Annotated in this window: 59 protein-coding genes, 1 pseudogene and 1 riboswitch (2 of these 61 cut by a window edge); of the genes and pseudogenes, 35 read left to right on the top strand and 25 right to left on the bottom strand. The window is 69.7% G+C overall.

Annotation, left to right across the window (positions count from 1 at the left end; genetic code table 11):
- The 3 genes in view from ychF to AB4078_RS05470 are tightly spaced (at most 33 nt apart) and all read left to right on the top strand, a layout consistent with a single transcriptional unit that may run on beyond the window.
- Positions 1-181: the 3' portion of a redox-regulated ATPase YchF gene (gene ychF / locus AB4078_RS05480; protein WP_441976269.1), read on the top strand. The gene continues 893 nt to the left of window position 1, outside the view; the window shows 181 of its 1,074 coding nt (coding positions 894-1,074); the start codon falls outside the window, past its left edge; its stop codon occupies positions 179-181.
- Positions 182-214: 33 nt separating this feature from the next.
- Positions 215-496, top strand: a complete 282-nt coding sequence (locus AB4078_RS05475; protein ID WP_441976268.1) for a type II toxin-antitoxin system RelE/ParE family toxin — start codon at positions 215-217, stop codon at positions 494-496.
- Positions 471-791 carry a HigA family addiction module antitoxin gene (locus tag AB4078_RS05470; RefSeq protein WP_440734581.1) on the top strand — a complete coding sequence of 107 codons (321 nt, stop codon included), beginning with the start codon at positions 471-473 and terminating at the stop codon, positions 789-791. The genes AB4078_RS05475 and AB4078_RS05470 overlap by 26 nt, the downstream gene beginning before the upstream one ends.
- Positions 792-919: 128 nt before the next feature.
- On the opposite strand, the gene AB4078_RS05465 is transcribed toward AB4078_RS05470, so the two are convergent.
- Both AB4078_RS05465 and AB4078_RS05460 read right to left on the bottom strand, forming a co-directional pair.
- The gene (locus AB4078_RS05465) at positions 920-1,264 is read right to left on the bottom strand and encodes a LysR family transcriptional regulator (protein WP_441976267.1); all 345 of its coding nucleotides are present in this window, start codon (positions 1,262-1,264) and stop codon (positions 920-922) included.
- 46 nt (positions 1,265-1,310) lie between these two features.
- The gene (locus AB4078_RS05460) at positions 1,311-2,090 is read right to left on the bottom strand and encodes an alpha/beta fold hydrolase (RefSeq protein WP_441976266.1); all 780 of its coding nucleotides are present in this window, start codon (positions 2,088-2,090) and stop codon (positions 1,311-1,313) included.
- A gap of 83 nt (positions 2,091-2,173) precedes the next feature.
- Between AB4078_RS05460 and AB4078_RS05455 the strand changes: the two genes are divergently transcribed.
- Both AB4078_RS05455 and AB4078_RS05450 read left to right on the top strand, forming a co-directional pair.
- Positions 2,174-3,943, top strand: coding sequence for a GNAT family N-acetyltransferase (locus tag AB4078_RS05455; protein WP_441976265.1), 1,770 nt, complete (start codon positions 2,174-2,176; stop codon positions 3,941-3,943).
- A 63-nt stretch (positions 3,944-4,006) separates the two neighbouring features.
- A complete protein-coding gene (locus tag AB4078_RS05450) occupies positions 4,007-4,168 on the top strand; it encodes a hypothetical protein (RefSeq protein ID WP_441976264.1) in 162 nt (53 codons plus the stop codon).
- Here the strand turns inward: AB4078_RS05450 and AB4078_RS05445 are convergent.
- A complete protein-coding gene (locus tag AB4078_RS05445; RefSeq protein WP_441976263.1) occupies positions 4,161-4,502 on the bottom strand; it encodes a YciI family protein in 342 nt (113 codons plus the stop codon). The two genes, AB4078_RS05450 and AB4078_RS05445, sit on opposite strands and share 8 nt — an antisense overlap.
- Positions 4,503-4,592: 90 nt before the next feature.
- Here AB4078_RS05445 and AB4078_RS05440 point away from each other — a divergent pair, with 90 nt between their 5' ends.
- The 6 genes from AB4078_RS05440 to AB4078_RS05415 are packed head-to-tail and all read left to right on the top strand — an operon-like array spanning position 4,593 to position 8,004.
- Positions 4,593-5,168 carry an alpha/beta fold hydrolase gene (locus AB4078_RS05440; RefSeq protein WP_440734575.1) on the top strand — a complete coding sequence of 192 codons (576 nt, stop codon included), beginning with the start codon at positions 4,593-4,595 and terminating at the stop codon, positions 5,166-5,168.
- Positions 5,168-5,614: a hypothetical protein gene (locus AB4078_RS05435; RefSeq protein ID WP_441976262.1), complete on the top strand. Its 447-nt coding sequence runs from the start codon at positions 5,168-5,170 to the stop codon at positions 5,612-5,614. Before AB4078_RS05440 ends, AB4078_RS05435 begins: the two co-directional genes overlap by 1 nt.
- A gap of 12 nt (positions 5,615-5,626) precedes the next feature.
- Positions 5,627-5,881 carry a DUF4190 domain-containing protein gene (locus AB4078_RS05430; RefSeq protein WP_441976261.1) on the top strand — a complete coding sequence of 85 codons (255 nt, stop codon included), beginning with the start codon at positions 5,627-5,629 and terminating at the stop codon, positions 5,879-5,881.
- A gap of 36 nt (positions 5,882-5,917) precedes the next feature.
- On the top strand, positions 5,918-6,469 hold the full coding sequence (locus tag AB4078_RS05425; protein ID WP_441976260.1) for an isochorismatase family protein: 552 nt from the start codon (positions 5,918-5,920) through the stop codon (positions 6,467-6,469).
- 45 nt (positions 6,470-6,514) lie between these two features.
- Entirely contained in the window at positions 6,515-7,339 is an 825-nt protein-coding gene (locus tag AB4078_RS05420) for a DNA-formamidopyrimidine glycosylase family protein (RefSeq protein WP_440734573.1), read from the top strand.
- A 26-nt stretch (positions 7,340-7,365) separates the two neighbouring features.
- On the top strand, positions 7,366-8,004 hold the full coding sequence (locus tag AB4078_RS05415; RefSeq protein ID WP_441976259.1) for a DUF1345 domain-containing protein: 639 nt from the start codon (positions 7,366-7,368) through the stop codon (positions 8,002-8,004).
- Here the strand turns inward: AB4078_RS05415 and AB4078_RS05410 are convergent.
- The 3 genes from AB4078_RS05410 to AB4078_RS05400 all read right to left on the bottom strand — a co-directional run bounded on the left by AB4078_RS05410 (position 7,988) and on the right by AB4078_RS05400 (position 9,763).
- On the bottom strand, positions 7,988-8,575 hold the full coding sequence (locus AB4078_RS05410; protein WP_441976258.1) for a 1-acyl-sn-glycerol-3-phosphate acyltransferase: 588 nt from the start codon (positions 8,573-8,575) through the stop codon (positions 7,988-7,990). The two genes, AB4078_RS05415 and AB4078_RS05410, sit on opposite strands and share 17 nt — an antisense overlap.
- Positions 8,576-8,691: 116 nt before the next feature.
- Positions 8,692-8,991, bottom strand: coding sequence for a Fe-S cluster assembly protein HesB (locus tag AB4078_RS05405; RefSeq protein ID WP_440734570.1), 300 nt, complete (start codon positions 8,989-8,991; stop codon positions 8,692-8,694).
- A gap of 199 nt (positions 8,992-9,190) precedes the next feature.
- Positions 9,191-9,763 (bottom strand): carboxymuconolactone decarboxylase family protein, encoded by a 573-nt coding sequence (locus tag AB4078_RS05400; RefSeq protein WP_441976257.1) that lies wholly within the window; start codon positions 9,761-9,763, stop codon positions 9,191-9,193.
- Between the two features lie 147 nt (positions 9,764-9,910).
- Here AB4078_RS05400 and AB4078_RS05395 point away from each other — a divergent pair, with 147 nt between their 5' ends.
- A complete protein-coding gene (locus AB4078_RS05395) occupies positions 9,911-10,072 on the top strand; it encodes a hypothetical protein (protein WP_441976256.1) in 162 nt (53 codons plus the stop codon).
- A 63-nt stretch (positions 10,073-10,135) separates the two neighbouring features.
- Here the strand turns inward: AB4078_RS05395 and AB4078_RS05390 are convergent, their stop codons facing one another.
- Together AB4078_RS05390 and AB4078_RS05385 are read right to left on the bottom strand one after the other, a co-directional pair.
- Entirely contained in the window at positions 10,136-11,008 is an 873-nt protein-coding gene (locus tag AB4078_RS05390; protein ID WP_441976255.1) for a hypothetical protein, read from the bottom strand.
- A gap of 46 nt (positions 11,009-11,054) precedes the next feature.
- Positions 11,055-12,545 carry an MDR family MFS transporter gene (locus AB4078_RS05385; RefSeq protein ID WP_441976254.1) on the bottom strand — a complete coding sequence of 497 codons (1,491 nt, stop codon included), beginning with the start codon at positions 12,543-12,545 and terminating at the stop codon, positions 11,055-11,057.
- Between the two features lie 249 nt (positions 12,546-12,794).
- Between AB4078_RS05385 and AB4078_RS05380 the strand changes: the two genes are divergently transcribed.
- Entirely contained in the window at positions 12,795-14,681 is a 1,887-nt protein-coding gene (locus AB4078_RS05380; protein ID WP_441976449.1) for an ABC transporter ATP-binding protein, read from the top strand.
- 119 nt (positions 14,682-14,800) lie between these two features.
- On the opposite strand, the gene AB4078_RS05375 is transcribed toward AB4078_RS05380, so the two are convergent.
- From AB4078_RS05375 to AB4078_RS05345, 7 genes are all read right to left on the bottom strand, one after another.
- Positions 14,801-15,574, bottom strand: a complete 774-nt coding sequence (locus AB4078_RS05375) for an SDR family NAD(P)-dependent oxidoreductase (protein WP_441976253.1) — start codon at positions 15,572-15,574, stop codon at positions 14,801-14,803.
- 65 nt (positions 15,575-15,639) lie between these two features.
- The gene (locus AB4078_RS05370; protein WP_441976252.1) at positions 15,640-16,581 is read right to left on the bottom strand and encodes a glycosyltransferase family 2 protein; all 942 of its coding nucleotides are present in this window, start codon (positions 16,579-16,581) and stop codon (positions 15,640-15,642) included.
- Between the two features lie 9 nt (positions 16,582-16,590).
- Complete coding sequence (locus AB4078_RS05365) at positions 16,591-17,736, bottom strand: cysteine desulfurase family protein (RefSeq protein ID WP_441976251.1); 1,146 nt, start codon at positions 17,734-17,736, stop codon at positions 16,591-16,593.
- A 2-nt stretch (positions 17,737-17,738) separates the two neighbouring features.
- Positions 17,739-18,605 carry a carboxylating nicotinate-nucleotide diphosphorylase gene (nadC, locus tag AB4078_RS05360; protein ID WP_441976250.1) on the bottom strand — a complete coding sequence of 289 codons (867 nt, stop codon included), beginning with the start codon at positions 18,603-18,605 and terminating at the stop codon, positions 17,739-17,741.
- A complete protein-coding gene (gene nadB / locus AB4078_RS05355; protein WP_441976249.1) occupies positions 18,605-20,191 on the bottom strand; it encodes an L-aspartate oxidase in 1,587 nt (528 codons plus the stop codon). The genes nadC and nadB overlap by 1 nt, the downstream gene beginning before the upstream one ends.
- Positions 20,191-21,510, bottom strand: a complete 1,320-nt coding sequence (gene nadA / locus AB4078_RS05350) for a quinolinate synthase NadA (protein ID WP_441976248.1) — start codon at positions 21,508-21,510, stop codon at positions 20,191-20,193. Before nadA ends, nadB begins: the two co-directional genes overlap by 1 nt.
- Complete coding sequence (locus AB4078_RS05345) at positions 21,507-22,214, bottom strand: NUDIX hydrolase (RefSeq protein ID WP_440734559.1); 708 nt, start codon at positions 22,212-22,214, stop codon at positions 21,507-21,509. The genes nadA and AB4078_RS05345 overlap by 4 nt, the downstream gene beginning before the upstream one ends.
- Positions 22,215-22,321: 107 nt before the next feature.
- Between AB4078_RS05345 and AB4078_RS05340 the strand changes: the two are divergent.
- From AB4078_RS05340 to AB4078_RS05300, 9 genes and pseudogenes are all read left to right on the top strand, one after another.
- Positions 22,322-23,116: pseudogene (locus AB4078_RS05340) on the top strand (DUF817 domain-containing protein); the annotation flags it as partial.
- 116 nt (positions 23,117-23,232) lie between these two features.
- Positions 23,233-23,326, top strand: a riboswitch (glycine riboswitch).
- 245 nt (positions 23,327-23,571) lie between these two features.
- Positions 23,572-24,678, top strand: a complete 1,107-nt coding sequence (gene gcvT, locus AB4078_RS05335; RefSeq protein WP_441976247.1) for a glycine cleavage system aminomethyltransferase GcvT — start codon at positions 23,572-23,574, stop codon at positions 24,676-24,678.
- A complete protein-coding gene (gcvH, locus tag AB4078_RS05330; RefSeq protein ID WP_440734557.1) occupies positions 24,675-25,052 on the top strand; it encodes a glycine cleavage system protein GcvH in 378 nt (125 codons plus the stop codon). The genes gcvT and gcvH overlap by 4 nt, the downstream gene beginning before the upstream one ends.
- 56 nt (positions 25,053-25,108) lie before the next feature.
- Entirely contained in the window at positions 25,109-27,925 is a 2,817-nt protein-coding gene (gene gcvP / locus AB4078_RS05325) for an aminomethyl-transferring glycine dehydrogenase (RefSeq protein ID WP_441976448.1), read from the top strand.
- A 196-nt stretch (positions 27,926-28,121) separates the two neighbouring features.
- A complete protein-coding gene (locus AB4078_RS05320; protein ID WP_441976246.1) occupies positions 28,122-29,747 on the top strand; it encodes a peptide ABC transporter substrate-binding protein in 1,626 nt (541 codons plus the stop codon).
- Between the two features lie 183 nt (positions 29,748-29,930).
- Positions 29,931-30,860: an ABC transporter permease gene (locus AB4078_RS05315; RefSeq protein ID WP_440734555.1), complete on the top strand. Its 930-nt coding sequence runs from the start codon at positions 29,931-29,933 to the stop codon at positions 30,858-30,860.
- Positions 30,850-31,794 (top strand): ABC transporter permease, encoded by a 945-nt coding sequence (locus tag AB4078_RS05310; protein WP_440734554.1) that lies wholly within the window; start codon positions 30,850-30,852, stop codon positions 31,792-31,794. The genes AB4078_RS05315 and AB4078_RS05310 overlap by 11 nt, the downstream gene beginning before the upstream one ends.
- Positions 31,791-33,464 (top strand): dipeptide ABC transporter ATP-binding protein, encoded by a 1,674-nt coding sequence (locus AB4078_RS05305; protein WP_441976245.1) that lies wholly within the window; start codon positions 31,791-31,793, stop codon positions 33,462-33,464. The genes AB4078_RS05310 and AB4078_RS05305 overlap by 4 nt, the downstream gene beginning before the upstream one ends.
- 5 nt (positions 33,465-33,469) lie before the next feature.
- Entirely contained in the window at positions 33,470-34,045 is a 576-nt protein-coding gene (locus AB4078_RS05300) for a PH domain-containing protein (RefSeq protein ID WP_441976244.1), read from the top strand.
- A 205-nt stretch (positions 34,046-34,250) separates the two neighbouring features.
- On the opposite strand, the gene AB4078_RS05295 is transcribed toward AB4078_RS05300, so the two are convergent.
- Together AB4078_RS05295 and AB4078_RS05290 are read right to left on the bottom strand one after the other, a co-directional pair.
- Positions 34,251-35,093 (bottom strand): hypothetical protein, encoded by an 843-nt coding sequence (locus AB4078_RS05295; RefSeq protein WP_441976243.1) that lies wholly within the window; start codon positions 35,091-35,093, stop codon positions 34,251-34,253.
- A 388-nt stretch (positions 35,094-35,481) separates the two neighbouring features.
- Positions 35,482-36,279 carry a CPBP family intramembrane glutamic endopeptidase gene (locus tag AB4078_RS05290; protein WP_441976242.1) on the bottom strand — a complete coding sequence of 266 codons (798 nt, stop codon included), beginning with the start codon at positions 36,277-36,279 and terminating at the stop codon, positions 35,482-35,484.
- Positions 36,280-36,396: 117 nt separating this feature from the next.
- On the opposite strand from AB4078_RS05290, the gene typA reads away from it, so the two are divergent.
- Positions 36,397-38,310 carry a translational GTPase TypA gene (gene typA, locus AB4078_RS05285; protein ID WP_440734549.1) on the top strand — a complete coding sequence of 638 codons (1,914 nt, stop codon included), beginning with the start codon at positions 36,397-36,399 and terminating at the stop codon, positions 38,308-38,310.
- Between the two features lie 103 nt (positions 38,311-38,413).
- On the opposite strand, the gene AB4078_RS05280 is transcribed toward typA, so the two are convergent.
- The gene (locus tag AB4078_RS05280) at positions 38,414-38,962 is read right to left on the bottom strand and encodes a helix-turn-helix domain-containing protein (RefSeq protein WP_440734548.1); all 549 of its coding nucleotides are present in this window, start codon (positions 38,960-38,962) and stop codon (positions 38,414-38,416) included.
- 65 nt (positions 38,963-39,027) lie between these two features.
- Between AB4078_RS05280 and AB4078_RS05275 the strand changes: the two genes are divergently transcribed.
- The 6 genes from AB4078_RS05275 (at position 39,028) to AB4078_RS05250 (ending at position 43,416) form a co-directional block, all read left to right on the top strand.
- The gene (locus tag AB4078_RS05275; protein ID WP_441976241.1) at positions 39,028-39,780 is read left to right on the top strand and encodes an AzlC family ABC transporter permease; all 753 of its coding nucleotides are present in this window, start codon (positions 39,028-39,030) and stop codon (positions 39,778-39,780) included.
- Complete coding sequence (locus AB4078_RS05270; protein WP_440734546.1) at positions 39,777-40,091, top strand: AzlD domain-containing protein; 315 nt, start codon at positions 39,777-39,779, stop codon at positions 40,089-40,091. Before AB4078_RS05275 ends, AB4078_RS05270 begins: the two co-directional genes overlap by 4 nt.
- A gap of 9 nt (positions 40,092-40,100) precedes the next feature.
- Positions 40,101-40,529, top strand: coding sequence for a histidinol dehydrogenase (locus AB4078_RS05265; protein WP_440734545.1), 429 nt, complete (start codon positions 40,101-40,103; stop codon positions 40,527-40,529).
- Positions 40,530-40,538: 9 nt separating this feature from the next.
- Positions 40,539-40,859: a ferredoxin gene (gene fdxA, locus AB4078_RS05260; protein ID WP_045272231.1), complete on the top strand. Its 321-nt coding sequence runs from the start codon at positions 40,539-40,541 to the stop codon at positions 40,857-40,859.
- A 4-nt stretch (positions 40,860-40,863) separates the two neighbouring features.
- The gene (gene dapC, locus AB4078_RS05255; RefSeq protein ID WP_441976240.1) at positions 40,864-41,976 is read left to right on the top strand and encodes a succinyldiaminopimelate transaminase; all 1,113 of its coding nucleotides are present in this window, start codon (positions 40,864-40,866) and stop codon (positions 41,974-41,976) included.
- Positions 41,977-42,120: 144 nt separating this feature from the next.
- The gene (locus tag AB4078_RS05250) at positions 42,121-43,416 is read left to right on the top strand and encodes a citrate synthase (protein WP_440734543.1); all 1,296 of its coding nucleotides are present in this window, start codon (positions 42,121-42,123) and stop codon (positions 43,414-43,416) included.
- An 89-nt stretch (positions 43,417-43,505) separates the two neighbouring features.
- Here AB4078_RS05250 and AB4078_RS05245 read toward each other — a convergent pair whose 3' ends face one another.
- Together AB4078_RS05245 and AB4078_RS05240 are read right to left on the bottom strand one after the other, a co-directional pair.
- Positions 43,506-44,894, bottom strand: a complete 1,389-nt coding sequence (locus AB4078_RS05245; protein ID WP_441976239.1) for a DEAD/DEAH box helicase — start codon at positions 44,892-44,894, stop codon at positions 43,506-43,508.
- 197 nt (positions 44,895-45,091) lie between these two features.
- Positions 45,092-46,489, bottom strand: a complete 1,398-nt coding sequence (locus tag AB4078_RS05240; RefSeq protein ID WP_440734541.1) for an MFS transporter — start codon at positions 46,487-46,489, stop codon at positions 45,092-45,094.
- Between the two features lie 138 nt (positions 46,490-46,627).
- Between AB4078_RS05240 and AB4078_RS05235 the strand changes: the two genes are divergently transcribed.
- Positions 46,628-47,197: a TetR/AcrR family transcriptional regulator gene (locus AB4078_RS05235; protein WP_441976238.1), complete on the top strand. Its 570-nt coding sequence runs from the start codon at positions 46,628-46,630 to the stop codon at positions 47,195-47,197.
- Between the two features lie 22 nt (positions 47,198-47,219).
- On the opposite strand, the gene dapD is transcribed toward AB4078_RS05235, so the two are convergent.
- Complete coding sequence (gene dapD / locus AB4078_RS05230; RefSeq protein WP_441976237.1) at positions 47,220-48,173, bottom strand: 2,3,4,5-tetrahydropyridine-2,6-dicarboxylate N-succinyltransferase; 954 nt, start codon at positions 48,171-48,173, stop codon at positions 47,220-47,222.
- 65 nt (positions 48,174-48,238) lie between these two features.
- Between dapD and dapE the strand changes: the two genes are divergently transcribed.
- From dapE to AB4078_RS05215, 3 genes are all read left to right on the top strand, one after another.
- Positions 48,239-49,312 (top strand): succinyl-diaminopimelate desuccinylase, encoded by a 1,074-nt coding sequence (dapE, locus tag AB4078_RS05225; protein ID WP_440734538.1) that lies wholly within the window; start codon positions 48,239-48,241, stop codon positions 49,310-49,312.
- Positions 49,305-50,576, top strand: a complete 1,272-nt coding sequence (locus tag AB4078_RS05220; RefSeq protein ID WP_441976236.1) for a hypothetical protein — start codon at positions 49,305-49,307, stop codon at positions 50,574-50,576. The genes dapE and AB4078_RS05220 overlap by 8 nt, the downstream gene beginning before the upstream one ends.
- Before the next feature lie 101 nt (positions 50,577-50,677).
- The gene (locus AB4078_RS05215) at positions 50,678-50,851 is read left to right on the top strand and encodes a DUF3117 domain-containing protein (RefSeq protein ID WP_082076728.1); all 174 of its coding nucleotides are present in this window, start codon (positions 50,678-50,680) and stop codon (positions 50,849-50,851) included.
- A 70-nt stretch (positions 50,852-50,921) separates the two neighbouring features.
- Here AB4078_RS05215 and AB4078_RS05210 read toward each other — a convergent pair whose 3' ends face one another.
- Positions 50,922-51,554, bottom strand: a complete 633-nt coding sequence (locus AB4078_RS05210) for an O-methyltransferase (RefSeq protein ID WP_441976235.1) — start codon at positions 51,552-51,554, stop codon at positions 50,922-50,924.
- Positions 51,555-51,648: 94 nt separating this feature from the next.
- Here AB4078_RS05210 and AB4078_RS05205 point away from each other — a divergent pair, with 94 nt between their 5' ends.
- A complete protein-coding gene (locus AB4078_RS05205) occupies positions 51,649-52,110 on the top strand; it encodes a Sec-independent protein translocase TatB (RefSeq protein WP_441976234.1) in 462 nt (153 codons plus the stop codon).
- A gap of 22 nt (positions 52,111-52,132) precedes the next feature.
- Here the strand turns inward: AB4078_RS05205 and AB4078_RS05200 are convergent, their stop codons facing one another.
- From AB4078_RS05200 to AB4078_RS05190, 3 genes are read right to left on the bottom strand one after another with little or no spacing between them, the layout of a single operon-like run.
- Positions 52,133-53,260, bottom strand: a complete 1,128-nt coding sequence (locus AB4078_RS05200; protein ID WP_441976233.1) for an Mrp/NBP35 family ATP-binding protein — start codon at positions 53,258-53,260, stop codon at positions 52,133-52,135.
- On the bottom strand, positions 53,257-53,778 hold the full coding sequence (locus tag AB4078_RS05195; protein WP_441976447.1) for a DUF1003 domain-containing protein: 522 nt from the start codon (positions 53,776-53,778) through the stop codon (positions 53,257-53,259). Before AB4078_RS05195 ends, AB4078_RS05200 begins: the two co-directional genes overlap by 4 nt.
- A complete protein-coding gene (locus AB4078_RS05190; RefSeq protein WP_440734533.1) occupies positions 53,778-55,064 on the bottom strand; it encodes a magnesium transporter in 1,287 nt (428 codons plus the stop codon). Before AB4078_RS05190 ends, AB4078_RS05195 begins: the two co-directional genes overlap by 1 nt.
- 88 nt (positions 55,065-55,152) lie before the next feature.
- On the opposite strand from AB4078_RS05190, the gene AB4078_RS05185 reads away from it, so the two are divergent.
- Positions 55,153-55,256 carry the beginning of a general stress protein gene (locus tag AB4078_RS05185; protein WP_441976232.1) on the top strand. It continues 685 nt past the right edge of the window, so 104 of the gene's 789 nt are visible here — the first part of the coding sequence; its start codon is at positions 55,153-55,155; the stop codon falls past the right edge of the window.

Genomic DNA, 55,256 nt, shown 5'->3' with positions numbered 1-55,256 from the left:
GGCCGGCGTGATCCACACCGACTTCGAGAAGGGCTTCATCAAGGCCGAGGTCATCTCGTTCGAGGACCTGGTCGCGACCGGATCCGTCGTCGAGGCCCGCTCCAAGGGCAAGGCCCGCCTCGAGGGCAAGGACTACGTCATGCAGGACGGCGACGTGGTGGAGTTCCGCTTTAACGTATAGCGTTATTGACGGTCTTCGTTATATGCTTGCCTCGTGATCAGATCGTTCGGGGGCAAGGACACCGAACGAATCTGGCGCGAGCAGTACGTCAAGGGTGTTGATCGAACCGTGCAGCGGGCGACGCTGCGCAAGCTCGAGCTGGTTCACGCGGCAAAGGATGTCGACGACCTGCGGATCCCACCGGGGAACCGATTGGAGAAATTGGCCGGAGATCGTCGCGGTCAGTACAGCATCCGCGTGAATGCGCAGTGGCGTATCTGCTTCGTCTGGAGAGATGGAGGTGCGGAAGATGTCGAACTCGTCGACTATCACTGAGGCTGACGCGATCGAGCCGATTCACCCGGGAGAGATCCTGATGGAGGACTTCATCGAGGGCTTTGGAATCACGCAGAACAAGCTCGCGGTGTCGATCGGGGTGCCACCGCGACGGATCAATGAGATCGTGCACGGCAAGCGGGGGATCACGGCTGACACCGCGATTCGTCTGGCTCGGTACTTCAGCACGTCTGAGGAGTTCTGGATGAACCTGCAGACGAACTACGAGCTACGGCTCGAACGCCGGGCTCTTCGGGACAAGGTCGCCGCCATCACGCCGCTGCAGGCCGCGTGAGCGACTCCATGGACCATCGGACGCGCATTCGCTGATGCCGCCGCTCCGTCGTTGGCGACGTGGCTCTGGACACGCGTGACGAGCAGCATGCGCTGATCCGCCGCGGAAGTCCGCAGGTCCGATCCGCGTCAGCGCCCCTGGCGCTTCTTGTACGGCTTGGGCTGCCCCTTCACCACGGGTGCGCGGCCCTTCCCCTTCGACGCCTTGGCCTTGCCTCCGGACGGCGCGGCAGATTTCTGCTGAGGCGGGGGAGCGGCGGCGATCCGCTCGCGCGCCTCGGGTAGCAGGAGAATCCCGGCACTCGTCAGACGGGTGGCGCTGCCACGGGTGATGAGCGGGTGCCCGACTTCTTCCTCGAGCTTCTCGATCGCCGAATACAGAGCGGTGAGTGAGATCTCGAGCCTGGCTGCCGCACGCGGGAAATGCAGTTCCTCTGCGACGGCGACGAACCGCCGGAGCTGGGTGATGTTCATGCAAGCCCGTCCTTTCCCGCACGGATCGCGGCCGACCCCCAGCGTACTAGCGGGTGCGGGCGACGTCGTGCTTCAGCACCTGCGGCCAGGTGTCGACGTCGACGGGATCGCTCGCGACAGACAGGGTGGCGTGGGGAAGCAGAGCGGCCAGCGTCTGCGCCGTCGCGAGCGGGTGTCCCGGATCCTCGATCCACGCCAGAATCGTGGTCGGGACGTCGATGCGCTCGATCGCCTCATGGGTGGGCAGGTCGCTCATCGCGGCACCGCGCAGCAGGGAGGGAAGCAGCGCATCGGCGACGTCGGGCACGGTCTCCGGCGCGCCCACGGTCGCCGGCGGACGCGTCCCTCCGCGATGCGCGGCGACCAGGGCATCGACGCCCTCCGATTCCACGAGGGCAGCATCGTCCCGGTAGTTCTGCGCCTGCGCGGCCCGGGTTTCCCACGCGGTCGGGGGCACCATGAGGGTGAGCCCGACGAACCGGCCCGGCTCTCGCGCCGTGGCATGCAGCAGCGTCGCCGCTCCCATCGACGGACCGACCCCGTGCACCTGTTCGCCGGGAAACCAATGATCCAGCAGCCGCAGCAGATCGTCGGCGAGGTTGGACCACACGTAGTCCTCCGCGACCTTGCGGCCGGTCGATCTGCCGTGACCGCGTGCGTCGTATCGCAGCAGCCGCGTTCCGCTCAGCCCTCGGCCGAGGTCCAGATTCAGCACCCGGTCCCTGGCTCGGCTCGAGGTCAGGCCGTGCAGCTGCACGACCGGATGCCCGCCCTCGTCGCTGAGCGCGACGGCGAGTTCGGCGCCGGTGACTTCGAAGGTGGGCATCGGGTTCCTTCCGCTCCGGCGTCGCACGTCGGATCCGCAGAGGCGACGCCGATGTCAGAGTAGCGGGACGCTAGGGTACTGCCATGCGTCTGACCCACGTCACGCAGTTGCGCCTCCCATTCGGCCGGCTCTGGGGGTACGACGTCAGCGCCTCCGAACTCGGCCCGCGCCTGCCGGTCTCCTTCGACCAGCGGATCCACGTCGGCCTCGGAGACCGACCGGGATCCTGGATGGCGATCTCGTTCCACCTGCCGCGGCCCGTGACGAAGGACGCGCTCGCCGACGCGTGGCTCGCGGTGATCGCGCGGCACGGCACCCTGCGCACCGCGTTCGCTCCGGGCGAGGACGGGCAGCCCCAGCTCCACGAGCTCGCGATCGCCCCAGGATCCTGGGTCGAGCACGAGATCCTGCCGGGGCAGGCGGTGAACGACGCCGTCCGCGATGTGCTCGATGGGGCGTGCTCGCCCTACCGCCGACCCTCGTACCGGCTATGCGTCCTCGAGAACGCGACGGGGATCACGATCGTGATCGGATCCGACCATGCGCACGTCGACATGTGGTCGATGCTCGTCATCGCGCGCGACCTCCTCTCGGCAGTGGACGCGGCGCGCGACGGCCGGGATCCCTGGACCGCGCCGGCCGCGGCATTCGTCGACCACACCCGGTCGCTGCTCGAACGCGACCCGGCCCCTGACGAGGTGCGAAAACGGTGGGCCGACATCATCCGCGACAGTGGCGGAGCAATGCCGCGATTCCCGCTCCCGCTGGGCTCGCCGGATCCGCAGCGCGAGAGGGTCGAGGTGCGCGACGTGCTCGATCCGGATGACAGCGCAGCCTTCGCGGCGCAGGCGCGGGAAAGCGGCGTCTCGACGCTGACCCTCGCAGTCGTGGCCATGACGGCGGTCACCCGCACGCTCGCCGGTACGGCGCTGCGCGCGATCTTCCCGGTGCACAGTCGCTACGAGGACACCTGGCACGACTCCGTGGGCTGGTTCATCACCAACTCCGTACTGGAGTCGGCGGTCGCGGAGCCGCGTGCAGCGGCCGCCGCCGTCAAGGAGGCCGTACAGCTCGGGTCGTGGCCGCTTGCCGACGTGCTCGCGCCCTGGGGCGGGATGCCGGTCGCGCCGGGGATGTTCGCGATCTCCTGGCTCGACCTGCGCCGGTTGCCGGTGCGGATCGACTCGGTCGGACTCGACGCGCAGTACGTCGGCGCGGCGATCGACACGGACGGAGTCATGCTGTGGTTCATCCTCGATGAATCCGGCCTGCACCTGAGGTGCCGGTACCCCGACACGGCAGAGGCCCGCGCCAACGTCGGCGAATGGCTTGATCTGCTCGTGGCGCGACTGCAGGCGGAAGCGAAGACGTCCGTCCGAGGGCTGCTGCGGGCGGCGGGCCGCACCTACCGGATCGAGCGGGCGGGCCACGCGGACATCGAGGCGATCGCCGAACTGCTCGCCGATGATCCCTTCGGTGCCGAGCGCGAGGACGCCGAGCTCAGCCGATACGAGGCTGCGTACAACTCGGTCAGACGTGATTCCTCGAACTATCTCGGGGTGGTTCGAGACGACGCCGGCCGCATCGTGGCGACCATGCAGCTGACCGTCATCCCCGGGCTCTCTCGCGGAGGATCCACTCGGCTGCAGATCGAGGGTCTGCGCGTCGCTCCGGTCGAGCGTTCACAGGGCCTCGGCACAGCGATGCTGGAGTGGGCGCACGACTTCGGGCGGTCTCGTGGGGCGACCCTCGCCCAGGTGACCACCGATGAGGCCCGGGATCGGGCACGCGCCTTCTACACCGGGCTCGGCTATCAGACCGCGCACGTGGGCCTGAAGCGGCCACTCGACTGACCCGCATACTGGCCCGGTGCGTGCAGGCGTACGCTGGCCGTGTCTTCCTGAGGAGGTGCGGCCATGTCCGACACTGATGAGCGGTCCGTTTCCGCCCACATTCCGGAGCCGGGCGAACCGAGCATTCCCGAGCTCGAGGCGGACGAGAACATCGCGCCCCGTCCGGAGGAGGAGATCGCGGACCTCCTCCGCGCCGAGCCCGACGCGGACGACCACGTCAGCTGACCCGGCGGACCTCCTGCGGCCAACCGCAGGCCTCGGCGATCCTGCCGGCCCAGAGCTTCGCAGCGTCATCGTCCGCCACGTCGATGATGGTGAGGCCGCCGATGTACTGCTCGCCTGGGGCGAACTGACCTTGTCTGATCACGGGGGTGCCACCGGAGGCATCGGCGGTGAAGGCCGCCTGCATGTCCTCGTGCACGCCTCCCGCGAAGACGAGCACGCCGGCGTCGCGCATGTCCGACACGACGGCATTGGCGAGCGGCCCGCGTTCGGCGAACCACTCGGCGCTGTGCTCGCCGACCCATTGCTGGTTGAAGTAGATGATGTACTGGCTCATCCTCGTCGCTCCCTGAATCGTCCGTGTCAGGTCCGTCCAGCGATCGTACGCCGCCGTCGATGCTCCAGCGGGACTCGATACGATGGCTCGGTGACTACCGAGAACAACAGCATCTTCGAACCCGATGGCCGCGCGATCCCTTACGTCGACGAGATGTCGGAGGGTGACGGGCCCGTTCTGGTGCTGATTCCGGGGCGTGGTCTCGAGGGCGGCGCGCTTGGTTCGGTCGCGCACATCCTGGCCGGCGAGGGGATCCGTGTGCTGCGGATCGGCAGCCGCGCCGATGATGCCGCGACACTCGAGGAGCGCGTCCAGGATGCGAGTGACGTCATGGACCACGCCGGCATCGGCGCCACCTGGATCGGGGGCCACGGCGTCGGCGGCACTGTCGCCCGCGCGCTCTCCGCGAAGCGCACGGACCGCGCGCTCGGCGTGCTGCTGCTGGGCGTGGAGGACGTCGACGTGCCGATCGCGCCGTCGGTGCCGATTCTCATCATCCAGGGATCCGAGGACGATGTCATGCCTCCGGCGAACGGCGAGAAGCTGCGCGCGTCCGCGGTCGAGCGCGCCAGTGTCGTGACGATCGAGGGTGGCGGGCACCTGTTCCCCGTGAGTGATCCGGTCGACACGGCGTTCGCGATCGAGGACTACCTGGCCTGGGACTGATGATCGCCTCCGACATCGCGTCGCTGGTAGTCCGCAGCGAGACCAGGAACGTGGCGGAGATCACTTCCCTTCTCGGCTTCGATCCCACCGACTTCGGCGATCGAGGTGATCTGACACCATCCGGGATTGCTGGGCGGCAGCTGAATCCCGAGTACCTCGTCTACGGGGAGACCTACTGGGAGTATCGCTGCGAGATCGAGCCCATCGATGACAGGACCGGCTTCGCCAGTCTCTCGTCGCTCGTCGCTCTGCTGCTGCCCCTGGCCGACGCGCTGGCGGTCCTCCGCGACGGCGGCGAGACCCGGATCTGGTGGGGAGGCTTCTCCGACAGCACGCAGGGCGGGTTCGTGATGACAGCGGCGCTGCAGCATGATCTTGCGCTGTTGGGCTGCGACCTCTTCGGCACGGCGTACCTGGATGAACATGACGCGGATCCGGAGACCTGATATCTCTTGTCCATGACTGCTCCTGCTGCGGTGCCGGCGAAGACCAACACCGTCGCCCTTGTTTCGTTCATCTGCGCGTTCGTGGTCCCTGTAGCAGGGTTGGTGCTGGGTATCATCGCCGTGCGCCAGCTGAGAGGCAACGCGACCGGTGAGGGCGGAGCGGGTCTCGCACGCTGGGCGATGATCATCGGCAGCGTCGGGATCTGCGGGCAGGCGATCTTCTTCATCGTCTGGATCTCGTTGTTCAGCCAGGCGATCGCACGGTGAGCCAGCGACGTCCGTCTCGGGTGCGAGGATGAATCCATGCCCGAATTCCCGGAGGCGCCGGATCGCACCGTCCTGCTCGTGATCGACATGCAGGCGGGCGTCATGCCCGACTGCTTCGACGAGCACGGGGTGCTGATGCGGACCGACGCGCTCGTGCGCCGGGCGCGCGATGAAGGGGTTCCGGTGGTATGGGTGCACCATGACCCCATCGGCGTGGGGACGCCGGATTGGGACCTGGCGGCACCGCTGGCCCGCGCCGAGGGCGAGGCGGTCGTGCGCAAGAGCTACCGCGACGCCTTCGCGGAGACCGAACTGCGGACCGTGCTCGACGGATACGGCGCGACCCGCCTGGTCGTCGCCGGCGCGCAGTCCGACTTCTGCGTACGCACCACGACCCAGCGTGCAGCGGCGGAGGGCTACGACGTCACGCTCGTGCGCGACGCGCACACCACCGTCGATGCGACGATCGAGGGCGTTCGGATCTCCGGCGAGCAGATCGTCGCCCACACCAACATGTACTTCGCCGGGCTGCGCTATCCGGGGCAGGAGTTCGCGGTGGCGCGGCACGACGAGGTCGCGTTCGCCTGACCGCCACCACGCGCGCATGTCCGATCCCGGTGCGAGGATGGGCGCATGCCCGAGTCTCCGGAGGTGCAGGCGCTGGTCGAGTTCCTCGACGAGCGGATCCGCGGTCGTGTGATCGCCGACCTGGATGTCGGCGAGTTCCGCATCGTCAAGACTCGCGACCGCCCGCCCGGATCGCTGGTCGGTGCGCGGATCCGGCGCCTGGAGCGCTTCGGCAAGCACGTCGGCTTCGATACCGAGGCGGGCTGGCTGATGATCGGGTTCGGGCGCAACGGCTGGATCCGCTGGCAGGCGCCGGACGCCCCGCGGAGCGACGAACCTGTGCCCGAGGTCGCTCGAATCGCGCTCGACGACGGTGCGCTGATGCAGGTCGTCGACCTGGGTGACTTCCTCGCGGTGACCGCGTCGGTCGTCGATGCCCCGACTGATGTCTCGGGCATCGCGGCGCTCGGACCGGATCCGCTCGCCGCCGACTTCGACCGCGACGTGTTCGAGCGCGCCCTCGGCACCAGGCGCAAGCAGATCAAGGCGCTCCTGCAGGAGCAGACGTCGCTCGCCGGCATCGGCAACGCGTATTCGGACGAGATCCTGCATCGGGCGCGGATCGCTCCCACGGTGCACGCCGCAGTGCTCGACGATGCCGAGCGGGAACGGCTCTTCCACGCGACGGTCGACGTGCTGCGGGGCTCCCTCGCGGATCGGCGGGGCCTGCCGCCGGGCCAGCTCAAGCAGGCCAAGGTCGCCGCGATGGCCGTGCACGGGCGCGGGGGAGAGGCCTGCCCGGTCTGCGGCACGACGATCATCGATCGCGTGTTCTCCGGTGCCTCCGCTCAACTCTGTCCGCACTGCCAGCCCGAGCCCTCCACGACGTGACGCGACATGCGGGTTAGCATTCCGGGGTGAGCCCGCTTCCTCTGCGCCATCGTTGGCGCGTGCGCTCGTCCGTCGCGCTCCTTGTCGGGGTCGCGGTCGGCTTCGTCGTCACGCCGTTCCTCGGCCTCGCCGCGGGCCTTCTCGCGGCCTGGGGCGCGCTGGCTCTCGTCAGCACCGTGTGGATCCTGCTGGTCGTGTGGCCGATGAACGCCGAGCAGACGCGCTCGCACGCCACCGAGGAGGACCCCGGTCGACGCATCGCCCGGGTGGTCGCGGTGGTCGGGAGTTTCGCCAGCATCGCGGCCGTGCTGGTCGTCGTGCTGCAGGCTCGGCACGCGGAGGGGTGGACCCAGTTCGCGCTCGCGGGGAGCGCGGTGCTCAGCGTCGCCGCCTCCTGGGGGCTGATCCAGGCCGATTACATGCTGCGGTACGCGAAGCTCTACTACGACGGATCCGCCGGCATCATCTTCAACCAGAACGAGGACCCCGAGTACACCGACTTCGCGTACTTCTCGGTCGGGCTCGGCATGACCTACCAGGTCGCCGACACCAATGTCACGCGCAATGCCATCCGGCGGATCGTGATCGCGCAGACCACGATCGCCTACGTGTTCGGCGCGCTGATCCTCGGCACGATCATCAACCTCGTCACAGGCCTGGGGTGATCTTGGGGCGCTCCTCGCGTAGCCGGGGCTCCGTGCGCCGCTCCGGACGCACGCCTGCCTTATCGGCGTAGAAGGCGCGAATCCGGTCCATGTCCGCGGCCATATCGCCGGTGAGGTCGAACGTGGGCCCGAGCCCGGTCGTCATCGTGGTGCGGTCGACGAACCCGAGTGTCACCGGCATGCCGGTCTCGCGTGCGATGCGGTAGAAGCCGCTCTTCCAATACGTGTTGCCGTCGCGGGTGCCGTCGGGCGTGACGACCAGACCGAACACCGTGCCGGCGTTCACCTGCGCCACGACCTCGCCGACGACCCGCGCAGGATCCTCTCGATGCACCGGGATGCCGCCGAGGCGTCGCATGAGTGGGCCGCGCCAGCCACGGAACAGGCTCTTCTTGCCGAGCCAGTGCACCTCGACGCCGAGCCGCCAGGCGATGCCGAGCATCAGCACGAAGTCCCAGTTCGAGGTGTGCGGGGCGCCGATCAGCACGGTGGGGCGCGTCGGACCCGGTTCGCTAGCGAGCGTCCAGCGGCTGAACGTCCAGAACACGCGGGCGATGAGGCGACGGAGCATCCGTCCACGGTAGAGGGGTGCGCATGCCTTGCTCCGCATGAAAGGCAGCGGAATGGGAACGGGCGCATGACCCGGACGGGAGGTCCGGGTCATGCGCCCGTTCGGGGTGCCGCGGGTCAGGCGACCTGCGGCATCAGGGAGAACGACACGGCGCCCTCCTCATTCACGTTCGCGTCCAGGACCTTGTCGTCCAGGACGATGGCGGCTTCCCCTTCGAGGAAAACCGGGGCGCCGGGCAGATCGAGGATCTGATCATCCGGCTCCGGCGAGACGACCACGTCGGCGGCGAGGCGGGGTTCGCCCGCCTTTCCCGGCGTCTCGGCCGTGTGGATGCGCAGTCCCGCACCCTCCGTCTCGGTACGACGACGGACGAGCGTGGTGACCAGCGCAGTGGCGTTGTCGGTCAAGGTGAGCACGAGGCACTCCTTCCGGTTGCGGACATGCCGAGGTCACGGCATGTGTCCGGGCCACGATTCCCCTTCTGGATCGAGCTCTCAACCGCTGTGCGGCGTTTCGGCCCGATTCGGAGGGTCTTCTCACCTGGGAGCGGGGGAACGCGATCGGCGGGCGGCGACCGGCCTCAGCGTGCAGCGGCTCGCAGCGCCTCGGCCGTCCTCACAGCGCGGCGGCTCGCAGCGCCTCGGCCGTCTCCGGATCCAGGCCCGGCAGCTCGTCCGTCGGCACGGCGAGGGCGAGCAGGGCGCGGCTGAAGTAGTTCCGCGCCGCCGCGGCCAACGTGATGTCCACGATCTGGCGGTCGTCGTAGCCGGCGTCCCGGAGCGCCTGAGTGTCGGTGTCGGTCATGCCGCGCGGATCGGTGGAGAGCTTGGCCGAGTACCGCACGACGGCCTGTTCGGCGGCGGAGAAGCCGTCGTCGTCACCGCGGGCGAACGCGGCGAGGCTGTCGCCGCTGAGGACCTCCGCGCGCAGGGACTTGCGTCCGTGCGCGAGCAGACAGTGCGGGGATCCGATCGCGCGGGCTGCGCCGAGCGTCGCCGCCTCATAGACGCGCACGCCGATGGACGGCACGATCGCACGGATCAGCGCCATGAACGCCTCGTGCGCCTCGGGATTCACCGCCATCGCACGGGTGTAGGCGAAGACGAAGCCCGCGTCGGCGATGTCCTCGGCGTACATGTCGGCGGCATGCCCTTCCGCAGTCTCGGCCGGGGGAGTGCTGATGATCATGGGAAGCTCCTTCGCGTCCATGCGCGGCATGCTCGCGGACGGCGAGCCCCAGCGCCTGAGCGAAGACTATGCCCGAGATGCGTTCGGCGACATGGGTGGATGCCTCAGAACGGCGCCGATGCTCCGGTACGGGCGTAGCATCGGGGGGTGACCACGGCAGCCGAATCCCCGCAGCAGACACCCGCGGACGCGACGCGCCCGACATCGGGAGCCGCTCCGGGCGGGCTGTCGTTGCTCCCGGGCCTCGACGCGGGAGACGCCGGACTGTGCATCGACGGCGTCTGCCGTCTGCCCGGCGCGAAGGACTGACTTCCACTTCCGAGTCGTCCCCCTGAGCACGACCGATAGACCGTGCTCAGGGGGACGACTGACTCATGCAACGCGCGGCACGCCGAGCATGCGCAAGTCACGGGCGATGCGCTCCGGGTAGTCACGGAGTTCTCGTGATGTGCAGCGTATCTGAACACGGTCGGACGCGGCGAGGGCGCGTTGCCGCGCCAGGTCGTCCTCCCAGTGCCCGACTTCCATGTGGAACGCGCCGTCGACTTCCAAGACGAGGGTTCTCCCGTCCGGCAACAGCCATTCACAGTCTGTGAAGCGGATCCGGCCATCGGCGTCCTGGCGTTTGGTCTGCTGCCGCGGCAGGCGCAAGCCGTATTGATGACACATCCGCAGCACGTCCAGCTCAGCGAGTGACTGAGCGCCGTCCTCGATCTCGCTCAGCGTCTCGCGGAACGTCTGCGCCCAGCGAAGCGGACGCATCCGATCGACCCAACCGAGCAACAGCCCCGGGCTCGTGAGTCGCTGCTGCACGGCAGCGGCGACGACTCCCTCGGCGGTGCGCATCGAGTGCTGATACGCGGCGAAATGAAGGATGGCGGGTTCGATACGGCAGACCGGAAGATCGAGATCCGGGTTGCGCATGATCGGCAGGGGACGTCTGGTCTCGACGAAGCGGATCCCTTCGAGTGGTTGCCCCAGGTCGCTGCCCTGCGGCACCAGCACGGTGACCTCGTCGCGATGCCAGTTGCGGAGCCCGGCCACTTCGGCGGCGCTGAGATCACCGATGATCGCAGGCCCGCCCGCGTGCAGCACTCCGAGCCGCATCAGCTGGTTCCGGGTGAGTTCACCCGTGGTGGTACCGATGACGACGGCCGAGCGGGCGACCCACCGGTCGGTCGTGATCCGATGCCGTACGGCGTCGTTGTCGATCCCGATGGCACGCAATTGCGCCCGAGTGATCAACCTATAGACCGTGCTCAGGGGGACGACTCGAAAGTGAGAGGGGCGCTCAGTGCATCGCCGGGGCGCTGCCCTCTGGGGAGCCCACCTCGTGCGGCTGGTCCGCGGGCTTGCGGATGATGAACGCGCCCAGGATCGTCACCGTCGCGATGACCGCGCCGATCACGAACGTGCTGCGCGAGCCCGCCGCGACCGCGGCGGGCACCTCGGTGCCGCCGTTCGCGTTCACGATGAGCGTGAACACCGCGATCATCACGGCGATGCCGGTCRCACCCGCGACCTGCTGCACAGTGCCGATGACCGCGCTGCCGTATGAGTAGAACTTCGGCGTCAGCGAAGCCAGCGACGCCGTGAACAGCGGCGTGAACGAGAGCGCGAGTCCGATCGACAGCAGCGTCTGCGCGACCAGCACGATCCACACCGAGGTGTTCGTGGCGAGCGTCGTGTAGAACCACAGCGTGGCAGCGGTGAGGATCGAGCCCGGGATCAGCAGGATCTTCGTGCCGCGGGCGTCGTAGATCCGCCCGATCACGGGGCCGAGCAGCCCCATCGCGAGGGCACCGGGCAGGAGCACCAGCCCCGCCTCGGTGGTCTCCAGGCCGAGCGCCTTCTGCAGGAACAGCGGGATCACCGTGAGCGTGCCGAAGAAGGCCAGCGACAGCAGGAACATCTGCACCATCGACAGGCTGAAGTCGCGCGAGGCGAACACCCGCAGATCCAGCAGGGCGTCGTCCTTGCGCTGCAGGATCACCTGCCGCCAGAGGAACGCCACCAGCCCCACCACGCCGACGACCAGCGCGATCACCAGGGGAGCGGAGGATCCGCCACCGCCCGCGAGGGCTCCGATCTGGCTGAGGCCGAAGACCAGCCCGCCGAAGCCGAAGGCGCTCAGCACGATGGACAGCACGTCCAACGGTGCGTCGGTGCGCTCGCCGACGTTCGTCAGCCAGCGCCAGCCGATGAACATGGCGACCAGGGCGATCGGCAGCACGACGACGAAGATCGCGCGCCAACTGAAGTGGTCGAGCAGGAAGCCCGACAGCGTGGGACCGATCGCCGGCGCGAGCGAGATGACGATGCTGACGCGCCCCATCATCCGGCCGCGGCTCTCCGCGGGAACCAGGTTCATGAGCGTCGTCATGAGCAGCGGCATCATGATCGCTGTGCCCGACGCCTGCACGACGCGTGCGATGAGCAGCACGGTGAAGCCGGGCGCGAGCGCGGCGATCAGCGTTCCCGCGGAGAACAGGGTGAGCGCGCCGAGGAACATCTGCCGCGTCGTGAAGCGCTGCAGCAGGAAGCCGGTCGTCGGGATCACGACGGCCATGGTCAGCATGAACGCGCTTGTCACCCACTGCGCCGCGAGCGGGGTGATGCTCAGATCGTCGATGAGGTGCGGGATCGCCATGCTCATCGTCGTCTCGTTGAGGATCGCGACGAAGGCGGCGGCCAGGAGCACCCAGATGACCGCCATGTCACGGCGGGGGATGAGAGAGGATCTCGCGCTGGTCGGCACGGATCCGGTTTCGATGGCGGACATATGTTTCCTCCGACTCGGCGGGGGCGAAAAAGGGGGGGATGAGCTGTACAGAGATGCCAGCGACATTCAGCGTAACCACAGGGTCGGACATTTCATTCCCCGCCGGCCGTCGGCGCTGCTCTCAGCAGCGTTGCGCCCTGAGCGGACGTTCTCGACGGCGGCGTCCCATGCTCGGCACGGGGATCTACGCTTGCGAGGTGCCGAAGGTGCAGGTGACCAGCGGCGGGCAGGGGTGAGCGGATGAGCATGATGGCCAGAGGTGGCGGAGCCCGGGGCGGAATGCGCCCCGTGGACGAGGCGTCGCAGCGCCGGCAGAACGCCGAGGCGCCGAAGATCGCGAATCTCGGCCGCCGGGTGGTCGCGCTGTTCCGCCCCTATCGCGGACGGATCCTCGTCACGGGCCTCCTGGTGATCATCTCGGCCGCGCTCGGCGTCATCCCGCCGCTGCTGGTGAAGCTCGTCTTCGACGACGCGCTGTTCCCGGCGGGCGGCGGAGGACCGCGCATCGCGCTGCTCGTGGAGCTGGTGGTCGGCATGGTCGCGCTCTACCTGCTGTCGGCCGGTCTCGGCGTCGTGCAGACCTGGCTCACCTCGACCGTCGGCAACAGCGTGACGGGCGACCTGCGGGTGCGTCTGTTCGAGCACCTGCAGGCGATGGAGCTGGCGTTCTTCACCCGCACCAAGACCGGGGTGATCCAGTCCCGGCTGCAGAACGACGTCGGCGGTGTCGCCGGAGTGCTCACGAGCACGGTCACGAGCATCCTCGGAAACACGGTCACGGTGATCGCCTCGCTGGTGGCGATGATCCTGCTGGACTGGCGGCTGACCATCATCGCGGTGTGCGTGATGCCGATCCTGGTGCTCGTGCAGCGCCGCGTCGGTCAGGTGCGCGCGCGGATCGCCGGCGAGACGCAGGAGTCGCTGAGCGAGCTCACCGCGATCACGCAGGAGACGTTGAGCGTGTCCGGCATCCTGCTGTCCAAGTCCTTCAACCGGCAGCGTTCCGAGTCGGCCCGCTACCAGGCGCAGAACCGCACGCAGATCCGGTTGCAGGTGCGCCAGGCGATGAGCGGGCAGGGCTTCTTCGCGGTCGTGATGGTGCTGATGTCCAGTGTCCCGGCGATCATCTACCTCGTGGCGGGGCTCCTCGTCGCCGGAGGGACAGGATCCATCACCGCCGGCGCCATAGTGGCCTTCACGACCGTGCAGGCGCGACTGCTGATGCCGCTGATCGGGCTCATGCGCGTCGCGCTGGACGTGCAGACCTCGCAGGCCCTGTTCGCGCGCATCTTCGAGTACCTCGACCTGGTGCCGCAGATCCAGGACGCGCCGGACGCGAAGTCCGCCTCCGAGGCGCCCGGCCCCCGCGGGCGCCTCGAGTTCCGCGATGTTCGGTTCCGCTACCCGGACGCGTCGTCCGCCGCGCGCGACACCCTGCAGGGGATCTCGTTCACCGCCGACCCGGGGCAGCACGTCGCCTTCGTCGGCCCCTCGGGGGCCGGCAAGACGACGATCCTCTATCTCGCTCCCCGGCTCTACGAGGCATCGGAGGGAGCGATCCTCTTCGACGGCGCCGATGTGCGTGACCTCACCCAGTCGTCGATCATCGACGAGATCGGGATCGTGTCGCAGGAGACGTATCTGTTCCATGCGACGATCCGCGAGAACCTCGTCTATGCGAAGCCCGATGCGACCGATGAGGAGCTCGTGGCGGCGTGCACCGCCGCCAACATCCACCACGTGATCGTCGGCTTCGAAGACGGCTACGACACCGTGGTCGGAGAGCGCGGCTACCGGCTGTCGGGCGGCGAGAAGCAGCGCATCGCGATCGCGCGGGTGCTGCTCAAGGATCCGCCGGTGCTGCTGCTGGACGAGGCGACGTCCGCGCTCGACACGGTGTCGGAGCGCGTCGTACAGGAGGCGCTGGACGAGGCGGCCAAGGGCCGCACCACGCTCACGATCGCGCACCGGCTGTCCACGGTGATCGGCGCGGACGTCATCCACGTCGTGCAGGAGGGGCGGATCGTCGAGTCGGGCACCCACTCCGAGCTGCTCGCCCAGGGGGGACTGTACGCCGACCTCGCCGCGCAGCAGGTGGCCGCAGCGAGGATCGATGACGACGTGCGCTCGGCCTGACCCGCGATGCCGCGGGGTGACAGCCTCGGGGCGTGCTGAACTCAGTCGAATCGTGCGCTGAGACGCGCCGGCGCCCGAACACAGGCCGGATCGACTGAGTTCAGCACACAGCGCCGGCCTCAGTGCACGCTCAGCCCGCCGTCCACGAAGAGCGAGTGACCCGTGACGTACGACGATCCGGCGCCCGAGAGGAACACGGCGGCGCCGGCGAAGTCGGACGGCAGCCCGTTACGGCCGATCATGGTGCGGGCGGCGAGCGCCGTGATCTGCACCGGATCCTCCTGGAGGCGGGCGTTGAGCGGCGTCAGCACGAAACCCGGCACGAGGGTGTTGCTGGTGACGCCGGTCCCGCCCCAGGCCTCCGCTTCGGAGCGCATCAGCGACTCGACGGCACCCTTCGACACGCCGTAGATGCCGCTGCCGACGAAGGCGCGGTGCGCCTGCTGCGAGCTGATGTGGATGAGTCGGCCGTAGCCTCGCTCGGCCATGCCCACGCCGTAGCGCTGACCGAGCAGGAACGGGGCGAGCGCGTTCACGGTCATCGTGGCGTCCCAGTCGGCCTCGGTGATGTCGGCGAAGGCAGGCCGGATATTGATGCCGGCGGAGTTCACGAGGATGTCGGGCTCGCCGAACGGACGTGCCGCGGCGTCCGCCACGGCGAGGATCCCGTCGCGCGTGCTGAGGTCGCCCACGACGCCCGCGGCGCGGCAGCCGGCATCGGTGAGCTCGCGCACCGTCTCGTCGATCCGGTCGGCGCCGCGGGCGACGATCACGGTGGCGGCACCGGCACGGGCGAGCGCGGTCGCGATGCCGCGCCCGATGCCGGAGCTGCCGCCGGTGACCACGGCGGTGCGACCCTCGAGGGAGAACAGGTCGGAGAGATAGGCGTTCATGACGGTCCTGATTCTGGGCGGAGCGACGCGCACGGGCGCATCGGCCGTCCGGGCAATGGCCGCGGCTACCAGCGCAGCGCGGCGGCGAGAGTGGGGTCCACGCGGGCGTCGGCGAACTCGGGGAGTGCCTCGAGGTCTTGCACGAACGCTCGCACCGTCGCGGGATACGCGGAGTCGGTGTGGCTGCCGGCGATCTCCTGGAGCGGCGGCAGGTCCATCGCGAGGATGAGGTCGAGCCTAGCGACAACGGCGGCCTGCGCGCCCGCCCGATGCAGCACGTCGATGCCCCCGCGCAACGCGGCGAGATAGTCGCGGAGCACGCGGAGGCGGTGCTTGCCCTGCGTGATGGAGGATCCGTCCTCCCGCAGCCGCCATCGCACCACCACGTCGGGGATGACATCGAAGGCGCGCGCGGCCGTGTACATGCGCTGGGCCACGATCTGGTCCTCGTAGGCGACGCCCTCCGGGAAGCGGAGATCCTGCCAGAACGCGGTGCGGCTCAGCTTCGACCAGGCCACGATGTTCGCCGACGCGGCAGGGTGCTCGAAGATCGTGGTGCCGAGGCGTTCCGGATCCGTCGCCGCCGCGACCCACGGCTGCACACGGCCCGGCGCGTATGTCTGCCCGTCCCAGCGGGAGCGCACGTACGCGCCCGCCACGAAGTCGCTCCCAGACGCGGCGAGGGTGCCGGTCATCCGCTCGAGCGCGGTCGGCGTCAGCTCGTCGTCGCCGTCGAGGAAGCCGAGGTACTCGGTGTCGACGAGTTCGAGCGCGGCGTTGCGGGCGCCGCCGAGCCCGCGCGCCTCCGTGTGCCGCAGGACGGTGAAGCGCGGATCCGCGTCTGCTGCGGCGTCGAAGATCCGGCCGGTGTCGTCGCGCGATCCGTCATCGACGAGGATCGCCCGCCAAGAGGTCTCCGTCTGCGCGCGCAGCGAGTCGAGGGCGGCAGGAGCGAAGGCGGCGATGTCGCGACCGGGGACGATCACGGTCACGAGCGGGGCGGGCACTCCGCCAGTCTAGGAGCGCACAGCGGACACGGCGTCGGCGACGAGCGCCGCGAGCTGTTCCGGGCCGTCGCCGGGAAGGCCGCCGTGGCCGAGCGTGAAGCGCACCGCGGTCTGCGCGACGGCGGGGTCGATGCCGCAAGCCAGAAGCACGTGCGAGGGCTCGTCGCTGCCGGCCGCGCAGGCCGATCCGCTCGAGGAGACCACGCCGCGCCGCTCCAATTCGAGCAGCACCGCCTCGCCGGAGACCTCGGCGAACGTGAAACTCGCCGTGCCGGGCAGCCGGTGCACCGGATCGCCCGTCACGCGCGCCGAGGGGACCGCCGCGAGGACCCCGGCGATGAGCCGGGCGGACTGCGCCCCGACGCGCGCAGAGGCCTCGGCGCGCTCGCCCTCGGCCCGCTCGAGCGCGGTGGCGAGACCGACCGCGCCCGCCACGTTCTCGGTGCCGGAGCGGCGGCCGCGCTCCTGCCCGCCGCCGTGCAAGAGGGGCTCGATCGGCACCCGGCCGCGCACGGCGAGCGCACCGATGCCCTTGGGGGCGCCGAGCTTGTGCCCGGCGATCGCGATCGCGTCGGCGCCGAGGCCCGACAGTGCCAGCCATCCCGCGGACTGCACCGCGTCCAGGTGCACCGGCACGCCCTGCGCGGCGGCGGCCGCGGCGATCCCCGCGACATCCTGGATCGTGCCGATCTCATTGTTCGCATGCCCGACGGCGATCAGCGCGGTGTCGTCGCGGATCGCCGCAGCGACCGCGTCCGGATCCACCCGTCCTGCCGCATCGACCGGGACCAGGGTCGCGGCCACGCCGTGGAACCGCTCGAGATAACGGACCGACTCCAGGATCGATTCGTGCTCGATGGGTGTCGTGATCACGTGGCGCCCGCCCCGGGCGAGTGCGGCCAGCACGATGCCCTTGACCGCGAGGTTGTTCGCCTCGGTGCCGCCGGCAGTGAAGACGACATCGCCGGAACGCATCCCCAGCACGCGGGCCACCCGCGCGCGGGCGTCCTCGAGCGCCGCGCTCGCCGCCTCGCCCACGGTGTGATGGCTGGACGGGTTGCCGAACGCGCGGGTGAGGAACGGGGCCATCGCCTCGAGCACCTCGGGTCGGATCGGCGAGGTCGCCGCGTGGTCGAGGTAGAGCGGGACGGACATGGTCAGTCGATCCGCACGTCGAGCCCGAGGTCCAGTGCCCGCGCGGAGTGGGTCAGGGCGCCCACCGAGATCACGTCGACTCCGGTCCCGGCGATCGCGCGCACCGTGTCGAGGTTCACGCCGCCCGAGGCCTCCGCGGTCGCCCGACCGCCGATCAGCGCGACTCCCGCGCGCAGATCCTCGAGGGAGAAGTTGTCCAGCAGCACGGTGTGGGCGCCGCCGTCGAGCACCGCGGAGATCTGGTCGAGCCGATCCACCTCGACGACGACGTGCGTGGTGTGCGGCAGCGTCGCGATCGCCTCGCGCAGCGCGGTCGCGACGTCGCGACCGCCCCGGGTCAGCACGGCGAGGTGGTTGTCCTTGGCCATCACCGCGTCCGACAGCGAGAAGCGGTGGTTGCGTCCGCCGCCCGCGACGACGGCGTGTCGTTCGAACGCACGCAGCCCGGGGGTGGTCTTGCGGGTGTCGGCGATGCGCACCTGCTTGCCGTCGGGCACGGCGCCCTCGACGGCGGTGACGTAGGCGGCTGTGAGGGTCGCGATGCCGCTCAGGCGCTGCGTGAAGTTCAGCGCCACCCGCTCCGCCGTCAGCAGGCTGCGGGCGGATCCGGTCACGGTCGCGAGCACGTCTCCGGCGGCGAAGGCGTCGCCGTCCGCGAGGTGCAGATCCACGACCGTCTCCGGATCCGTGAGTGTGAAGGCGGCCGCGAACACGTCGCCGCCGGCCAGCACTCCGGGCTCGCGCGCGACGAGGTCCGCTGTCGCGGTGGCGGCGGCGGGCAGCAGCGCGGTGCTCGTGAGGTCGCCCCAGGGGGCGTCCTCTTCGAGGGCTGCTCCGACGACGCGGGTGAGGAGGGCGGGGGTGAGCATCAGACTCCGATCAGGGCGGGCGACGGTTCGAGATGGTGGGCGCCGATCGAGACCGGGCGGGCGAGCGCGGCGGCGATCATGGCCTCGGCGACCTGGAGCAGGTTGCGGTCCTCCACGGCCGTTCGGGTGAGGCCCTCCGGCGGGCGCCAGGAGCGGACCGTCGCCAGAGCCTCTTCCAGACCTTCGCGGGTGCGCAGCGGGCCGACCAGATCCCACATGAGCTCCTGCAGCGCGGGCCGGGAGAACGGATCCCCGAACGGGCGTTCGGGAACCGCGGACCGAGACGAGCCATCGCGCGTCACGAACGGCGTTTCGTCGGGGTGTCCTTCGATGCCCTTGCTCGATGCGCGGACCCACGGGGTGTCCAGCGCGCACGCTGCCCGTGCGCCGAACACCGCGCCCTCGAGCAGGGAGTTCGAGGCGAGCCGGTTCGCACCGTGCACGCCGGTGCGCGCGGTCTCTCCGACCGCGTAGAGGCCGGGCAGCGTGGTACGGCCGTCGGCGTCGGTGACCACCCCGCCCATCAGATAATGTGCGGCCGGAGTGACCGGGAGGGGCTCGCGGGCCCAGTCGAAGCCGCGCTCCCGCGTGACCCGGTCGATCGTGGGGAACCGGCGCGCGAGGTGCTCCGCGCTCCAGCCCTCGCGACGGCAGATCCCCGTGGCGTCCAGACGCACAGGGCCGCCCTGCTCCCGCGCGCGGCGCACGACCGCGCGCGTCACGACATCGCGCGGCGCGAGCTCGCCGTCGGGATGCGCGTCGAAGGCGAAGCGCCGTCCCTCGTCGTCGATGAGGGTTGCGCCCTCCCCGCGCACCGCCTCGGAGATCAGGAACGCCGGCCCGGGTGCAGCCAGGATCGTGGGGTGGAACTGCACGAACTCCAGATCCTCGACCGCAGCACCCGCTCGCCGCGCCGCGGCGATCCCATCGCCGGTGCAGACGGCGGGGGCCGTGGTGTGCTGGAACAGCCGGCCCGCGCCGCCGGTCGCGAGGATCACGGCGTCCGCTGCGAGCTCGACGATCCGCCCCGCGATGAGCAGCCCGGCCCCGCGCACCACTCCGCCGGAGACGATCAGATCGACCAGCATCGCGTGCTCGCGGACGGTGATCCCCGCCTCCCGCACGGCGCGGACGAGGGCAGCGGAGATGGCCGCCCCCGTGGCGTCGCCGCCCGCGTGTGCGATCCGTGCCGCGGAGTGGGCCGCCTCGAGCCCGCGCAGCAGCCGCCCCTGGGGATCCAGGTCGAACGGCACTCCGCGGGCGACCAGTTCTGCGATCCGCGCGGGCGCTTCGCCGACGAGCACGTCCACCACAGCGGGGTCGGAGAGCCCCGCTCCTGCGGTGAGCGTGTCCGCGGCGTGCGCGGCGGGAGAGTCGGCCACGCCAACGGCATCCGTGCCGTACACCCCGGCGATCCCGCCCTGGGCGAGCGCGGTCGCGCCGTCGCCGAGGGCGTCCTTCACGACGACCTCGACACGGTGGCCGGCCTCGTGCGCATGCAGCGCGGCGGTGAGACCGGCGATCCCGCCGCCGATCACGAGCACGTGCTGCGCCCCGGGGGCGCGGCGCTCGCCGGGCGCGGGCATCAGGCCACCGCGACCGGAGGGCGGGCCGCCAGCATGCGCTCGAGTGCGACCCGTGCCGGGTCCGCCACGTCCGCCGTCACCGTGATCCGGTTCGGCGTGCGCCCCGCGACGAGCTCCTCGAGCACCCAGGCGAGGTAGCCGGGGTGGATCCGGTACATCGTGGAACAGGGGCAGACCACCGGATCCAGGCAGAAGATCTCGTGCTGCGGATACTGCGCCGCGAGCCGGCGGACCAGGTTGATCTCGGTGCCGATCGCGAAAGTCGTGGGCTCGGTCGCCGCGTCGATGGCCTTGCGGATGTAGTCGGTGGAGCCGGCCTCATCGGCGGCGTCCACGACCTCCATCGGGCACTCCGGGTGCACGATCACGCGCACGCCAGGGTGCTCGGCGCGAGCCTGCTCGATCTGGGCGACGGTGAAACGGCGGTGGACCGAGCAGAACCCGTGCCAGAGGATGACGCGGGAGTCCTGCAGCTCGACCGAGGAGGATCCGCCGAGAGGACGGCGTGGATTCCACATCGGCATCTGCTCCAGCGGCACGCCCATCGCCTTCGCCGTGTTGCGGCCCAGGTGCTGGTCCGGGAAGAACAGCACCCGCCGACCCCGAGCGAACGCCCACTCCAGCACGGTGCGGGCGTTCGACGAGGTGCACACGATGCCGCCGTGACGTCCCACGAAGCCCTTGATCGCGGCGGAGGAGTTCATGTAGGTGACGGGGATCACCGGCACGAGTCCGTCGGCGTCGGGCTGGTCCAGCGGACCGAGCACGTCGGCGAGCTGCTCCCAGCAGTCCTCGACCTGGTCGATGTCGGCCATGTCCGCCATGGAGCATCCGGCGGCGAGGTTCGGCAGGATCACGGCCTGATCCGGTCCGGAGAGCAGATCGGCGGTCTCCGCCATGAAATGCACGCCGCAGAACACGATCGCCTCGGCGTCCGGGTGCTGCTTCGCGAAGCCCGCGAGCTGGAACGAGTCGCCGACATGGTCCGCGTGCTGCACGACCTCCTCGCGCTGATAGAAGTGCCCGAGCACCACGACGCGCTCGCCGAGGGTGGCCTTCGCCGCACGGATCCGCTCGTGCAGCTCGTCCTCGCCGGCCTCGCGATAGGCGGCCGGGAGCTCGCCCTGGCGCGGCGCGCCGGTCGGGATCACGTCGCCCATGGACGATCCGGGACCGTACCCCGGGATCGTGTCGAAGTTCCAGGGCCCCGCGGCGAGATCCGTGGTGCAGGTCGATTCCGAGGAGGCGCCGGTGACGATCAGGCGCAGCGCATGGTCGACGGACGGATCGATCGGAGAGTGCAGAGAGGTGGTGCTCATGAGGTTCTCGTCTCTTCGGGGGCGAGCGGGCCGCGGTCGGCGAGCTCGACATCGGTGGCATCGCGGTACAGCCGGGCGGGCCGATGGCTGCCCGTGCGGAACGCGTTGGTGGGGATCAGGGTCCGCGTCGCGTCGACCTGACGCCGGAAATTCGCGGGATCCAGCCGGCGACCCAGGATGGTCTCGTACGCCTCGCGCAGGTCGGCCAGGGTGAACTCCGGAGGGAGGAAGCCCTGTGCCACACGGCTGTAACCGGCCTTGTTGCGCAGCCGCCACAGTGCGTACTCGATGATGCGGCCGTGGTCGAAGGCGAGCTCCGGCAGGTCGGCGGCGTCGAACCAGTCGACGTTCTCCGGATCTGATCCGACCGCGCCGACGGACTCCTCCTCGCGCACGAGCGCCCAGTACACGACGGAGATCACCCGGCTCGGGGAGCGGTCCACCGCGCCGAACGCGTAGAGCTGCTCGAGGTAGCTGGGGGTGAGCCCCGTCGTCTCGGCGAGCGTGCGGGCCGCCGCGGCGGCCAGGCTCTCCGTGTCGTCGAGCCATCCGCCGGGAAGCGCCCAGGCGCCCGCATGCGGATCGCGCGTGCGCCTGACGAGCGGCAGCGCGAGCCGCGGCGCCTCGCCGCCGTCGCGGCGCAGCGTCAGGATCACGGTCGACACCGCGACGCGGATCCCGTCCTCGTGCTCGCTTCTGGTCATGCTGACTCTAACCTCCGTGGATCATCTTATAGTCGCCGTGACCAGAACTCGCGATCATTACGGCGACCTCTCAGCCGCGCGCCCGCCGCGGCGGATAGCGTCGGGACATGCAGCAGCCGACGCGTCTCGAGGCGCGGATCGATGCCCGCGCTCGCCGGATCCTCGCGGGCGCCCCCTCGACCGGCGTGCGCGGCTTCCTCGTCGAGGCGTCCGTGTTCCTCGCCAAGCAGGGGTGGGCGTGCGTGTTCGGCGCGGCCCTCCTCGTGGCGATCGTGCTCGTGCGCACGCTGTACCCGTCCGACCTCGCCCTCACCCGCAACGACCTGCTGACCCTCATCGCGGTGCTGATCCAGGTGGCGATGCTCGCCACGCGCCTGGAGTCGGGGCGGGAACTCTGGGTGATCATGCTGTTCCACGTGACGGGAACCGCGATGGAGCTGTTCAAGACCGACGTCGGCTCCTGGGCGTACGAGGCCGACGGCTTTCTGAGGATCGGCGCCGTCCCGCTGTTCAGCGGCTTCATGTATGCGGCGGTCGGCTCGTACATGGTGCGCGTGCACCGCTTGTTCGACCTCGCCTTCGTGCGCTACCCGCCGCGCTGGGCCACCGTGGTGCTGGCGGTGCTGATCTACGCGAACTTCTTCACGCACCACTGGATCTGGGATGCGCGCTGGGCGCTCACGGCGCTCGTCGTCGTCCTCTGGCTGCCGACCGTGATGCATGCACGCGTCTGGCGGCGCACCCTCCGGATCCCACTGCTGCTGCCGTTCGCCGGCGTCGCGCTGTTCATCTGGCTGGCCGAGAACATCGGCACCGCGAGCGGGGCCTGGCTCTATCCCGACCAGGTCGGGGGCTGGCAGCCGGTCTCCCTGTCGAAGGTGTCCAGCTGGTTCCTCCTGATGATCATCTCGGTCGTCCTGGTGACGCTCGTCTTCCCGCCGCGCCCGCCCGGGAAACCGGCGGCGCGACGGGCATCCCGCACGGTAGGATGGCGCAGGAAAACTGAACACGTGGCCGCATGGTCCGCGCGGGAGAGTCCGGTGATCGCAGCCGGACACCGAAGGAGCAAGCCTCCCCGCCAATCTCTCAGGTAACCGCACCGCGCAGACCCGGCCGCTCTGAAAAGCGATTTCGAGTGAAACGAGAAATCGGGTTGAGCGAAGACGCTGAAGGCGCCTGAGCCGAAACCCTGGTGACTGGATCCCCGCGGATCTCCACCTCTCGCTCGGGATCCGCCGACGGTGAAAGCTCTGTCGCCTCTCGAAGGCGCGGGCGAAACTCTCAGGCTCATGACAGAGGGGGAGTTCTCGGATCCGTGCGCCGTGCGGATCCTCACCGATCCGCACGGGAGAGCTCCATGACAGACGCCCGCTACACCCCCCTTCGGGAGCGCCACGAGGCGCTCGGGGCATCGTTCACCGACTTCGGCGGCTGGCAGATGCCCGTCCGCTACACGTCCGACCTCGCCGAGCACCACGCGGTGCGCGAGAGCGCGGGCATCTTCGACATCTCGCACATGGCCGAGTTCACGATCGTCGGCTCCGGCGCGGCCGCGTATCTCGACTACGCGCTCGCCGGCCGGCTCTCCGCCCTCGCCGTCGGCAAGGCGAAGTACTCGCTGCTGCTCGCCGAGGACGGCGGCATCATCGACGACGTGATCGTCTACCGACTCGGCGATGACGACTTCCTCATCATCAGCAACGCCGGCAACCGCGACGCCGTGCGCGAGGCGCTGCTGGCGCGCACCGCGGGTCGTGAGGTCGTTGTTGAGGACGTCTCCGACTCCTACGCCCTCATCGCCGTGCAGGGCCCGAACGCCGAGGCGATCGTCGCCGCGATCGACGGCATCCACGATGTCTCGATCCCGTGGGCGGAGCAGAAGTACTACGCCTGGGCCTCCGCGACCTACAACGGCAAGCCGCTGCTGCTGGCGCGCACCGGCTACACCGGCGAGGACGGCTTCGAGCTGCTCGTCGAAGCCTCCGACGCCGCCGCGCTGTGGGACGCCGCGCTCGCCGCGGGCGCCGACCGCGGCCTGGTGCCCGCCGGTCTCGCCGCGCGTGACACGCTGCGCCTGGAGGCGGGCATGCCGCTGTACGGCCACGAGCTGAACCGCGAGACCAAGCCCGCCCAGTCGGGCCTGGGTCGCGTGGTCGTGGAGGACAAGGACGACTTCGTCGGCAAGGGCGCCGTCACGCCCGCCGAGGGCGCGCGCGTGCTCATCGGCCTCGCCGCCGAGGGCCGCCGGGCCGGCCGCGCCGGGTACGCGGTCGTGACCGAGGACGGCGCGGTGATCGGCGAGATCACCAGCGGTGCGCTCAGCCCGACTCTCGGCCACCCGGTCGCGATGGCCTTCGTCGACCCCGCCGTCGCCGACGGCGCCGTCCCCCTGTTCCTCGACGTCCGCGGCACCAAGATCCCCGCGACCGTCACCGCCCTGCCTTTCTACCGGAGGAAGAAATGACCGATCTCAACACCCTGCGCTACAGCGAAGAGCACGAGTGGGTCGCCGTCGACGGCGATTCCGCGACCATCGGGATCACCGACTTCGCCGCGGACGCCCTCGGTGACATCGTCTTCGTCGAGCTGCCCGCCGTCGGCACGTCCTTCAGCCGCGGCGACGTCTTCGGCGAGGCCGAGTCGACCAAGTCGGTCTCCGAGCTGTACGCGCCGGTCGACGGCACGGTCGTCGAGATCAACGACGCCGTGGTCGACGACCCGTCGCTGGTCAACTCCGCGCCCTTCGACGGCGGCTGGCTGATCAAGGTGTCCATCGCTGCGGGCGCCGTCGACGGTCTTCTCGACCGCGACGCCTACGTCGCGCACACGGAGGGCTGAGAGTGACCGCGTTCCTCGACCGCCACATCGGCACCACGGCCGACGCCCAGCGGGCGATGCTCGACGCGATCGGCATCTCCTACGGCGCCGACGAGCGTCCCGTCGACGCGCTCATGCGCGAGGCCGTCCCGGCCTCGATCCGCTCGGCCGCCGACCGCGTCAGCCTGCTGCCGGCCGCCGCGAGTGAGGCGGAGGCCCTCGCCGAGCTGCGCTCGATGGCGAACCGCAACACGGTGAACCGTCCCATGATCGGCCTCGGCTACTACGGCACCCTCACTCCGAGCGTGATCCAGCGCAACGTGCTGGAGAATCCGTCCTGGTACACGGCCTACACGCCGTACCAGCCGGAGATCTCGCAGGGCCGCCTCGAGGCGCTGATCAACTTCCAGACCATGGTCTCGGACCTCACCGGCCTGGACACGGCGAACGCGTCGATGCTCGACGAGTCCTCGGCCGTCGCCGAGGGCATGCTGCTCGCGCGGCGCGGATCCAAGTCGCCCTCGCCCTGGTTCGTGGTCGACGCCGACGCCCTGCCGCAGACCAAGGCTCTGCTGGCCACGCGCGCAGCGGCGCTCGGGATCGAGCTCGTCGAGCGCGACCTCGCCGGCGGGGAGACCCTGCCCGAGGAGCTGTTCGGCGTGTTCGTGCAGTATCCGGGCGCCTCGGGACGGATCTGGGATCCTTCCGCCGTCATCGATGCGGCGCACCTCGCCGGCGGCCTCGCCGTCGTCGGGGCCGACCTGCTCGCGCTCACCCTGATCGCCTCGCCGGGTTCGCTCGGCGCGGACGTCACGGTGGGCACGACGCAGCGCTTCGGCGTGCCGATGGGCTTCGGCGGCCCGCACGCCGGCTACATGGCGGTGCGGTCCGGTCTGGAGCGGCAGCTGCCCGGGCGCCTGGTCGGCGTCTCGCAGGACGCGGACGGCCACCCGGCCTATCGCCTGGCCCTGCAGACGCGCGAGCAGCACATCCGCCGTGAGAAGGCCACGTCGAACATCTGCACCGCACAGGTGCTGCTGGCCGTCATGGCGGCCATGTACGCGGTCTACCACGGGCCGGAGGGCCTCAAGGAGATCGCCACGGGCGTGGCTTCCAAGGCCCGCTTCCTCGCCACGCAGCTGGAGAAGGCGGGCGCCGAAGTGGTGCATGCCGACTACTTCGACACCATCACGGTGCGCGTTCCCGGTCGGGCCGATGCGATCGTCGCCGACGCCCACGCCGCAGGGATCCTGTTGAACCCCGTCGACGCCGACACCGTGAGCATCGCCGCCGACGAGACCACGACCTACGAGGACATCCTCGCCGTGGCCACGGTCTTCGGTGCGGGAGAGGGTTCGTTCGCCTACATCCCGGTCACCAGCGTGCCGGCTGCACTCGCCCGTCAGGACGAGTACCTCACGCACCCGGTGTTCCACGCGCACCGCTCGGAGACCGCCATGATGCGGTACCTGAAGAGCCTCGCCGACCGCGACTACGCCCTGGACCGGGGCATGATCCCGCTCGGATCCTGCACGATGAAGCTCAACGCGGCGACCGAGATGGCGGCCATCACCTGGCCCGAGTTCGCGCAGCTGCACCCGTTCGCCCCCGAGGCGGACGTGCAGGGCTCGCTCGAGTTGATCGACCAGCTCGAGGCATGGCTCGCGGACGTCACCGGCTACGACGCGGTGTCCCTGCAGCCGAATGCCGGATCCCAGGGCGAGCTCGCGGGCCTGCTCGCGATCCGCGGCTACCACCTCGCCAACGGAGACGACCACCGCACGGTGTGCCTGATCCCGTCGTCCGCGCACGGCACCAACGCCGCGTCCGCGGTGCTGGCGGGCATGAAGGTGGTCGTGGTCGCGACCGATGAGCTGGGCAATGTCGACCTCGACGACCTGCGGGCGAAGATCGCCCAGCACGCCGACGAGATCGCGGCGCTCATGATCACCTACCCGTCCACGCACGGCGTGTACGAGCACGACGTGCTCGACATCACGGCGGCGGTGCACGCGGCCGGCGGCCAGGTGTACATCGACGGCGCGAACCTGAACGCGCTCCTCGGCTACTCCCGGTTCGGCGACCTGGGGGGCGACGTCTCGCACCTCAACCTGCACAAGACGTTCGCGATCCCGCACGGCGGCGGCGGCCCCGGCGTGGGCCCCGTGGCGGCGAAGGCGCACCTCGCGCCGTACCTGCCCGGACACCCGCAGGCGCAGCGCGCCGCGCACGCGGGCGGCTACGTGTTCGAGGGCGGCCCGGTCTCCGCGGCGCCCTACGGATCCGCCGGCGTGCTGCCGATCTCGTGGGCGTACGTGCGGATGATGGGCGCCGACGGCTTGCGGGATGCGACCGCGGCCGCCGTGCTCGCGGCGAACTACGTCGCCGCACGCCTGGCCGCGCACTACCCGGTGCTGTACTCGGGGGAGCAGGGCCGGGTGGCGCATGAGTGCATCCTCGACCTGCGTCCGCTCAAGGAGGCGACCGGGATCACGGTCGACGACGTGGCCAAGCGCCTCATCGATTACGGCTTCCACGCGCCGACCATGTCGTTCCCGGTCGCGGGCACGCTCATGGTGGAGCCCACCGAGTCGGAGGACCTCGGCGAGCTCGAGCGCTTCGTCGAGGCCATGATCCAGATCAAGGCCGAAGCCGACGAGGTCGCCGCAGGTGTCTGGCCGGCCGACGACAACCCGCTCGTGCATGCGCCGCACACCGCGGCCGCGCTGCTGATGGGGGAGTGGGATCACGCCTACACCCGCGAGCAGGCCGCCTATCCGACGCATGCGCTCATCGCGGGTAAGTACTGGCCGCCGGTGCGCCGCATCGACAATGCGTACGGCGACCGCAACCTGGTGTGCGCCTGCCCTCCGGTGGAGGCTTTCGCGCTGTAAGGATCCGCACGATCCGAAGAACGACGAGGCGTCCTGGGAACCGCTCCCAGGGCGCCTCGTCGTTCAGGTCACCAGTGAGTAACGGTTAACGCAGTCGGTTCGCCGGATCGGGGGTGCGGCGGTTACCCTCGAGTATCCCTACGCGCTCGACGAAGAGCGTGCAGATTGCTGTTATCTGTCCACAGGAGGACACAACGTGAAGCGCAACAAGATCGCCCTCGCGGGCATCGGACTGCTCGCGGCGGGCGCACTCGCCCTCGCTGGCTGCTCCAGCAAGAGCGGCGGAGACGCAACCCCCACCAAGGGCGGCGACTCGAAGACCATCATCAAGGTCAGCGGCAGCGAGCCCGAGAACCCGCTGATCCCGACCAACACCAATGAGGTGGGCGGCGGCAAGATCCTCGACTCCCTGTTCGCGGGCCTTGCCTATTACGACGCCAAGGGCAAGCTCGTCAACGACATGGCCGAGTCGATCAAGGTCGACGACGCCTCGAGCCTGACGATCAAGCTGAAGCAGGGCAACACCTTCTCCAACGGCGAGAAGGTCACGGCCGACAGCTTCATCAACGCGTGGCAGTACGGTGCGCTGTTCTCGAACAAGCAGCTCAACCAGTCCTGGTTCAGCGACATCGAGGGCTTCAGCGACTCCGCCGACTCCCCGCTGACCGGTCTGAAGAAGACCGATGACTACACGTTCACGATCAAGCTGGCCAACCCGGTCGCCGCGGACTTCTCGCAGCGCCTCGGCTACTCGGCCTACTACCCGCTGCCCGCCGCGTCCCTCAAGGACATGGCCACGGCCGGCGAGAACCCGATCGGCAACGGACCCTACAAGTTCGCCAAGGCCGGCGCCTGGCAGCACAAGGTCGAGCTCGACCTGGTCAAGAGCGACACCTACAAGGGTGGACGTCAGGCGAAGAACGGTGGCGTGAACTTCATCTTCTACGCAACCGCTGACGCGGCTTACGCCGACCTGCAGAGCGACAAGGTCGACGTGATCGACCTGATCCCGGCCGCAGCGCAGCAGACGTTCGAGTCCGATCTGGGCGACCGTGCGGTCAACCAGCCGGCCGCGATCTTCCAGTCGTTCTCGATCCCGGGCAACGCCGCGCACTTCACCGGTGACGAGGGCAAGCTGCGTCGCGAGGCGATCTCGATGGCGATCGACCGTGCTGCGATCACCAAGACGATCTTCAACAACACCCGCACCCCCGCCAGCGACTTCACCTCGCCGGTCATCGCGGGCTGGTCCGACTCCCTCAAGGGTGCGGACGTGCTGAAGTTCGACGCGAAGAAGGCGAAGGACCTGTGGGCTCAGGCCGACAAGATCTCGCCGTGGGAGGGCAAGTTCCAGATCGCGTACAACTCCGACTCCTCGCACCAGGCGTGGGTCGACGCCGTGTCGAACCAGCTGAAGAACAACCTCGGCATCGACGCCTCCGGCAACCCGTACGTCGACTTCGCTGCTCTTCGCAAGGACGTGAACGCGCGCACCATCCAGACCGCGTTCCGCACCGGCTGGCAGGCCGACTACCCGGCGCAGTACAACTTCCTGCAGCCGATCTACGGCACCAAGGCGTCGTCGAACGACACCGACTACTCGAACCCCGAGTTCGACAAGCTGGTCGCGAAGGGCGCCTCGGCGACCGACCAGTCCGAGGCCACGAAGGACTACGCCCAGGCCCAGGAGCTGCTGCTCAAGGACCTCCCGGCCATCCCGCTGTGGTACTCGAACGTGAACGGCGGCTTCGCCAAGGGCGTGAACAACGTCCAGTTCGGATGGAACTCCGTTCCGCTGTACTACGAGATCACCAAGGGCTGACCAGCCCGGGGATCACACCCGCGAGGCGGTGACGACCACGTCACCGCCTCGCGCGCTGTTGAAAACAGCCACCGAATTAGTGTCGTGCGCGTCGAACACGTGCCACGATTCTCAGTGAGGCGTCGCACCCGCACGGATCGTGCTGGGTTCCCGAGGCGCCTCCTCATCTGAAAGGAGGGGCGAATGGTCGGTTACATCCTCAAACGCCTCTTGCAGGTGATCCCCGTCTTCATCGGGGCCACCCTGCTCATCTACTTCCTGGTCTTCGCCATGCCAGGCGACCCCATCGCTGCGCTCTTCGGAGACAAGCAGCCGAGCAAGCAGCTGCACGACGCGCTCGTCGCGCAGTACCACCTCGATCAGCCGTTCATCGTGCAGTACTGGTACTACCTGACCGGCATCTTCCGCGGCGACATGGGCACCACGTTCTCCGGACGCTCCGTGAACGACGTGCTCGCGGCGACGCTGCCGGTCACGGGCCGTCTCGCCGTCATGGCGATCGGGATCGAGTTCACGCTCGCGATCATCATCGGAACGTTCTCCGCGCTGCGCAAGGGCAAGATCTTCGACAACACGATGCTGGTCATCTCGCTGGTCTTCATCTCGCTGCCGATCTTCGTCATCGCGTTCCTGGCGCAGTACTTCCTCGCGGTCAAGCTGCAGTGGTTCAGCCCCACTGTCGGCGCGACCAACGATTGGGGCGACATGTGGCTGCCCGCGATCGTGCTGGGACTCAGCCTCTACGCGGTGAGCATGCGTCTGATGCGCGGATCCGTCATCGACACCCTCAACCAGGACTGGGTACGCACCGCGTACAGCAAGGGCCTGCCGCGGCGCCGGGTCATCCCCGTGCACGTGCTGCGCAACTCGCTCATCCCGGTCATCACCAACTCCGCGACGAACTTCGGCGTGCTGCTGGTGGGCGCGACCGTCACCGAGGGCATCTTCAACATCCCCGGTGTCGGCAACACTCTCTTCCAAGCCATTCGACAGCACGAGGGCTCGACCGTGGTGTCCTTCGTGACGGTGTTCGTGATCATCTACGTGCTCGTCAACCTGGTCGTCGATATGCTCTACGGCCTGCTCGACCCGAGGATCCGTTATGTCCGGTGACACCAGCGCGACGCACTACGTCGCACCCATCAAGGACGGCACGATCGCCGTCGACGTCGTCAAGATCGCGGAGAAGCCCTCGAACCTGTGGCGCGATGCCTGGGCGGACATGCGGCGCCGGCCGATGTTCTGGATCTCCATGGTCATCGTGCTCGTGGTCCTGCTGATGGCCCTCTGGCCGACGCTGTTCACGCAGACCCCGCCGAACAGCAACTGCCAGCTGTCCGACTCCAACGGAGGACCTGCCGCCGGGCACCCGCTCGGCTTCACGTTCCAGGGTTGCGACATCTACGCGCGGACGGTGTGGGGTGCGCGCACCTCGGTCTCCGTCGGTCTCATCGCGACGATCATCGGGTCGGTCATCGGCCTCATCATGGGCGCCCTGGCCGGGTTCTACGGCGGTTGGCTGGACGGGCTGCTGTCCCGCGTCGGCGACATCTTCTTCTCGATCCCCTACATCCTCGCCGCGGTCGTCGTGATGAGCGTGTTCGCGCAGTTCCGCAACGTGTTCACGCTCGCGTTCGCGATCGGCGGATTCGCCTGGGCCTCCACGGCCCGTGTGGTCCGCGCCGAGGTGCTGAGAGTGCGTCAGGCCGACTTCGTGATGGCCTCGAGGGCGCTCGGGAAGTCGCGGTTCGGCACCCTGATCGCCCACGTCATCCCGAATGCGATCGCACCGCTGCTCGTCGTCACCACGCTGAGCCTCGCAGCCGCGATCGTCGCGGAGGCGACGCTGTCGTTCCTCGGCGTCGGGCTCGGCAGCGACACGATGAGCTGGGGCAACGACATCAGCCAGGCGCAGCAGTCGCTGCGGGTGGCGCCGATGGCCCTCATCTACCCGTCGATCGCGCTGACCATCACGGTGCTCGCGTTCATCATGCTGGGCGAGCTCGTGCGAGACGCCCTCGACCCGAGAGCGAGGGCTCGCCGATGAGTGCATCAACCGATACTCCGCTGCTCCGGATCCGCGACCTGAAGGTCGCCTTCGACACCCAGAAGGGCTCGAGGGAGGTGCTGCACGGGATCAACCTCGAGCTGTACCCGGGTGAGACGCTGGCCATCGTGGGCGAATCCGGATCCGGCAAGTCGACGACCGCATCCGCGATCGTCAATCTGCTGCCCGGCACGGGTCATGTGACCGCGGGAAGCATCACCCTCGACGGTCAGGAGCTGACCGGGCTCACCGAGGGTCAGATGGAGAAGATCCGCGGGCGCGAGATCGGCTACGTGCCGCAGGACCCGATGTCCAACCTCAACCCCGTGTGGTCGATCGGCTTCCAGGTCAAGGAGGCGATCCGTGCGAACGGTCTCGCCACCGGGCGCAAGGAGATCGAGGCCCGCGCGGTCGAGGTGCTGCAGCAGGCGGGACTCGCGGACGCCTCCAAGCGTCTGCACCAGTACCCGCACCAGTTCTCCGGCGGCATGCGCCAGCGCGCGCTGATCGGCATCGGCCTCGCGGCCGACCCGAAGCTGCTGATCGCGGACGAGCCCACATCGGCGCTCGACGTCACCGTGCAGCGCGTGATCCTGGATCACCTCGCGTCGCTGACGAAGGAGAAGGGCACTGCGGTCCTGCTGATCACGCACGACCTCGGCCTCGCGGCCGAGCGCGCGGAGAAGATCATCGTCATGCAGAACGGCGAGATCGTCGAGGCCGGGCCCAGCCGGGAGATCCTGGAGAACCCGCTGCACCCGTACACGAAGAAGCTGGTGGCCGCGGCCCCGAGCATCGCGTCGCAGCGCATCCAGGCGGTCCACGAGCGACAGGGCATCGAGACCAGCGAGGACATCGCCGGCATCCCGCCGACCGTGTCCGTGCGCGACCTGACCAAGGACTATAAGATCCGTCAAGGTCAGTTCCGCAGCATCCCGTTCCGCGCCGTCGACGCGGTCTCGTTCGACATCCCCAAGGGCAAGACGCTGGCGCTGGTCGGCGAGTCGGGCTCGGGCAAGTCGACCGTGGCGAAGATGGTGCTGAAGCTGGAGGATGTCACCTCGGGCTCGATCGCGATCGACGGCGTCGACATCTCCAGCCTCTCCGGGCGGGAGACGCTCGCGCTGCGCCGGCGCATGCAGCCGGTGTTCCAGGATCCGTACGGATCCATGGATCCGCTGCGCAACATCGGAAACACGATCTCGGAGCCTCTGGACATCCACGGCGTGGGTGACAAGGGCTCTCGCCAGGAGCGCGTGCTCGAGCTGCTGGACCAGGTCTCGCTCCCGCGCGAGCTGGCGACGCGGTACCCGAACGAGCTCTCCGGCGGTCAGCGTCAGCGCGTCGCGATCGCGCGTGCACTGGCGCTCAAGCCCGACATCGTCGTGCTCGACGAGGCGGTCTCCGCGCTCGACGTGCTGGTGCAGGATCAGATCCTGAAGCTGCTCGCCGAGTTGCAGAGCGAGCTCGACCTCACGTACCTGTTCATCACGCACGATCTCGCGGTCGTGCGTGTCGCGGCCGACCTGGTCTGCGTGATGGAGAAGGGCAAGCTCGTCGAGCAGGGCACGGTGGACGAGATCTTCGCCAACCCGCAGCAGGAGTACACGGAGCGACTGCTCCAGGCCATCCCTGGCGTCTCGATCGCCCTGGGCGGTCGCAGCGCGTGAGTTCGATGGACCAGATGCCCGTGGGGGCGCGGACGTACCGCGCCTCCACGGGCATCGCCGTGCTCCTGGTGTGCGCCGTGCTGGCCGTCTTCCTGCTCGGCGATGCGGTGGTGCGCGGCAGCTGGGCGCAGATGCTGCTGTATGCGCCGTGGGTGCTGCTGGTGCTGTGGCTCATCTACGTGATCAGCGTGGTCTCCCTGGTGCGGGTGGACGAGGACGGCGCGACCGTGCAGAACTTCCTGCGCCGCACGACTTTCGGCTGGCGCCGGGTGACCGAGCTCGACCTGCGCTGGCAGCTGGACTTCGCGCTCGATGACGGCCGGAAGCTGGCGTGCTGGGGAGGCCCGGGACGCATCCAGTCGCCGCGGCTGAGCAGGCGCTCGGGCGAGGTCAAGGTGCCGCAGAGCCTGCAGGCGCTCACCGAGGTGCGCACCCGCTGGGAGAACGCCGTGGAGCGCCCGCAAGGCGCCGCCGGCGTGGGCGCCGATGCGCCGATCCGGCGCAGCTGGGACTGGCCCGCGATCGGCGCTCTCGTCGTGATCGCGGTCGGAGCCGTGATCGCGATCGTGGTCACGCGCTGATGTCGCTCGGCTTCCCCGTACGGGAAGCTGGTTTGGTGTCCCAGGATCCGCGCGCCAAGACCCGCGAGACTGCATCTTTGTCGCGAGACAGCAGAACTGTCCTGCAGTCTCGAAACGCAGTTGCAGTCTCGCGGATCCGGCAGGCGCGCAGCGCGGCGTCCCGGGTCCGGGGCGCGATGGGGTTGGTCGCCCTGATTCCGTCGCGTCATTGCAGGGCCCTCCGCAGAGACGCGAGCATCACCTGGTCGGGTTGACCGACGCGGGGCACCCGTGCCATCTGCAGCATGGTCGTCAGCAAGTCAGGCTGCTTGATCTCGGGCCAGCCCCACCGCAAATGTGCGCTCACTTGGCGGCGCAGGCGGGCCTCACGGCGCTTCTCTGCGCGGATCGCATCGAGAGGATTCCCGAAGGCACCCGAGTACTTCACGTCGCCATCGGATTCGCCGATCAGGTCGAGGCGGCGCCAGAAGAAGTCGGCGTGATCCTCCCAGCCTTCGAATCGGAAGGCGATCTGCAGTTCTGGCAGCTCGAAGCCTCCGAACTCCATGATCGCCAGACTGAGCGATTCCAACACGCTCTCTGGGATCCCCGTGGTGCGTTGGAGGGCCCACCGGGCGCGACGGCGGTTCCGGGAGGAGATCCTCGCCTCGTTGATCGCCTGCACCTGCGCAATCGCGACAGTCGGATCCCTGCGGAGGAGAGCATCGGCGTACGCAAGGCCGATGGCGGGTGTACTGCCACGCACGACATCGACGATCGTGTCCGCACTGGATGTGAGCTGGATCCCCTCGACGGTCTCGATCTCACGCGTGTCCTGCGATGTGACCGTCTTGACAGCGCCGAAGGTCCGGCCGGTGCCGCGCGGATCCAGGACGTGCACCGGGGTATCGCTGCGGGCGAGGCTGACACCACGCAACGCCGCAGCCGAAGGGCCGCAGATGACGAGTTCGGGGTGGCGCGCGCTGACCGCGTGCACTTTTGCCAGATAGCGATCCCACGGGGCGAGCTCGTGCCACGCCTCGGTGTTCGCGTAGACGCCGGGGAGCACGCGTGTCAGCCGACCTCGGCGAACGGCCGCAAAGAGCCGTGGCCTGTTCGTTGCGAGGGTCGAACGCACCAGCGTGATCGGCGACGGCATCAGTCCAGTGTGTTCTCGGGCGTGCATGGACCCATGCTGTCCTCGGTGGCGGCTGCGGGGCCGCTCGGTTGCGCAAGCTGCGGAGAACGCCCGCTCATGCCCACCTGTGTGGACCCATCGGATGCTGACGAACCCGCGTGCCGCCGGGGAGCCGCGAGACTGCATCCTTGTCTCGAAACAGCAGAACAGTTCTGCAGTCCCGAGACGCGGTTGCAGTCTCGCGGATCTGGATCTGGATCTGGATCGGTATCCGGGGTCCGGCCGGTGCCGGCCGGGCCGGCGGGCCCGGCTGCGGCAGTCAGTGCGTCGGCAGGCCGAACAGGGCCGGCCACATGGCCGCCGCCCAGGGGTAGCCGACGAAGACGGCCGCATCGATGAGGAAGTGCGCGACCAGGAACGGCAGCAGCCGGCTGGTGCGCAGGAACAGGAAGCCGAACAGCAGCCCCATCCCGAGGTTGCCGATGAACGCACCGGGTCCCTGATAGAGGTGGTAGCTCGCGCGCAGCACGGACGTGGCGAGGAGGATCGTCCACGGACCCCAGCCGAGCTGGCGCAGCCGGGCGAAGAGGTAGCCGAGCACCACGAACTCCTCCTGCACGGCGGCCCGAGCCGCGGACAGCAGCAGCACCGGGACGGTCCACCAATACGCGCTCTGCGCCCCCGGATCCACCGCGACGAACCAGCCGTTCATCCGCCCGAGCACGTACAGCGCGAGCCCCGGGATCCCGATGGCGAGGACGAGCAGGAGACCCCCTCCGACGTCGCGGCCGATTCGTGTTCCGTCCAGGCCCAGCGCGCCGAGGCGGGGGCGCACCGGGCGCCAGAGCAGGAAGCACACCAGCAGCACCGGCACCACGGAGAACCCGATGCCGAGCAACTGGTAGAGCAGGTCGAACAGCTCGCGGCTGGACTGCGAGGGGTTCAGCGTCGCCGTCTGATCCGCCAGCGGCGTCGACAGGGACAGGCGATCCAGCAGCTGCACGATCGCGTACACCGCGGACTGTCCGAGACCGAGGCCGAGCACGATCGCGATCTCCCACCCGATCCGCGCCCGCGACGGCGCGTCAGGCGGGGGAGGGGGCAGGGCGATCCTCATGGGTCGAGCGTACGGCGAGGCGGTATGCATGCGCCCCGCAGAGGATGCCCAGGAGCGGTGATGTATCCTGAAGAGTCCGGAATCCCGGGCGAAACCCCAGCTGCATTGGATTCCTTCATGGCGCACGCCCTCCGTTCCGATCTCCGCAACGTCGCCATCGTCGCGCACGTCGACCACGGCAAGACCACGCTCGTGGACGCCATGCTCCGCCAGACCGGATCCTTCGGCTCCCACGAGCACATGGAAGAGCGCGCCATGGACTCGAACGACCTGGAGCGCGAGAAGGGCATCACGATCCTCGCCAAGAACACGGCGATCACCTACAAGGGCGAGCACGCCGGCGGCAAGGACATCACGATCAACGTGATCGACACCCCCGGTCACGCCGACTTCGGCGGCGAGGTCGAGCGCGGCCTGTCCATGGTCGACGGCGTCGTGCTGCTCGTGGACGCGTCGGAGGGCCCGCTCCCGCAGACGCGCTTCGTGCTGCGCAAGGCGCTCGAGGCCAAGCTCCCGGTGATCCTGCTGGTGAACAAGACCGACCGTCCCGACGCTCGCATCGCCGAGGTCGAGGAGGAGGCGCACGACCTGCTGCTGGGCCTCGCGTCCGACCTCGTTGACGACGTGCCCGACCTCGACGTCGATGCGCTGCTCGATGTGCCGGTCGTGTACGCGTCCGGTCGCGCCGGAGCCGCATCCCGCAACCGGCCGGAGAACGGTGCGCTGCCGGACAACGACGACCTCGAGCCGCTGTTCGAGGCGATCCTCGAGCACGTGCCGGCCCCGGCGTACGACGATGAGGCTCCGCTGCAGGCGTGGGTCACTAACCTCGACTCCTCGCCGTTCCTCGGCCGCCTCGCACTGCTGCGCGTCTTCAACGGCACGCTGAAGAAGGGTCAGACCGTGGCCTGGGTCCGTTCCGACGGCTCCACCAGCAACGCCCGCATCACGGAGCTCCTGAAGACCCGTGCGCTCGAGCGCTACCCCGCCGAAGAGGCCGGCCCCGGCGACATCGTCGCGATCGCCGGCTTCGAGAACATCACGATCGGCGAGACCATCGCGGATCCGGAGGACGTGCGGCCGCTCCCGGCCATCACGGTCGACGACCCCGCGATCTCCATGACCATCGGCACCAACACCTCGCCTCTGATGGGCAAGGTCAAGGGGCACAAGCTCACCGCCCGGATGGTCAAGGACCGCCTGGACCGCGAGCTCATCGGCAACGTCTCGCTCAAGGTCGTCGACATCGGCCGCCCGGACGCGTGGGAGGTGCAGGGCCGCGGCGAGCTCGCACTCGCGATCCTCGTCGAGAACATGCGCCGTGAGGGCTTCGAGCTCACGGTCGGCAAGCCGCAGGTGGTCACGAAGAAGATCGACGGCAAGACCTACGAGCCGTTCGAGCACCTCACGATCGACACCCCGGAGGAGCACCTGGGTGCGATCACCCAGCTGCTGGCGAACCGCAAGGGTCGCATGGAGAACATGACCAACCACGGCACCGGCTGGGTGCGCATGGAGTTCATCGTCCCCTCGCGTGGTCTCATCGGCTTCCGCAGCGAGTTCCTCACGACCACCCGCGGCACCGGCATCGCGAACGCGATCTCGCACGGCTACGAGCCCTGGGCGGGCCAGATCACCACGCGTCAGAACGGCTCGATCGTCGCCGACCGTCAGGGCGTCGTCACCCCGTTCGCCATGATCGCCCTGCAGGAGCGCATGTCGTTCTTCGTGCAGCCCACGCAGGAGGTCTACGAGGGCATGGTCATCGGCGAGAACTCGCGCGCCGATGACATGGATGTGAACATCACCAAGGAGAAGAAGCTCACCAACATGCGTTCGGCCACGGCCGACAACTTCGAGTCCATGACGCCGCCGCGGCTGCTGACGCTCGAGGAGAGCCTCGAGTTCGCCCGCGACGACGAATGCGTCGAGGTCACGCCCGAGGTCGTGCGCATTCGCAAGGTGACACTCGACCAGACCATTCGCGCCCGCGAGACCGCGCGCCTGAAGCGCCAGGACGCCAACGCGTAACCCAACGCCGGTCCGAACGGCCCGTCTGCTCCGGCAGACGGGCCGTTTCGCGTGCCGGGCGTTCGCACGCAGCGCACGCACCGTGTGCAGCGTGCGGCGCGGCTCAGCGCAGCTCCGAGATGAGCACCGCGGAGGTCCCGGGCTCGAGCGCCTCGAACACGTGCGACGCATCTCCGGGATAGGAGAGGTAGTCGCCGGGGTGCAGCTCCTCGGCCGCCTCGGAAGGGCCGATCAGAGCGCGCCCGCTGATCAGCACGACGTGCTCGGTGGTGCCGACGTGGTGCGGCGTCGAGCGGCGGGGCTCGCCGGGCTCGGCCTGGATGATGTAGAGGTCTCGACGGGCGCCCGGCGGGCAGGCCGCGATGAGCGTGGCCAGATACGGCGCGGCAGCCGACGGCACGCCGGCGTGCTCGCCGGCCCGGATCAGGGTCGGGGCATTCGTGCGCTCCTCCACGAAGGCGGCGAAGGGCACGCCCAGGGCGTCGGCGATGGCCCACAGGGTCTCGACGCTGGGCCCCGAGGATCCGCTCTCCAGCTGCGAGACGGTGGCCTTGGATACCCCGGCGCGGCGGGCGAGTTCGGAGACGGAGATCCCCGCCGCCTCGCGCTCGCGACGCAGGGACCGGGAGATGCGGGCGCGGAGATCATCCATGCGGCCAGTATTCCAAACGTTCGTTCGCCTTGACAAACGATTTGCAGATGTTCAGAATGATCGTCATGCGTTCAGAGGAGCGAACGATCGACCGCGACCCCGAGGACGCCGTCGCAGAGGTGCGCGTCGCGCGCCGGGAGGCGATCGGCGTCGCCCTCGCCACCAGCGCGTACGGGATCTCGTTCGGTGCGCTCGCCGTCGCGAACGGGTTCGACGTGTGGCAGACCTGCGTGCTGAGCCTGCTGATGTTCACCGGCGGATCGCAGTTCGCGTTCGTGGGCGTGATCGGGGCGGGCGGGCTCGCCGCCGCGCCCGCGGCGATCGCCTCCGCACTGCTTCTGGGAGTCCGCAACGTCGCCTACGGCATGCGGATGTCTCCGGTGATCGGCCGCGGTGCCGCGCGGCGCGCGCTCGCGGCTCCGTTCACGATCGACGAGTCCACCGCCGTCTCGCTCGCACAGCGTTCGCCGCGGGCGCGCCACGTCGGATTCTGGATCACCGGAGTCGGCATCTATCTCGGCTGGAATCTGATGACGCTGCTCGGCGCGCTGCTCGGAGACGTGCTGGGGGATCCGAAGACCTATGGGCTGGACGCGGCTGCGGCGGCGGCGTTCCTCGCCCTGCTGTGGCCGCGTCTGCGCACGCGGCAGGCCATCGCGGTCGGCATCGCGGCCGCCGCGGTCGCCACGGCGCTCACGCCGGTGCTGATCCCGGGGCTGCCCGTGCTCGTGGCGGCGTTCGTGGCGATCGTCGTCGGCTGGTTCAACTGGTTCGGGTCGAAGGCCGCCGGCCCGGCGGCGGGGGAGGAGTCGGCATGACCCTGTGGAACGCCGTGCTGCTGGCCGCCATCGGCTGCCTCGCGCTCAAGGGCGCGGGCTATCTGGTGCCGGCGTCCGTCCTCGAGGCGCCGCGGCCCGCGCGGATCACCGACCTGCTGACGGTCGCGCTGCTCGCCGCGCTCGTGGCCGTGCAGACGCTGGCCGCGGGCCCGCACATCGTGGTGGACGCTCGTGTGCCCGCGGTGCTCGTCGCGGCGGGGTTGCTGGCGCTGCGGCAGTCGTTCCTCGTCGTGGTGATCGCCGCCGCTGTCGTCGCGGCTCTCCTGCGGCTCCTAGGGTGGGCCGCGTAAGCTCGAGCCGTGCGTGGAACGTGGCTCAGCAGAGCGCTGTCGTGGGTGGCTCTGTTCGTGGTCGGCGCCGTGTTCGGTCTGGCGACGACCGTGACGCATTCGACCTCGGTGTGGGGGCTCCCGTGGGTCGGGCTGGTGCTCGGCGCGATCGCCTGCGGCGGCATGCTCCTCGCCGTGCGGCTGCTGCTGCACGACCGCTGGGGTGCGCTCGCGACGGGGCTCGGCATGCTCGCCGGCATGGTCGTGATCTCGGGCCGCGGACCCGGTGGATCGGTGATCGTGCCGAATGATCTGCTGGGCGTGACCTGGACCTGGACCATCGCCGGCATGGTGCTGCTGGTCGCCGCGTGGCCGGACTTCTCGCGGATCCGCCGTCTCCAGCAGGAGCAGGCGGCCCGTGCGCGGATGGCGGAAGAAGCGCCCGCCGACGGGTCGTAGACTGGGTCCGTGACATATGTGATCGCTCTTCCCTGCGTCGACGTGAAGGATCGTGCCTGCGTCGACGAGTGCCCCGTGGACTGCATCTACGAGGGTGAGCGATCGTTGTACATCCACCCCGACGAGTGCGTCGACTGCGGCGCCTGCGAGCCCGTGTGCCCCGTCGAGGCGATCTACTACGAGGACGACCTCCCCGAGGAGTGGGCGGACTACTACAAGGCGAACGTCGAGTTCTTCGACGAGATCGGATCCCCGGGCGGCGCCGCCAAGGTCGGCGTGATCCATCACGACCACCCGGTCATCGCCGTTCTCCCGCCGCAGGGCGAGTAGCGCGGTGAGCGTCCGCGACCTCGCCGACTACCCCTGGGACGCGGTCACCCCGTTCCGCGAGCGTGCGGCCGCGCACCCGGACGGCATCGTCGACCTCGCCATCGGATCCCCCGTGGATCCCACCCCCGAGATCATCCGACATGCCCTCGCCGAGGCCACCGACGCGCATTCGTATCCGCAGACCGTCGGCACCCCGGCCGTGCGCGAGGCGATCGTGGACTGGTACGCGCGACGCCGGGGCGTGCCCGACCTGCGCGTGGACAACGTGATTCCCACGATCGGCTCCAAGGAGCTGGTCGCACTGCTGCCGACGCTGCTGGGGCTCGGCGCGGGCGACATCGTGGTGCAGCCGCGCGTCGCATACCCGACGTACGCCGTCGGCGCCCAGGTCGCCGGCGCGACGGTGGTGAGCGAGGACGACCCCGCGCGCTGGCCGGAGGGCGCCAAGCTCATCTGGATCAACACCCCGGGCAACCCGGACGGGCGCACCTGGACCGTCGACGAGCTCGCCGCGGCCGTGCGCCGCGCACGTGAGCTGGGCGCGATCCTCGCGAGCGACGAGTGCTACGCCGAACTCGGCTGGGACGGGCCGTGGGCGAGCGAGCCGGTGCCCTCGGTGCTGGATCCGCGCGTCACAGGCGGCACCAGAGCGGGTCTGCTCAGCGTCTACTCGCTCAGCAAGCAGTCGAACCTCGCCGGTTACCGCGCCGCCTTCGTCGCCGGCTGCGCCCGGGTGGTGGGGGAGATCCTCACCGCCCGCAAGCACCTCGGTCTGATGCCGCCGGCTCCCGTGCAGCACGCGATGGCCGTCGCGCTGCGCGACGACGAGCACGTCGCGGTGCAGAAGGAGCGCTACCGGCAGCGCCGTGACGTGCTGCGGCCGGCGCTCCTCGACGCGGGCTTCCGGATCGACGGCTCGGAGGCGGGGCTGTACCTGTGGGTCACCCAGGGCCGCGATGCCTGGGAATCCATGGGCGCGCTCGCCGATCTCGGGATCCTGGCGGGTCCCGGACCCTTCTACGGCGACCACTCCGCACAGCACGTCCGGCTCTCGCTGACCGCGCCCCTCGAACGGATCGAGGCGGCCGCGGCGCGCCTGCGCGGGGCGGCTTCGTAGCATTCCACAGGTGTTTCGGCGCCACTCTTGGTCGTTTTCACAGTAGGTGCGCACGCGGACTAGGCTGTATGAGCGACGCGATCGCGGGCCCATCGGCGCCGATCGCGCATCCCCCACACGAGACAGACGCATGAGGAGGTCTGCGTGAGCGCAGCGGGCGAGCGGCCTACGAAGGCGACGCTGACAGTAGGCGACAAGACCGCGGAGTTCCCGATCCTTCAGGGCACCGACGGGCACGCCAGCATCGATTTCTCCACCCTGACCAGGCAGACCGGCCACACCGGCCTCGATTACGGATTCGTGAACACGGCCTCCACCAAGTCGGAGATCACGTTCATCGACGGTGACCAGGGGATCCTGCGCTACCGCGGGTACCCGATCGAGCAGATCGCGAACACCTGCTCCTACCTCGAAGTCGCGTGGCTGCTCATCTACGGCGAGCTGCCCAGCGCCTCCGAGCTCGCGGAGTTCGATGACAAGATCCGTCGGCACACGCTGCTGCACGAAGATCTCAAGCACTTCTTCCAGGCGCTTCCGGACAACGCGCACCCCATGGCGGTGCTGTCGTCAGCCGTCGCGGCGCTCTCGACCTACTACGAGAACGAGTCCGACCCGCACAACCCCGAGCACGTCGAGCTGAACACGATCCGGATGCTCGCCAAGCTCCCGGTGATCGCGGCGTACGCGCACAAGAAGAGCGTGGGCCAGGCCTTCCTGTACCCCGACAACTCGCTGAGCTTCGTGGACAACTTCCTCAAGCTCAATTTCGGCGTGCACAGCGAGCCCTACGAGATCAACCCCGTGATGTCCAAGGCGCTCGAGCTGCTGCTGGTGCTGCACGAGGACCACGAGCAGAACGCATCCACGTCGACGGTGCGACTGGTCGGCTCGACGGGGGCGAACCAGTTCGCCTCCGTCTCGGCCGGCATCCAGGCGCTCTCCGGCCCGCTGCACGGCGGCGCGAACGAGGCGGTGCTGACCATGCTCGGCCAGATCCGCGAATCGGGCCAGAGCGTGCAGCGCTTCGTCGAGCGCGTGAAGAACAAGGAAGACGGCGTGAAGCTCATGGGCTTCGGGCACCGCGTGTACAAGAACTACGATCCGCGCGCGAAGCTGGTCAAGGCCGCCGCGGACGAGGTGCTCGCCGAGCTCGGCGTCACGGATCCGCTCCTCGATCTCGCGCGGGAACTGGAGGAGGTGGCGCTTGCGGACGACTACTTCCAGGAGCGTCGCCTGTACCCGAACGTCGACTTCTACACCGGCGTGATCTACAAGGCGATGGGCTTCCCCACGCGCATGTTCACGGTGCTGTTCGCGATCGGCCGCCTGCCGGGCTGGCTGGCGCAGTGGCGCGAGCTGAACCTCGACCCGCAGACCAAGATCGGCCGCCCGCAGCAGCTGTACACGGGCTCGCCCGAGCGCGAGTTCCGCCGGTCCTGACCGGGCGGGCGACGCACGACGACGAAAGAGGGGGATCCGGATCGGATCCCCCTCTTGTTCGTTTCCGCCGCTGCCCGCGGTCAGGACTGTCAGCGCGCGGTCGAGGTGCCCTGCGGGCGCGAGGATCGGCGACGGCGACGCGAGGGAACCGTATCGCCGACCCCGAGCGGGCGCGGCGCGCGGTGGGATCCCTGGCCCTGGCCCTGGCCCTGGCCCTGGCGCTGGCCGCGCGGCTGGGCGGACGCCGCGGGCTTCTTCTTCGCGGGGCGCTGCTGCTGCGGCGGCTGAATCGGCGCGGGCTTCACGAAGGCGGCCTTCTCGCCGACCAGCTCGGCGACGGCCGTGGAGGAAGGCGAGACCGGCTCGATGTCGACGCTGATCCTGGCCTTGCGCAGGAGGTCCTTCGTGTCGCGGCGCTGCTCCGGCAGCAGCACGGTCACGACCGTGCCCGCGGCGCCCGCACGCGCGGTGCGGCCGGAGCGGTGCAGGTACGCCTTGTGCTCGGCGGGCGGGTCGACGTGCACGACGAGATCGACGTCGTCCACGTGCACGCCGCGGGCCGCGACGTCCGTGGCGACGAGTACGCGCACGCCGCCGTCCGCCGGGTCGGCGGAGAACGCGGCCAGGTTGCGCTCGCGCGCGCCCTGGGCAAGGTTGCCGTGCAGGTCGACGGCGGGGATGCCGGCGGCCGTGAGCGCCTTGGCGAGCTTCTTCGCCTGGTGCTTGGTGCGGGTGAACAGGATCCGGCGTCCCATACCGGAGGCGAGAGTCTGCACGAGCGTCTTCTTGGCGTCGGCGTCGGCGACCTCGAGCACGCGGTGAGTCATCTCACCCACGGGCACGCTCTCCTCGTCGACCTCGTGGCTCACCGGGCGGGTGAGGAAGCGGCGGGCGAGCACGTCGATGCCGTTGTCCAGCGTCGCGCTGAACAGGAGGCGCTGACCCTCGGACGGCGTGGCCGAGAGGATCCGGGTGACGCCGGGCAGGAAGCCGAGGTCGGCCATGTGGTCCGCCTCGTCGAGCACGGTGACGCGCACGTCGCCGAGACGAACGACGCCCTGCTTCATGAGGTCCTCGAGGCGCCCGGGGCAGGCCACGAGGATGTCCACCCCGCGACGCATCGCCTCCTCCTGCGGGCGCTGGCTGACGCCGCCGAAAACGGTGGCGACACGGAGGTTCGCCGCCTGGGCGAGAGGGGTGATGGTCGCGGCGATCTGCGAGGCGAGCTCGCGTGTCGGCGCCAACACGAGTCCGCGCGGGTACTGCGGGCGGGCCTTGTAGCCCGTGAGACGGGCGACCAGGGGAAGGGCGAAGGCGATCGTCTTGCCGCTGCCGGTGCGCCCGCGGCCGAGCAGGTCACGGCCGGCGAGGGCGTCGGGCAGCGTGTCGCGCTGGATGGCGAACGCTTCGGTCTTGCCATCGGCGGCGAGGACGGCGGCCAGGGCCGCGGGCACGCCGAGATCGAGGAAGGAAGTCATGGGTGTCTCCTGGGCCGGTGTCCGGCCACGGGGTCAGGGCGTCGCAATGAACGTGTCGCAACGACGCATCAGGTCGCCGCTCACAGAACCGGATCGCGAGGGGGAGCGAACTCCGCGCCCAGGGATCCAGGATGGCGACGAGATGCCGGATGATCCGACATCCCCTACATCCTATCCTGGATCCCCTGACAGTCGGTTCAGGCCTCGACGAGCTCGGGCAATGCCGTCGCCGATGTCGTGACGTGGGGGCGGGTGCGCACCGCCCACACGATCGCGCCCGCGAGGATCGTGGCGACCGCGACGAGCCCCCATGCGGTGGCGAAGCCGGAGCCGGTGCCGTGCGTCGCAGAGCCGAACACGATCGCGCCGGTCGCCGCTGAGCCGATCGCGGATCCGATCGTGCGGAGGTTCGCGTTCACGCCGGTCGCGACGCCGGTGACCGCGGCGGGCACGCTCTGCACGACGATGCCGGCCGAGGCCGCGTAGGCCAGCCCGCAGCCGATGCCGAAGCCCGCGCCTGCCACGGCGAGCTGCCAGGGCGTCGAGTGCGCCAGGGCGGCGCTCGCGCCGGAGACACCCATCAGCAGCGCGCCGATGACGAGCAGAGTGCGCAACGAAAGGATGCGGTTCAGCGCGCCGGTGGCGAAGCCGACCCCGCTCATGCCGATCAGCATCGGAACGAGCATGAGCCCGGCGTCGCGCACGGTGAGACCCGTGCCGCCCGCGGAGGCCGACAGCTCGAGGAACTGCGGCAGGTAGCCCCAGAACGCGAAGACGCCGGCCCCGATCAGGAGCGATGCGGCGTTGACCGGCCAGATCGCGGGGGAGGCCAGCATCCGCAGGTCCACGAGCGGCTCGGCGGAGCGCAGCTCCGACACGATCCACGCGGCGAAGGCGAGCACGGCGACGCCGAACAGCGCGAGCACGGCCGGCGAGGTCCAGCCCCAGCGCGAGCCGGTGCTGAGCGGGACGAGCAGTGCGACCAGCCACGCCGAGAGCAGCACCGAGGAGCGGGTGTTGACCCGCCCGAGGGCGCGGGTGCCGGTGTCGCGCACCGCGGCGAGGGTGAGGAAGGCGCCGAGTGCGGCGACCAGGAACGGCACCGCGAACGTGCCGCGCCAGCCGACGAGGTCCGCCAGCGGGCCTGCGAGCACGGTGCCCGCGGCGCCGCCGATGCCGATCACGGCGCTCACCACGCCGATCGCTCCGGTCACGCGCTCACGGGGGAGTGCGTCACGCAGCAGCCCATAGGCGAGGGGGAACAGCGCACCGCCGATGCCCTGCAGCACGCGGGCGACGATGAGCACCTCGAGGGTCGGGGCGACCGCGGCCAGCACGTCCCCCGCCGCGGTCGCGCCGAGGGTGATCAGGAAGGTGGTGCGCCGTCCGCGCAGGTCGCCGACGCGGCCGAGGGTGGGTGTGGCGACCGCGGCGGCGATGAGCCACGCGGTCATGGTCCAGCTGGCCGCATCGGCGGTGACGCCGAACTCCGCCTGGATGAGCGGCACGAGCGGGATGACGAGGTTCTGCAGAAGAGCGATGGAGGAGACCGCTACGGCGATCGCGACCAGGACCGAGGTGGATGAGCGGGACATGAGTTCCCTTCCGAAGCCTGGAGAAGAGGGGTAAAGTGGAGGAAGGCCTCCGAACGGAGGATGCCTCCGGATTGAGATTACCGGAGGGTCCCTCCGGTTTGCAAGAGGTCTTCTGAGACTTTTCGGAAGGACGGCACGATGGGCGGCCAGAACAGGGCTACGGCGACGCTGGAGGAGCGGCGACCGCGCCGTGCCGACGCCGCGCGCAACTTCGACGCCCTCGTCACCGCCGGGCGCGAGGCTTTCGCCGAGGATGGCTCGGGCGCCTCGCTCGAGGACATCGCGCGCCGCGCAGGGGTCGGCATCGGCACGCTGTACCGCAACTTCCCGACCAGGGACGACCTGATCGAGACGCTCTACCTCCGCGAGGTCGCCGCTCTCGCCGACGCCGCGGACGAGGTGGCGGACCTGGAGCCCTGGCCCGCACTGGAGGCCTGGTTGGGGCGTTTCGTCGAGTACGTCGGCACCAAGCACGTCCTGCTGGACGGGCTGAACCGGGAGTCGTCGGTGTTCGCGGAGTGCCGCGGCGTGATGCTGGGCGCGGGGGAGCCGCTGCTCGCCCGCGCGCAGGCGGACGGCGCGGTCAAGGCGGATCTCGCGATCGCCGACGTCGTCAAGCTCATCGCCGGTGTGAGCGCGGTCGCCTACGACGACGAACAGCAGCGCCGTCGCGTGCTCGGCCTCGCGATCGGCTCGCTGCGGACCTGAGCTCTGCCCGAGAGCCCGTCACTCAGGCGTGCAGCGCCTCGTTGAGCGTCACGCCCACGCCGGTGCGGCGCACGGCCTCGACAGCTCCGGAAAGGGAGTTGCGCCGGAACAGGATCCCGTTCTCGCCGCTCAGCTGCGCGCCCTTGACGACAGGGCGGCCCCCGTCGGCCAGCGGAGCGCCGTCGGCGAGCACGATCTTCGTGCCTGCCGTGACGTACAGGCCCGCCTCGACGATGCAGTCGTCGCCGAGGGAGATCCCGATGCCGGCGTTCGCGCCGAGCAGGGTGCGCGCACCGATCGAGACGCGGTGGGTGCCGCCTCCCGAGAGCGTGCCCATGATCGAGGAGCCTCCGCCGATGTCGGATCCGTCGCCGACGACGACGCCCTGCGAGATCCGGCCCTCGACCATCGAGGCGCCGAGGGTGCCCGCGTTGAAGTTCACGAAGCCCTCGTGCATGACGGTGGTGCCGGGGGCCAGGTGGGCGCCCAGGCGCACCCGCGAGGCGTCCGCGATGCGCACTCCTTCCGGCAGCACGTAGTCGGTGAGCCTCGGGAACTTGTCCACGCCGGTGATCTGGATCCCGGCGCGCTGCAGCAGCGGGCGCAGCCGTGCCGCATCGGCGGGGAGCATCGGACCGGCGCTCGTCCAGGCGACATTCGGGAGGTGCGCGAAGATGCCGTCGAGGTTCACCTCGTTGGGGCGCACCAGCAGGTGCGAGAGGGCGTGCAGGCGCAGATACGCGTCGGCGGTCGAAGCCGGAGCCGCATCGAGGTCGATCGACAGCTGCACCGCCTCGACGGTGACGTTGCGGCGATCGTCGGCACCGGCGAGCGCCTCGAACGTCAGGGCGGACGCGGCGTGGTCTCCGGCGGACGGCTCGACGGCGCCGATCTCGCCGTACCAGGCGTCCAGGACGGTGCCGTCGCCGGCGATGGTGGTCAGGCCGGATCCGTGGATCATGCGCGCGTCGGTCATGCGTCCACGGTATCGAATCGGCACCCCCAGCTTCCCCTTCATGACGCGGCGCTAGGGTGGGGACCATGCCGCTCGATCTCACCGCCTCCGCGGCGGACATCACCCGCGCGATCTGCGACATCCCCAGCGTCTCGGGGGAGGAGAAGCCGCTGGCGGACCTGATTGAGGAGGCCGTGCGCGCGCTCGGCCATCTCGAGGTGCTGCGCGAGGGCAACACGATCGTCGCTCGCACGAACCTGGGCCGCGCGCAGCGCGTGGCGATCGCCGGGCACATCGACACGGTGCCGATCAACGCAAACGTGCCGACGCGTGATGTCGAGATCGACGGCGAGGCTCTGATCTGGGGGCGCGGCACGGTCGACATGAAGGCCGGGGTCGCGGTGCAGCTCAAGCTCGCCTCGGAGCTCACCGAGCCCGTGGTCGACATCACTTGGATGTGGTACGACAACGAAGAGGTCGAGGCCGCCCGCAACGGGCTCAAGCTGCTCGCCGATCACCGGCCGGATCTGTTCGAGGCCGACTTCGCGATCCTCGGCGAGCCCTCGAACGGCGAGGTCGAGGGCGGCTGCAACGGCACGCTGCGCGCTGTCGTGCGCACGACCGGGGTGCGCGCGCACTCGGCGCGCGCCTGGATCGGCGAGAACGCGATCCACCGTGCGGCGCCGATCCTCGCGCGTCTCGCGGAGTACCGTCCGCGCGAGATCACGGTGGACGGCCTGGAGTACCGCGAGGGGCTGAACGCGGTGCGGATCACCGGCGGCATCGCCGGCAACGTCATCCCCGACGTCTGCGAGGTCGAGGTGAACTACCGCTTCGCCCCGAGCAAGTCCGCGGCCGATGCGGAGGCGCACGTGCGCAACGTGTTCGCCGGTTTCGCGGTCGAGATCACCGACGTCGCCGAGGGTGCTCGTCCTGGCCTCGACGCGCCGATCGCACAGGAGTTCGTGGCGGCCGTCGGCGCGACCCCGAAACCGAAGTACGGGTGGACCGATGTGGCGCGGTTCTCCGCGCTGGGCATCCCCGCGGTCAACTACGGACCGGGGGATCCGCACCTCGCGCACCACGACGAGGAGCGTGTGCCGCTCGCGCAGATCACGGCCACCGAGCGGGGCCTGCGCTCCTGGCTCAGCGGTGTCTGAGCTCGCCGCGGCGGCGGTGCATCGCCGGCAGGGCGCGACGACCGCACCGCGCTGGGCCGCCCGGCTCTATGCACGTACGCCCGCCTGGGCGGGTATCCTCGCGATCTACGTCGGGGCGCGCCTGATCACCACCGGCCTGCTGCTGTGGGCGACCGGGCTGTCCGGCGCGCCGGGCTCGCGGTTCGGCCACGGCGCGTCGATCGCCTCATTCGTGACCGGGTGGGACGCGCAGTGGTACTGGTACATCGTCGTGTACGGGTACCCGACCACGCTGCCGCTCGGGCCGGACGGACACATCACCCAGAACTCGTGGGCGTTCCTGCCGCTGTACCCGTGGGTGTCGCAGGTCGTGGCGCTGCCGTTCGGTGCAGGCGGCTGGGGCGTGGGCGCGGCGCTCGTCTCCCTCGTGGCGGGATACCTCTGCTGCCTCGTGCTGTTCCGCATGATGCGCGGGCGGATCGGGCGGATGGCGGCGGTGTGGACGGTCGTCTTCTTCGCCTCCGGCCCCCTCGGCGCGCTGTTCCAGGTCGGCTACGCCGAGGTGCTCAACATGCTGTTCCTGCTGCTCGCGCTGGACGGCCTGATCCGCCGCCGCTACGTGCGGCTGTATCCGCTGATCGTGCTGATGGGCTTCACGCGCCCGGGTGTGCTGGCGTTCGCGCTCACGCTCGGCCTCATGCTCGTGGTGCGCTGGATGCGACGGAAGTCGGATCCGCTGACGGGATCCGAGATCGCGCACTACCTCGGTCTCGGGGCGCTCGGCGTCGTCGTGGGTTTCGCGTGGCAGGCGATCGCGGGCGTGGTCACGGGCGTGCCGAACGCCTACCTGGAGACCGAGCTGAGCTGGCGCGGATTCTGGATGCCGCAGGACGGGCACACCGCCTTCTCGCCCTTCGAGGGGTGGCTGAGCGCGATGCCGTACTGGGCGCAGCTGCTCGGGCTGCCGGGATGGCTCGGCCTCGTCATCCTCGCCGTGCTGGTGGCGCTGTTCGCGGCGGTGCTGATCGCGGGGCACGGCGTGCGCCGGCTCGGGCCGGAGATCCGGCTCTTCTCGGCGAGCTACGCCCTGTACCTGCTGGCCGTGTTCTTCCCGCAGTCCAGCACGCTGCGGTTGATGTTCCCGCTCGCGCCCCTGTGGGGCGGCGTCGGTTGGCACCGTTCCTGGTGGCTGCGGACGACGGTGCTGGTGGTGTGCATCGCGCTGCAGGCGCTGTGGATCGCGAACGTCTACGGCCTCGCGAACACCTTCTGGCGCGTGCCCTGAACCTGCTCGATCGTCTCGCGGCCTCGCCGCGCCGCGGTAAGCGGTGTCCCAGCACCCACTAATATGGGAGTCGTAGACCACCGAGGAAAGGGAGCACCGCGATGGCAGCGATGAAGCCGAGGACTGGCGACGGACCCATGGAGGCCGTGAAGGAGGGCCGGCTGATCATCGTGCGCGTTCCGCTCGAAGGCGGCGGGCGTCTGGTCGTCTCCGTCAACGACGCAGAGGCGAAGGAACTTCACGACGTGCTCAGCAACGTCGTGGCAGCAGCCTGAGTTCCGACTCGCACGATCAAGACCAGATCTCTTCAGATCTTCGAAAGGCCCGCTTCCTGCGGGCCTTTCGTCATTCGGCGATGCCGGTCAGCTGCAGCAGGCCTTCGCCGACCGTGCTCAGCGCGGCGAGTACGGCGGGGGACTGCTGGGTCTCCTGGATGAGCGAGCGGTAGGCGACCGTGACGTCGTCGCGCTGCACCGGATCCGCGACCCTTCCGCCGGCGAGCACGCGCGGCACGAGCACGGTCCCTCCGGCGCGCACGAGCCGCAGACCGTGCTCGACGTACTCGATCACGTTCTCCGGATCCGCGTCGACGAGGACGATGTCGTAGGCGGCCTCGTTCATCCGAGGCAGCACATCGGCGGCCCTGCCCGCGATGAAGCGCGCGCGGGTGGGGGCGATCCGTGCGTCCTGGAAGGCGCTGCGCGCGGCGGCCAGGTGCTCCGGCTCGTTGTCGATCGACGTGAGCACGGCCTTCGGGGCGCCGCGCAGCAGCCAGAGCCCGGAGACGCCGGCGCCGGTGCCGATCTCGACGATCGAGCGCGCGCCGGTGGCTGCCGCGAGCACGGCGATCTGCGCGCCGACGGCGGCGCTGATCGGCTGCGCGCCGAGTTCGACCGCATGTGCGCGCGCCTTGGCGATCTCATCCGGCTCGATGATTGCTTCGCGCACGTATCGCGCGTTGGCGTCCTGCTCGCTCACTTCGACTCCCTGGCGGTCGCTCACTGCACCGCATGCCCCCAGCGTAGGCGTCCTCCGTGTCCGCAGTGGCCAGGCGCGGCGGTACCCTTATGACATGTTCTTCGGCATCACCTTCGAGAAGCTGATCGTGATCGGCGTGATCGCGGCCCTTCTCGTCGGCCCTGAGCGGCTCCCGCGCTACGCGGAGACGTTCGCGCGCCTGGTCAAGAAGGCGGGCGACTACATGCGCGGCGCCAAAGATCGCATGCGCGAGGAGGTCGGGCCGGAGATCGATGAGCTGGACTGGCGCAAGCTGGATCCCCGGCAGTACGACCCGCGCCGCATCATCCGCGATGCGCTGATGGATGACACCCCGGCGCCGCCGCGTCCGGCAACCCCGGTCGCGGCGGTCGAGACCGCTCCGGCGCCGGCGGCTGCGGGTTCGGCAGCAGCTCTGCTGGCCACGGCGACCGCGATGAACGCCGCGTCCGCCGGGGGAGAGACAGCCCCCACGTCGAAGGCGCCGAAGGTGTTCTCCGCCGAGAACCTTCCGCCGTACGACAGCGAAGCCACCTGATCGTCCAGCCCAGGCTGGCTGTCTAACCCAGGCTGACGGGAAGGCGCCGCCCGGAGAGACCACGGCCCTCTCGATCGATCGCGTCCGCGACAGCCAGGATCGCGCGTGCCGAGGGATCCTGCGGGTCCGCGAGCACCACGGGCACTCCCGCGTCCCCGCCCGTGCGCAGCGCGGGGCTCAGCGGGACCGAGGCCAACAGCGGAACCGGATCCGCATCCTGCGAAAGGGCGTTCGCGACGGCCTGCCCGCCGCCGGATCCGAACAGATCGAGCACCGTGCCGTCGGGCAGCGTCAGCGCGGCCATGTTCTCCACGACCCCGATCACCCGTTGCCCGGTCTGCCGGGCAACGAGAGCGCTGCGGATCGCCACGTCGGACGCCGCTTCCTGCGGCGTCGTCACGACCAGCACCTCGGCATGGGGGAGCAGCTGGCCGAGGGTGATCGCGATGTCGCCGGTGCCCGGCGGCATGTCGATGAGCAGCACGTCCAGGTCGCCGAAGAACACGTCGGTGAGGAACTGCTGCACCGTGCGATGCAGCATGGGTCCGCGCCATGCGACCACGGATTCCCCCTCCCGCAGGAACATCCCGATCGAGATGGTCTTCACATCGTGCGCGACCGGGGGCAGCATGAGGTCGTCGATCCGGGTGGGCTGGGTGCCGGGGGCGATCCCGAGGAGGCCGGGGATCGAGAAGCCGTGCACGTCGGCGTCGATGAGCCCGACCCTGCGTCCGCGGGCCGCCAGAGCGACCGCGAGGTTGGCGGTGAGCGAGGACTTGCCCACTCCGCCCTTGCCGCTCGTGACGGCGATCACGCGCGTGAGCGATTCCGGGCCGAAGGGCATCTGCCGGGGCTCCCTGCCGTCCCGCAGGCGCTCGGTGAGGGCGCGACGCTCGTCCGGCGTCATCACGCCCACGGCGACCTCGACCGCATCGATTCCGGGCACCGCCGCCGCGGCCGCGTGCACGTCGGCCTCGATCCGGGTCGCGGCGGGGCAGCCCACGATGGTCAGCGCGATGCCCACGTGTGCGACCGTGCCGGCGACGGTGATGTCGCGGAGCATGTCGAGGTCGGCCAGCGGGCGGCGCAGCTCGGGGTCGGTGACGGCGCCGACGGCGCGGCGGACCGCGTCGGCGAGGTCGACGGTCACGGGGTCTGCTCCGCCGGATCCTCGTCGCGGAGTTCGGCGAGCATCGCCCTGAGCTCGGCGCGCAGCACCTCGCGCGTGACGCTCTGCGCGGAGCGCTCCTCGAGCGACATGCGCAGGGCGACGATCTCCCGGGCCAGGTACTCGGTGTCGGCGAGGTTGCGTTCCGCGCGCTGTCGATCCTGCTCGATCTGCACGCGGTCGCGGTCGTCCTGCCGGTTCTGCGCGAGCAGGATCAGGGGCGCGGCGTAGGAGGCCTGCAGCGAGAGGATCAGCGTGAGCAGGGTGAAATTCGTCGCGGCCGGGTCGAACTGCCACTCCTTGGGCATGGCGATGTTCCACCACAGCCAGACGATGACGAACACCGACATCCCGATGAGGAAGCCGGACGTGCCCATGGCCCGCGCGAACGCCTCGGAGAACCGCCCGAAGGTGTCGCTGGATCCCGTCGACGTGCCGCGCCCGAGCATGCCGGACCGGCCGCGGGGCAGATCCAGCCCACGACGGCCCGACTTCGCCATCATCCGCTCGCTCCCTGCGTCGGCACGGACTGCGCGGACCCGGGACGGTCATCGGCGTCGTGCGAGCGCCAGTCGTCGGGCAGCAGGTAGTCGAGCACATCATCGACGCTGATCGCGCCGACGAGCCGGTGCGCCTGATCCACGACGGGCAGCGAGACGAGGTCGTAGCTGGCCAGCATGCGCGCGACCTCGGCCGCCGAGGCGGTCGCGGGGACGGGTTCGAGGGTGTCGTCGACGATGGCGCCGAGCCGTTCGTGCGGGGGATAGCGCAGCATGCGCTGGAAGTGCACCACGCCGAGCAGGCGTCCTGTGGGCGTCTCGAACGGCGGCAGCGTGACGAAGACGGCGGCGGCCAGGGCAGGGTGCAACTCGTGCCGGCGGATCAGGGCCAGGGCTTCGGCGACCGTGGCATCCGCGGAGAGGATGATCGGCTCGGGGGTCATCAGACCGCCCGCGGTGTCGGGGCTGTAGCGCAACAGCATGCGCACGTCCTCGGCCTCCTCCGGCTCCATGAGCTCGAGGAGGTGCTCCAGGCGGCCCTGGGGCAGCTGCGCGAGCAGGTCGGCGGCGTCGTCCGGCTCCATCTGATCGAGGATGTCCGCGGCGCGTTCGTCGCCGAGACGGTCCAGGATGTCCATCTGGTCGTCCTCGGGCATCTCCTCGAGGGCGTCGGCGAGCCGCTCGTCCGGAAGCTCCTCCGCGACCTCGATGCGACGCTGCTGGGGCAGGTCGAGCAGGGTGTTCGCGAGGTCGGCGGGGTGCATCTCGGAGTAGGTGGCGACGAGCTGCTCGGCGGACTGCGCCTCACCGGGACGGTTGTGCTCGTGCACCTGGTTCCAGGTCGCGAACGTGGTGGGGCCCTTGGCGAACGGCGAGGCGCTCGTCTTGGGCTTGCGCAGGAACAGCTGGCTCACGGACCACTCGCCGAGCCGGTTCGGCTCGATCGCGACGTCCTCGATCACCGCCGTGCCCGAGGCGTCGGAGAAGTCGACGCGCCGGCCGATGAGCTCGGCCATGATGCGCACCTCGCCGTTGCGGGGCTTGAACCGGCGCACGTTCATCAGCCCGGACGTGATGACCTGTCCGGTGCTGATCGATCCGACCCGCCCGATCGAGAGGAACACCTGCCGGCGGCCGGGGATCTCGCAGACCAGGCCGATCACGCGCGGGGCCGCGCTACTTCGGTACACGACGACGACATCACGGACTTTCCCGATCCGGTCGCCGGCGGGGTCGAACACGGCGCACCCGGCCAGGCGCGCGACGAAAACCCGCTGTGTGCTCATGGTTCCAGCGTAGTGTCCTGCGCCTTGGGATCCGGGGTGGGTGACGGCATCCGGCGGTCTCCGGGCAGCCGCGTGGAACAATGGTCCGATGAGCATGCTGAACGCGTCGGGCCCCGCGGGCGAGATCGGCGACTCGGTCGCCACGGTGACCGAGTACGAGGCCGCGCAGAAGCTCGTCTCGCAGCTGATCGC

Source organism: Microbacterium sp. 2MCAF23, from assembly GCF_052115565.1.
Taxonomy (GTDB): Bacteria; Actinomycetota; Actinomycetes; order Actinomycetales; family Microbacteriaceae; genus Microbacterium.
The sequence above is the reverse complement of the archived record's forward strand: the minus strand, read 5'-3'. Positions and strand labels throughout refer to the sequence as shown.

Coding starts and splice junctions, on each gene's coding strand:
- AB4078_RS05470 (WP_440734581.1), top strand. CDS start 471: ATGTCGAACTCGTCGACTATCACTGAGGCTGACGCGATCGAGCCGATT.
- AB4078_RS05465 (WP_441976267.1), bottom strand. CDS start 1,264: ATGAACATCACCCAGCTCCGGCGGTTCGTCGCCGTCGCAGAGGAACTG.
- AB4078_RS05460 (WP_441976266.1), bottom strand. CDS start 2,090: ATGCCCACCTTCGAAGTCACCGGCGCCGAACTCGCCGTCGCGCTCAGC.
- AB4078_RS05455 (WP_441976265.1), top strand. CDS start 2,174: ATGCGTCTGACCCACGTCACGCAGTTGCGCCTCCCATTCGGCCGGCTC.
- AB4078_RS05450 (WP_441976264.1), top strand. CDS start 4,007: ATGTCCGACACTGATGAGCGGTCCGTTTCCGCCCACATTCCGGAGCCG.
- AB4078_RS05445 (WP_441976263.1), bottom strand. CDS start 4,502: ATGAGCCAGTACATCATCTACTTCAACCAGCAATGGGTCGGCGAGCAC.
- AB4078_RS05435 (WP_441976262.1), top strand. CDS start 5,168: ATGATCGCCTCCGACATCGCGTCGCTGGTAGTCCGCAGCGAGACCAGG.
- AB4078_RS05430 (WP_441976261.1), top strand. CDS start 5,627: ATGACTGCTCCTGCTGCGGTGCCGGCGAAGACCAACACCGTCGCCCTT.
- AB4078_RS05425 (WP_441976260.1), top strand. CDS start 5,918: ATGCCCGAATTCCCGGAGGCGCCGGATCGCACCGTCCTGCTCGTGATC.
- AB4078_RS05420 (WP_440734573.1), top strand. CDS start 6,515: ATGCCCGAGTCTCCGGAGGTGCAGGCGCTGGTCGAGTTCCTCGACGAG.
- AB4078_RS05410 (WP_441976258.1), bottom strand. CDS start 8,575: ATGCTCCGTCGCCTCATCGCCCGCGTGTTCTGGACGTTCAGCCGCTGG.
- AB4078_RS05400 (WP_441976257.1), bottom strand. CDS start 9,763: ATGATCATCAGCACTCCCCCGGCCGAGACTGCGGAAGGGCATGCCGCC.
- AB4078_RS05380 (WP_441976449.1), top strand. CDS start 12,795: ATGGCCAGAGGTGGCGGAGCCCGGGGCGGAATGCGCCCCGTGGACGAG.
- AB4078_RS05375 (WP_441976253.1), bottom strand. CDS start 15,574: ATGAACGCCTATCTCTCCGACCTGTTCTCCCTCGAGGGTCGCACCGCC.
- AB4078_RS05365 (WP_441976251.1), bottom strand. CDS start 17,736: ATGTCCGTCCCGCTCTACCTCGACCACGCGGCGACCTCGCCGATCCGA.
- nadC (WP_441976250.1), bottom strand. CDS start 18,605: ATGCTCACCCCCGCCCTCCTCACCCGCGTCGTCGGAGCAGCCCTCGAA.
- nadB (WP_441976249.1), bottom strand. CDS start 20,191: ATGCCCGCGCCCGGCGAGCGCCGCGCCCCCGGGGCGCAGCACGTGCTC.
- nadA (WP_441976248.1), bottom strand. CDS start 21,510: ATGAGCACCACCTCTCTGCACTCTCCGATCGATCCGTCCGTCGACCAT.
- AB4078_RS05345 (WP_440734559.1), bottom strand. CDS start 22,214: ATGACCAGAAGCGAGCACGAGGACGGGATCCGCGTCGCGGTGTCGACC.
- gcvT (WP_441976247.1), top strand. CDS start 23,572: ATGACAGACGCCCGCTACACCCCCCTTCGGGAGCGCCACGAGGCGCTC.
- gcvH (WP_440734557.1), top strand. CDS start 24,675: ATGACCGATCTCAACACCCTGCGCTACAGCGAAGAGCACGAGTGGGTC.
- gcvP (WP_441976448.1), top strand. CDS start 25,109: ATGCTCGACGCGATCGGCATCTCCTACGGCGCCGACGAGCGTCCCGTC.
- AB4078_RS05315 (WP_440734555.1), top strand. CDS start 29,931: ATGGTCGGTTACATCCTCAAACGCCTCTTGCAGGTGATCCCCGTCTTC.
- AB4078_RS05310 (WP_440734554.1), top strand. CDS start 30,850: ATGTCCGGTGACACCAGCGCGACGCACTACGTCGCACCCATCAAGGAC.
- AB4078_RS05305 (WP_441976245.1), top strand. CDS start 31,791: ATGAGTGCATCAACCGATACTCCGCTGCTCCGGATCCGCGACCTGAAG.
- AB4078_RS05300 (WP_441976244.1), top strand. CDS start 33,470: ATGGACCAGATGCCCGTGGGGGCGCGGACGTACCGCGCCTCCACGGGC.
- AB4078_RS05290 (WP_441976242.1), bottom strand. CDS start 36,279: ATGAGGATCGCCCTGCCCCCTCCCCCGCCTGACGCGCCGTCGCGGGCG.
- typA (WP_440734549.1), top strand. CDS start 36,397: ATGGCGCACGCCCTCCGTTCCGATCTCCGCAACGTCGCCATCGTCGCG.
- AB4078_RS05280 (WP_440734548.1), bottom strand. CDS start 38,962: ATGGATGATCTCCGCGCCCGCATCTCCCGGTCCCTGCGTCGCGAGCGC.
- AB4078_RS05275 (WP_441976241.1), top strand. CDS start 39,028: ATGCGTTCAGAGGAGCGAACGATCGACCGCGACCCCGAGGACGCCGTC.
- AB4078_RS05270 (WP_440734546.1), top strand. CDS start 39,777: ATGACCCTGTGGAACGCCGTGCTGCTGGCCGCCATCGGCTGCCTCGCG.
- AB4078_RS05245 (WP_441976239.1), bottom strand. CDS start 44,894: ATGACTTCCTTCCTCGATCTCGGCGTGCCCGCGGCCCTGGCCGCCGTC.
- AB4078_RS05240 (WP_440734541.1), bottom strand. CDS start 46,489: ATGTCCCGCTCATCCACCTCGGTCCTGGTCGCGATCGCCGTAGCGGTC.
- AB4078_RS05235 (WP_441976238.1), top strand. CDS start 46,628: ATGGGCGGCCAGAACAGGGCTACGGCGACGCTGGAGGAGCGGCGACCG.
- dapD (WP_441976237.1), bottom strand. CDS start 48,173: ATGACCGACGCGCGCATGATCCACGGATCCGGCCTGACCACCATCGCC.
- dapE (WP_440734538.1), top strand. CDS start 48,239: ATGCCGCTCGATCTCACCGCCTCCGCGGCGGACATCACCCGCGCGATC.
- AB4078_RS05215 (WP_082076728.1), top strand. CDS start 50,678: ATGGCAGCGATGAAGCCGAGGACTGGCGACGGACCCATGGAGGCCGTG.
- AB4078_RS05205 (WP_441976234.1), top strand. CDS start 51,649: ATGTTCTTCGGCATCACCTTCGAGAAGCTGATCGTGATCGGCGTGATC.
- AB4078_RS05195 (WP_441976447.1), bottom strand. CDS start 53,778: ATGGCGAAGTCGGGCCGTCGTGGGCTGGATCTGCCCCGCGGCCGGTCC.
- AB4078_RS05190 (WP_440734533.1), bottom strand. CDS start 55,064: ATGAGCACACAGCGGGTTTTCGTCGCGCGCCTGGCCGGGTGCGCCGTG.